Source organism: Nocardioides sp. 31GB23 (genome assembly GCF_040012395.1).
Taxonomy (GTDB): Bacteria; Actinomycetota; Actinomycetes; order Propionibacteriales; family Nocardioidaceae; genus Nocardioides; species Nocardioides salarius.
On record NZ_JBDYKJ010000004.1, the window covers coordinates 56,099 to 101,957 of the forward strand.

51 protein-coding genes and 1 pseudogene (1 of these 52 only partly in view) are annotated in these 45,859 nt (G+C 73.1%); 20 read left to right on the forward strand and 32 right to left on the reverse strand.

Annotation, left to right across the window (positions count from 1 at the left end):
* From ABKW28_RS02060 to ABKW28_RS02080, 5 genes are all read right to left on the reverse strand, one after another.
* On the reverse strand, positions 1 to 680 hold the 5' portion of the coding sequence (locus ABKW28_RS02060; RefSeq protein ID WP_348606006.1) for an alanine racemase. 406 nt of this gene lie to the left of the window's left edge; 680 of the gene's 1,086 nt are visible here — the first part of the coding sequence; it begins with the start codon at positions 678 to 680; its stop codon lies off the left edge, out of view.
* Positions 681 to 706: 26 nt separating this feature from the next.
* Positions 707 to 1,156, reverse strand: coding sequence for a hypothetical protein (locus ABKW28_RS02065; protein ID WP_348606007.1), 450 nt, complete (start codon positions 1,154 to 1,156; stop codon positions 707 to 709).
* Positions 1,153 to 1,383, reverse strand: a complete 231-nt coding sequence (locus ABKW28_RS02070; protein WP_348606008.1) for a hypothetical protein — start codon at positions 1,381 to 1,383, stop codon at positions 1,153 to 1,155. The genes ABKW28_RS02065 and ABKW28_RS02070 overlap by 4 nt, the downstream gene beginning before the upstream one ends.
* Positions 1,384 to 1,469: 86 nt before the next feature.
* Positions 1,470 to 2,483, reverse strand: coding sequence for a glycosyl hydrolase (locus ABKW28_RS02075; protein ID WP_348606010.1), 1,014 nt, complete (start codon positions 2,481 to 2,483; stop codon positions 1,470 to 1,472).
* Between the two features lie 119 nt (positions 2,484 to 2,602).
* On the reverse strand, positions 2,603 to 3,337 hold the full coding sequence (locus ABKW28_RS02080; RefSeq protein ID WP_348606011.1) for an SGNH/GDSL hydrolase family protein: 735 nt from the start codon (positions 3,335 to 3,337) through the stop codon (positions 2,603 to 2,605).
* A 36-nt stretch (positions 3,338 to 3,373) separates the two neighbouring features.
* Between ABKW28_RS02080 and ABKW28_RS02085 the strand changes: the two genes are divergently transcribed.
* Positions 3,374 to 4,033 carry a histidine phosphatase family protein gene (locus ABKW28_RS02085; protein WP_348606012.1) on the forward strand — a complete coding sequence of 220 codons (660 nt, stop codon included), beginning with the start codon at positions 3,374 to 3,376 and terminating at the stop codon, positions 4,031 to 4,033.
* A complete protein-coding gene (locus tag ABKW28_RS02090) occupies positions 4,030 to 4,644 on the forward strand; it encodes a YdeI/OmpD-associated family protein (protein ID WP_348606014.1) in 615 nt (204 codons plus the stop codon). Before ABKW28_RS02085 ends, ABKW28_RS02090 begins: the two co-directional genes overlap by 4 nt.
* 22 nt (positions 4,645 to 4,666) lie before the next feature.
* On the opposite strand, the gene ABKW28_RS02095 is transcribed toward ABKW28_RS02090, so the two are convergent.
* From ABKW28_RS02095 to ABKW28_RS02115, 5 genes are all read right to left on the reverse strand, one after another.
* The gene (locus tag ABKW28_RS02095) at positions 4,667 to 5,710 is read right to left on the reverse strand and encodes an SGNH/GDSL hydrolase family protein (RefSeq protein ID WP_348606016.1); all 1,044 of its coding nucleotides are present in this window, start codon (positions 5,708 to 5,710) and stop codon (positions 4,667 to 4,669) included.
* A gap of 84 nt (positions 5,711 to 5,794) precedes the next feature.
* Positions 5,795 to 6,028 carry a lipoyl domain-containing protein gene (locus ABKW28_RS02100; RefSeq protein ID WP_348606018.1) on the reverse strand — a complete coding sequence of 78 codons (234 nt, stop codon included), beginning with the start codon at positions 6,026 to 6,028 and terminating at the stop codon, positions 5,795 to 5,797.
* Complete coding sequence (locus ABKW28_RS02105) at positions 6,025 to 7,065, reverse strand: alpha-ketoacid dehydrogenase subunit beta (protein WP_341230826.1); 1,041 nt, start codon at positions 7,063 to 7,065, stop codon at positions 6,025 to 6,027. Before ABKW28_RS02105 ends, ABKW28_RS02100 begins: the two co-directional genes overlap by 4 nt.
* A 10-nt stretch (positions 7,066 to 7,075) precedes the next feature.
* Positions 7,076 to 8,113: a thiamine pyrophosphate-dependent dehydrogenase E1 component subunit alpha gene (locus tag ABKW28_RS02110; RefSeq protein WP_348606020.1), complete on the reverse strand. Its 1,038-nt coding sequence runs from the start codon at positions 8,111 to 8,113 to the stop codon at positions 7,076 to 7,078.
* A 71-nt stretch (positions 8,114 to 8,184) separates the two neighbouring features.
* Positions 8,185 to 8,949 carry an IclR family transcriptional regulator C-terminal domain-containing protein gene (locus ABKW28_RS02115; RefSeq protein ID WP_348606022.1) on the reverse strand — a complete coding sequence of 255 codons (765 nt, stop codon included), beginning with the start codon at positions 8,947 to 8,949 and terminating at the stop codon, positions 8,185 to 8,187.
* 212 nt (positions 8,950 to 9,161) lie between these two features.
* Here ABKW28_RS02115 and ABKW28_RS02120 point away from each other — a divergent pair, with 212 nt between their 5' ends.
* The gene (locus tag ABKW28_RS02120) at positions 9,162 to 9,530 is read left to right on the forward strand and encodes a spore germination protein GerW family protein (protein ID WP_193668781.1); all 369 of its coding nucleotides are present in this window, start codon (positions 9,162 to 9,164) and stop codon (positions 9,528 to 9,530) included.
* On the opposite strand, the gene ABKW28_RS02125 is transcribed toward ABKW28_RS02120, so the two are convergent.
* The 3 genes from ABKW28_RS02125 to ABKW28_RS02135 all read right to left on the reverse strand — a co-directional run bounded on the left by ABKW28_RS02125 (position 9,460) and on the right by ABKW28_RS02135 (position 11,856).
* Positions 9,460 to 10,152, reverse strand: coding sequence for a glycerophosphodiester phosphodiesterase (locus ABKW28_RS02125; RefSeq protein WP_348606026.1), 693 nt, complete (start codon positions 10,150 to 10,152; stop codon positions 9,460 to 9,462). The genes ABKW28_RS02120 and ABKW28_RS02125 overlap by 71 nt on opposite strands.
* Positions 10,149 to 10,889 carry a phosphatase PAP2 family protein gene (locus tag ABKW28_RS02130; protein ID WP_348606028.1) on the reverse strand — a complete coding sequence of 247 codons (741 nt, stop codon included), beginning with the start codon at positions 10,887 to 10,889 and terminating at the stop codon, positions 10,149 to 10,151. Before ABKW28_RS02130 ends, ABKW28_RS02125 begins: the two co-directional genes overlap by 4 nt.
* Before the next feature lie 82 nt (positions 10,890 to 10,971).
* Entirely contained in the window at positions 10,972 to 11,856 is an 885-nt protein-coding gene (locus ABKW28_RS02135) for a lysylphosphatidylglycerol synthase domain-containing protein (RefSeq protein ID WP_348606030.1), read from the reverse strand.
* Between the two features lie 146 nt (positions 11,857 to 12,002).
* Here ABKW28_RS02135 and ABKW28_RS02140 point away from each other — a divergent pair, with 146 nt between their 5' ends.
* Both ABKW28_RS02140 and ABKW28_RS02145 read left to right on the forward strand, forming a co-directional pair.
* Positions 12,003 to 12,854, forward strand: coding sequence for a DUF1963 domain-containing protein (locus tag ABKW28_RS02140; RefSeq protein WP_348606032.1), 852 nt, complete (start codon positions 12,003 to 12,005; stop codon positions 12,852 to 12,854).
* Positions 12,839 to 13,498, forward strand: a complete 660-nt coding sequence (locus tag ABKW28_RS02145) for a hypothetical protein (RefSeq protein WP_348606033.1) — start codon at positions 12,839 to 12,841, stop codon at positions 13,496 to 13,498. Before ABKW28_RS02140 ends, ABKW28_RS02145 begins: the two co-directional genes overlap by 16 nt.
* Here ABKW28_RS02145 and ABKW28_RS02150 read toward each other — a convergent pair.
* On the reverse strand, positions 13,495 to 14,283 hold the full coding sequence (locus ABKW28_RS02150) for a hypothetical protein (RefSeq protein ID WP_348606035.1): 789 nt from the start codon (positions 14,281 to 14,283) through the stop codon (positions 13,495 to 13,497). The two genes, ABKW28_RS02145 and ABKW28_RS02150, sit on opposite strands and share 4 nt — an antisense overlap.
* A 54-nt stretch (positions 14,284 to 14,337) precedes the next feature.
* Between ABKW28_RS02150 and ABKW28_RS02155 the strand changes: the two genes are divergently transcribed.
* A complete protein-coding gene (locus tag ABKW28_RS02155; protein ID WP_348606037.1) occupies positions 14,338 to 14,730 on the forward strand; it encodes a VOC family protein in 393 nt (130 codons plus the stop codon).
* On the opposite strand, the gene ABKW28_RS02160 is transcribed toward ABKW28_RS02155, so the two are convergent.
* Positions 14,731 to 15,171 (reverse strand): DUF309 domain-containing protein, encoded by a 441-nt coding sequence (locus ABKW28_RS02160; protein ID WP_348606039.1) that lies wholly within the window; start codon positions 15,169 to 15,171, stop codon positions 14,731 to 14,733. It lies immediately after the preceding gene.
* A gap of 156 nt (positions 15,172 to 15,327) precedes the next feature.
* Positions 15,328 to 16,098: a 2-phosphosulfolactate phosphatase gene (locus ABKW28_RS02165; RefSeq protein WP_348606041.1), complete on the reverse strand. Its 771-nt coding sequence runs from the start codon at positions 16,096 to 16,098 to the stop codon at positions 15,328 to 15,330.
* A gap of 123 nt (positions 16,099 to 16,221) precedes the next feature.
* On the opposite strand from ABKW28_RS02165, the gene ABKW28_RS02170 reads away from it, so the two are divergent.
* Both ABKW28_RS02170 and ABKW28_RS02175 read left to right on the forward strand, forming a co-directional pair.
* Positions 16,222 to 17,487 (forward strand): DUF222 domain-containing protein, encoded by a 1,266-nt coding sequence (locus ABKW28_RS02170; protein WP_348606043.1) that lies wholly within the window; start codon positions 16,222 to 16,224, stop codon positions 17,485 to 17,487.
* A gap of 22 nt (positions 17,488 to 17,509) precedes the next feature.
* Complete coding sequence (locus ABKW28_RS02175) at positions 17,510 to 17,653, forward strand: hypothetical protein (protein ID WP_348606045.1); 144 nt, start codon at positions 17,510 to 17,512, stop codon at positions 17,651 to 17,653.
* Positions 17,654 to 17,725: 72 nt separating this feature from the next.
* Here ABKW28_RS02175 and ABKW28_RS02180 read toward each other — a convergent pair whose 3' ends face one another.
* The 3 genes from ABKW28_RS02180 to ABKW28_RS02190 form a co-directional block, all read right to left on the reverse strand.
* Positions 17,726 to 18,334 (reverse strand): GrpB family protein, encoded by a 609-nt coding sequence (locus tag ABKW28_RS02180; protein WP_348606047.1) that lies wholly within the window; start codon positions 18,332 to 18,334, stop codon positions 17,726 to 17,728.
* Positions 18,335 to 18,651: 317 nt separating this feature from the next.
* A complete protein-coding gene (locus tag ABKW28_RS02185; protein WP_348606049.1) occupies positions 18,652 to 19,455 on the reverse strand; it encodes an alpha/beta fold hydrolase in 804 nt (267 codons plus the stop codon).
* A gap of 9 nt (positions 19,456 to 19,464) precedes the next feature.
* A complete protein-coding gene (locus tag ABKW28_RS02190; protein ID WP_348606051.1) occupies positions 19,465 to 20,391 on the reverse strand; it encodes a LysR family transcriptional regulator in 927 nt (308 codons plus the stop codon).
* Between the two features lie 95 nt (positions 20,392 to 20,486).
* Here ABKW28_RS02190 and ABKW28_RS02195 point away from each other — a divergent pair, with 95 nt between their 5' ends.
* Both ABKW28_RS02195 and ABKW28_RS02200 read left to right on the forward strand, forming a co-directional pair.
* Complete coding sequence (locus tag ABKW28_RS02195; RefSeq protein WP_348606053.1) at positions 20,487 to 21,521, forward strand: putative sulfate exporter family transporter; 1,035 nt, start codon at positions 20,487 to 20,489, stop codon at positions 21,519 to 21,521.
* A gap of 190 nt (positions 21,522 to 21,711) precedes the next feature.
* The gene (locus ABKW28_RS02200) at positions 21,712 to 21,903 is read left to right on the forward strand and encodes a hypothetical protein (protein WP_348606055.1); all 192 of its coding nucleotides are present in this window, start codon (positions 21,712 to 21,714) and stop codon (positions 21,901 to 21,903) included.
* Positions 21,904 to 21,922: 19 nt separating this feature from the next.
* Here ABKW28_RS02200 and ABKW28_RS02205 read toward each other — a convergent pair whose 3' ends face one another.
* The gene (locus ABKW28_RS02205) at positions 21,923 to 23,590 is read right to left on the reverse strand and encodes an alkaline phosphatase D family protein (protein WP_348606057.1); all 1,668 of its coding nucleotides are present in this window, start codon (positions 23,588 to 23,590) and stop codon (positions 21,923 to 21,925) included.
* Positions 23,587 to 24,618: a zinc-dependent alcohol dehydrogenase family protein gene (locus ABKW28_RS02210; RefSeq protein ID WP_348606059.1), complete on the reverse strand. Its 1,032-nt coding sequence runs from the start codon at positions 24,616 to 24,618 to the stop codon at positions 23,587 to 23,589. Before ABKW28_RS02210 ends, ABKW28_RS02205 begins: the two co-directional genes overlap by 4 nt.
* A gap of 97 nt (positions 24,619 to 24,715) precedes the next feature.
* Between ABKW28_RS02210 and ABKW28_RS02215 the strand changes: the two genes are divergently transcribed.
* From ABKW28_RS02215 to ABKW28_RS02230, 4 genes are all read left to right on the forward strand, one after another.
* Complete coding sequence (locus ABKW28_RS02215; RefSeq protein WP_193668800.1) at positions 24,716 to 26,260, forward strand: UDP-N-acetylglucosamine 1-carboxyvinyltransferase; 1,545 nt, start codon at positions 24,716 to 24,718, stop codon at positions 26,258 to 26,260.
* Positions 26,261 to 26,358: 98 nt separating this feature from the next.
* Positions 26,359 to 27,153 (forward strand): glycerophosphodiester phosphodiesterase, encoded by a 795-nt coding sequence (locus ABKW28_RS02220; protein ID WP_348606092.1) that lies wholly within the window; start codon positions 26,359 to 26,361, stop codon positions 27,151 to 27,153.
* On the forward strand, positions 27,131 to 28,498 hold the full coding sequence (locus ABKW28_RS02225) for an MFS transporter (protein ID WP_348606061.1): 1,368 nt from the start codon (positions 27,131 to 27,133) through the stop codon (positions 28,496 to 28,498). The genes ABKW28_RS02220 and ABKW28_RS02225 overlap by 23 nt, the downstream gene beginning before the upstream one ends.
* 126 nt (positions 28,499 to 28,624) lie before the next feature.
* A complete protein-coding gene (locus tag ABKW28_RS02230) occupies positions 28,625 to 29,011 on the forward strand; it encodes an RNA polymerase-binding protein RbpA (protein ID WP_193668802.1) in 387 nt (128 codons plus the stop codon).
* 10 nt (positions 29,012 to 29,021) lie between these two features.
* On the opposite strand, the gene ABKW28_RS02235 is transcribed toward ABKW28_RS02230, so the two are convergent.
* The 4 genes from ABKW28_RS02235 to ABKW28_RS02250 form a co-directional block, all read right to left on the reverse strand.
* Complete coding sequence (locus ABKW28_RS02235) at positions 29,022 to 29,552, reverse strand: FxsA family protein (RefSeq protein WP_348606063.1); 531 nt, start codon at positions 29,550 to 29,552, stop codon at positions 29,022 to 29,024.
* Positions 29,549 to 30,319, reverse strand: a complete 771-nt coding sequence (locus ABKW28_RS02240; RefSeq protein WP_348606065.1) for a polyprenol monophosphomannose synthase — start codon at positions 30,317 to 30,319, stop codon at positions 29,549 to 29,551. The genes ABKW28_RS02235 and ABKW28_RS02240 overlap by 4 nt, the downstream gene beginning before the upstream one ends.
* Positions 30,316 to 31,896 (reverse strand): apolipoprotein N-acyltransferase, encoded by a 1,581-nt coding sequence (gene lnt / locus ABKW28_RS02245; protein WP_348606067.1) that lies wholly within the window; start codon positions 31,894 to 31,896, stop codon positions 30,316 to 30,318. The genes ABKW28_RS02240 and lnt overlap by 4 nt, the downstream gene beginning before the upstream one ends.
* A gap of 374 nt (positions 31,897 to 32,270) precedes the next feature.
* Positions 32,271 to 32,897 carry a TetR/AcrR family transcriptional regulator gene (locus ABKW28_RS02250; protein WP_348606069.1) on the reverse strand — a complete coding sequence of 209 codons (627 nt, stop codon included), beginning with the start codon at positions 32,895 to 32,897 and terminating at the stop codon, positions 32,271 to 32,273.
* A 71-nt stretch (positions 32,898 to 32,968) separates the two neighbouring features.
* Here ABKW28_RS02250 and ABKW28_RS02255 point away from each other — a divergent pair, with 71 nt between their 5' ends.
* The 5 genes and pseudogenes from ABKW28_RS02255 to ABKW28_RS02275 all read left to right on the forward strand — a co-directional run bounded on the left by ABKW28_RS02255 (position 32,969) and on the right by ABKW28_RS02275 (position 38,973).
* Positions 32,969 to 33,730, forward strand: a complete 762-nt coding sequence (locus ABKW28_RS02255; RefSeq protein ID WP_348606071.1) for an enoyl-CoA hydratase/isomerase family protein — start codon at positions 32,969 to 32,971, stop codon at positions 33,728 to 33,730.
* Positions 33,723 to 35,201: an AMP-binding protein gene (locus tag ABKW28_RS02260; protein WP_348606073.1), complete on the forward strand. Its 1,479-nt coding sequence runs from the start codon at positions 33,723 to 33,725 to the stop codon at positions 35,199 to 35,201. Before ABKW28_RS02255 ends, ABKW28_RS02260 begins: the two co-directional genes overlap by 8 nt.
* Positions 35,202 to 35,389: 188 nt before the next feature.
* A pseudogene (locus ABKW28_RS02265) lies at positions 35,390 to 36,801 on the forward strand (amidohydrolase).
* Positions 36,798 to 37,427, forward strand: coding sequence for a hypothetical protein (locus ABKW28_RS02270; protein ID WP_348606075.1), 630 nt, complete (start codon positions 36,798 to 36,800; stop codon positions 37,425 to 37,427). Before ABKW28_RS02265 ends, ABKW28_RS02270 begins: the two are co-directional and overlap by 4 nt.
* A 79-nt stretch (positions 37,428 to 37,506) precedes the next feature.
* The gene (locus ABKW28_RS02275; RefSeq protein WP_348606077.1) at positions 37,507 to 38,973 is read left to right on the forward strand and encodes a lysine 2,3-aminomutase; all 1,467 of its coding nucleotides are present in this window, start codon (positions 37,507 to 37,509) and stop codon (positions 38,971 to 38,973) included.
* Between the two features lie 42 nt (positions 38,974 to 39,015).
* On the opposite strand, the gene ABKW28_RS02280 is transcribed toward ABKW28_RS02275, so the two are convergent.
* Positions 39,016 to 39,492 carry an Lrp/AsnC family transcriptional regulator gene (locus ABKW28_RS02280; RefSeq protein WP_204797113.1) on the reverse strand — a complete coding sequence of 159 codons (477 nt, stop codon included), beginning with the start codon at positions 39,490 to 39,492 and terminating at the stop codon, positions 39,016 to 39,018.
* A 127-nt stretch (positions 39,493 to 39,619) separates the two neighbouring features.
* On the opposite strand from ABKW28_RS02280, the gene ABKW28_RS02285 reads away from it, so the two are divergent.
* Positions 39,620 to 41,122: a recombinase family protein gene (locus ABKW28_RS02285; protein WP_348606078.1), complete on the forward strand. Its 1,503-nt coding sequence runs from the start codon at positions 39,620 to 39,622 to the stop codon at positions 41,120 to 41,122.
* A gap of 325 nt (positions 41,123 to 41,447) precedes the next feature.
* Here ABKW28_RS02285 and ABKW28_RS02290 read toward each other — a convergent pair whose 3' ends face one another.
* From ABKW28_RS02290 to ABKW28_RS02315, 6 genes are all read right to left on the reverse strand, one after another.
* Complete coding sequence (locus tag ABKW28_RS02290; RefSeq protein ID WP_348606080.1) at positions 41,448 to 42,458, reverse strand: IS481 family transposase; 1,011 nt, start codon at positions 42,456 to 42,458, stop codon at positions 41,448 to 41,450.
* A gap of 262 nt (positions 42,459 to 42,720) precedes the next feature.
* Positions 42,721 to 43,329, reverse strand: coding sequence for a hypothetical protein (locus ABKW28_RS02295; RefSeq protein ID WP_348606082.1), 609 nt, complete (start codon positions 43,327 to 43,329; stop codon positions 42,721 to 42,723).
* A gap of 175 nt (positions 43,330 to 43,504) precedes the next feature.
* A complete protein-coding gene (locus ABKW28_RS02300) occupies positions 43,505 to 44,206 on the reverse strand; it encodes a hypothetical protein (protein WP_348606084.1) in 702 nt (233 codons plus the stop codon).
* Complete coding sequence (locus ABKW28_RS02305) at positions 44,206 to 44,715, reverse strand: sigma-70 family RNA polymerase sigma factor (RefSeq protein WP_348606086.1); 510 nt, start codon at positions 44,713 to 44,715, stop codon at positions 44,206 to 44,208. The genes ABKW28_RS02300 and ABKW28_RS02305 overlap by 1 nt, the downstream gene beginning before the upstream one ends.
* A gap of 115 nt (positions 44,716 to 44,830) precedes the next feature.
* Positions 44,831 to 45,472 carry a tyrosine-type recombinase/integrase gene (locus ABKW28_RS02310; protein ID WP_348606088.1) on the reverse strand — a complete coding sequence of 214 codons (642 nt, stop codon included), beginning with the start codon at positions 45,470 to 45,472 and terminating at the stop codon, positions 44,831 to 44,833.
* Between the two features lie 34 nt (positions 45,473 to 45,506).
* Positions 45,507 to 45,859 (reverse strand): transposase (locus ABKW28_RS02315; protein WP_348606090.1); only part of this gene is annotated, 353 nt, incomplete at its 5' end.

Sequence of the window (45,859 nt, forward strand, 5' to 3'; positions counted from 1 at the left end):
TCGGTGGTGTCGTCGTCGTCGCGGTAGGCGCGGGCGCCGGAGAGGCTGGCGGCCAGGGTCGGGGTGGACCCGCCGGAGACGACCGGGACGGCGAGCCCGGTCGCCTCGACCGACGACTTGGCGGCACGCAGCGACAGGGCCTCCGCGGCAGCGACCTCGGCCACCGCGCCGGGTGCGTAGCCGTGGCCGGGGAAGGTGAAGACGCCGCGCACGGGCAGCCCGGCCCGGCGCGCGGCCTGGGCCACCACACCGGCCTTGTCGGGCTCGATGCCGGTGCGGTGGTGGCCGGAGTCGATCTCGACCATCACCTCGATGCCGCTGCCGCCCAGGCGGCGGCCGGTGTTGGCGGCGCCGTACAACGAGTCGACCCCGACCGCCACGCGGGCGACCTCCGCGAGGTCGCGCAGGCGGGCGCCCCGGTCGTCGTCGACCCACACGGGGTAGGCGATGAAGACGTCGGTGCAGCCGAGCCGCACGAACGCCTCGGCCTCGCCGACGGTCGCGACGGTGATCCCGCGGGCCCCGGAGACCAGCTGGAGCCGGGCGATCTCGATGCTCTTGTGCGTCTTGACGTGCGGCCGCAGGCTGACCCGCGAGCTGGCCGCGTGGTCGGCCGCGCGCCGTACGTTGTGGCGCAGCCGGTCGAGGTCCACGCGCAGGTGCGGGGTGGGCACGGGCATGCTCGCAGCCTAGGTCGCTGGGCGGCTCACTCCTCGCCGGGGGTGACCCCGGGGCGGGCGGTGTGGTGGGGGAGTCCGTGGGTGCGGCGCTCCTCCTTCATCTCGGCCTCGAAGAGGTGGCGCCGACCGCCCACGAGCTCGTCGCGGGCCTGCTTCTCGAGGCGCTTGAAGTCGGCGTAGTAGCCGTCGTCGTACTCCTCCATCACCTGGAAGGTCCACCGGCCGTCGAGCACGTTGCGCCCCACGAGCTCGCGGTCGATGAGGTCGGCGAGCTCGCCGTGCCCGGCCTCGCGCAGCTGCTCGACCCCCTCGCCGAGGGTCAGGTCGGCGGTCCCGGAGAGGCGGTGGAAGGTGTAGAGGTGGCCCCGGGCGATCTCGATGGCCTCGAGCGCCTCGGAGACCTTGCCGAGCGCCTCGACCGTCTTGTCGTTGGTGCCCTCGGGGCGCTGGTGCTCGGCGTCGGGGCGGTCGCTCACCGCAGCACCTGGCCGGCGTCGGCCGAGCCGTTGGCCTCGATCTCCTGGGTCAGGGCGGCGACCTGCTCGTCGGCGAGCTCGATGCCGGCCTCGCTGAGCCCGCCGCGCAGGTGGGACTCCACGGTGCCCTCCGGGGCGGTCTCCTGGTAGCTGTTGACGCGGTCGACGACGCCCTGCACCGCGGTGATCTGCTCGTCGGTCAGGGAGGACTGGTTGCTCTCGGTCATGGCAGCGAACGTACGTCGCCGCCTCGGCGCCACAACCCACCCGCAGAGGGGGTCGGGCCCACCCGTCAGTCGGCCAGGCGCCAGGCTCAGCGGAAGCTGGCGTAGCCGGCCCTGAACGCCTCGAACGAGCCGGGGCTGCTCCAGATCCGCCAGTCGGCCTCCTTGTGGAAGTGGAACCACGTCAGGCCCCGCACCGACGGGGTCCGGTCGAGCCAGGCCCACATGTCGCGCAGCCAGGCGGCCTTGTCGCCGCCGTGCTCGGCGCTGCCGATCTCGCCGATGTGGAAGGGGCGCGAGGTGAACGCCTCGATCTCGGCGAGGCCGGGGCCGAAGACCTCCTCGGCGCTCTGCCAGGTCGACCACGGCTGCGTGGTGCCCCAGTTGTAGCCGTCGAGGCCGACGCGGTCGACGACGTCGTCACCGGGGTAGAGCCCGGCCAGCGGCACCGAGCCCTCGTAGGGCACGTTGGGGGCCCAGGACCAGGAGACGTTCGTGACCCGCTGGTCGCGGAAGACCCCCACGACGTGCCGCCACGCGGCGCGGTAGTCGCCGGGCCGGTTGCCGTTGACGCCCTCGGCCCACGGGTACCACGAGCCGTTCATCTCGTGCGCCATCCGGATGACCAGGGGAGCGCCGTAGGAGCGGACCTGGCGGGCCCAGCGCCGGAGGTAGGCGTCGTGGTCGCCTGCGGCGATGCGCTCGAGCGCGTACGCCGGCTGGGTGGTGCCGGCGGCGGGGTCCCAGGGCTCCCAGGTCAGCTCGGGGACGGCCCCCGCCGCGGCGATCCGGGCGGCGTCGGCGGCCGGGAAGTCGGCGACCGTGGCCCAGGCCGCGTAGAAGGTGATCTGCTCGGGGCGTCGGCCCAGGGCGCCGGCGAGGTCCTCGTACTCCTGGAGGTCGGTGGGCGCACCGGGCACGGCCACGCCGAGCAGCCGCTCGGTGGGCTGCGGCGACGCCACTGCTGTCGACGGGCTCTTGCGCGGCCGGGCCGCGCCAGCGGGATCCGTCAGCAGCAGCATGCCCAGGGCGGCCACGGCCAGGCAGACGAGCGCCGTGGTGGTGCGGTGCAGCAGGCAGCGGCGCAGGGGCAGGACGGACATGGGGATCCTCGGGGGTCGGACCGTGGGTGCCGACCGGGGGTGCGGCGCGTCCCGGAGGTCACCGGGACGGCACCATCGTCCCGTCTTGAGGCGATCTTGTGCTCATCTTGAGCACTTCTTCAGGTTGCGGGCCCGTTGGAGGCTCGCAGCGCAGCACGCACCACCGGCTCGAAGGCGTCGGTGATGGCGGCGTAGCCCGCCTCGTTGGGGTGGAAGAAGTCGGCGGCCAGCCTGCCCCGCCACGAGGACGGTCCGTCGGTGCGCAGGTCGACCACCCGCAGGTGGCCGCGCAGCGCGGCCCCGTCGAGGTGGCGGTTGGCCTGCCGGGCTGCGGCGCGCGGCTGGGGGAGCGTGGTCACGACGCTGCCGGAGGGCAGCCGGGTCACGAGCTCGGCCATCGCTCCCGGCAGGCGGGCGCGGTGCCGGGCCCCGCTGAAGAGGTCGTTCGACCCGATCATCACGGTGACCAGGTCGGGCAGCGGCGAGCGCGACGGCGGCAGGGCCGACCAGGCGGGCAGCTGCTGGTCGAGCACGTCGGGCACGCGCGCGCCGGTGGCCGACAGGTTGACCACCCTCAGGTCGTGGCCCGCCGGACCCAGGCGCCCGAGCAGCTGGTCGACCCAGCCGCGGTCGGGGCCGGTGGCGCCGATCGCCTGCGACATGGAGTCGCCGAGCACCACCCAGCGACGCCCGGGCGCGACAGCCGCGGAGCGGGTGCGCTCCTGCCAGGCGTCGGCGTACGGCTCGGCCTGCGCCCGCACCCGCGCGATGCCGGGCAGCACCGCGCCCAGGGCGCGCACGGAGCGCCCGGGCGGGCGGCCGGTGCGGTTGGTGTAGACGGGTGGCCGGCTCATGTGACGATCATGGCCGAGCGGTCCACGGGAGGCGCCATGACGACACTGCACCTGCTCACCCACCCCGAGGCGACCCACGTGGTCGACGGCCTGGTCGGTGGCTGGTACGACGCGGACCTCACCGAGCGCGGGACCCAGCAGGCCCACGCGGTCGCCGCCGAGGTGGCCGCACGGCTGTCGCCGGCGCTGGCGGCCGGCGAGCGCGTGGCCGTCGTCTCCTCCGACCTCGTGCGCTGCCGCCGCACGGCCGAGCTGGTGGCGGCCGCGCTCGGAGAGGGGGTCCCGGTGCGCCTCGACCGGCGCCTGCGCGAGCAGTCGTACGGCGCCGCGGAGGGACGCCCCGTGGGCAGCTGCGCGTGGCGACCCCCGGCGTCCGGCGACGACGCGCTGCACCACCACGACGGGGTGCCCGGCTCGGAGACCCGGTGGCAGGTGGCCGACCGGGTGCAGGCGTCGGTGCGCGAGCACCTGGCCGCGGCGCCCGAGCACCTGGTCCTGGTGACCCACGGGGGCGCGGCGACCTACGTGGTGACGACGTTCGTCGGCATGGCGGTCGAGGCTGTCGGCCCGGTGCGGTTCGTGACGCCCCCGGGCAGCATCAGCACGCTGCGGCTCGACCCGGCGACCGGGGACCGCCGCGTCGAGTCGGTGGGCGACCTGGGCCACCTGGGCCACCTCGAGCGGAGCAGCCGTTGAGCGGCGTCCCGCCTTCGGCCTCGGAGCATCCCGCGACCGGGAGGTTCGACTACCCGATCTACCACGCCGAGACCCGTGCGCAGCTGCGTGCCTGGCTGGCGGCGCACCACGCCACCGTCCGCGGTGTCTGGCTGTGCTCGTGGCGCAGCGGCACCGGCCGGCCTGCCTGCCCCTACCCCGAGGTGGTCGAGGAGGCGATCTGCTTCGGCTGGATCGACTCGACGGCGGGTCGCCTCGACGACGAACGGGGGCTCCAGCTCCTCACGCCGCGCCGTGCTCGCAGCACCTGGACCCGGTTGAACCGGCGACGGGCGGCCGACATGGAGGCCGCGGGACTGATGACCGACGCCGGCCGCAGGGCCGTCGGGGCCGCACGGGCCAACGGCTGGTGGACGATCCTCGACCCGGTCGAGGACCTCCTCGAGCCCGCCGACCTCGCCGCCGCGCTCGACGCCGTGCCGGCGGCCCGGGCGACGTGGGACTCCTTCCCGGCGGGCGCCCGCAAGGCGATGCTGTGGTGGGTGCTCAGCGCGGCGCGGCCGGAGACCAGGGCCGGCCGGGTCGCCCAGGTCGTGGACGGCGCCCGGCGCGGGGAACGCGCCCGCGGCTGAGGGACCGGGCGACCCCCGGGACTCAGCGCTGCTGGCGGGCCTGCCAGCGCTCGATGTCGACCCCGGCGCGGCGAGCCGCGCGCTGGGCCCGGCGGCTGTCGAGGTCGGGGGCCCGGACGACCGCGGGCTCGATGCCGGCGTCGAGCTCGGCGTACGGCCGCTGCGTGCGGGCGATCTCGGCCGGCGCGACCCGGGTCGCGCCGGTGGGCCGGGCGAGGCCGGCGGGCAGCTGGGCCTCGACGACGGGCAGGTAGCCCTGCCCGTGGCCGGGCCCGTTGGGGTGGTAGCTCTCCACGACCGGGTAGGACAGGCCGTTGATCCACTCGGCGTCGGCGCACACGGCGTGCCCGGAGAAGCGGCTGGTCGGGTCGGCGAAGGCGAAGCCGCGGGCCGCGGCCTGCTCGCGCAACCGCCGGTTGAGCAGGTCGGCGGTTGCGTTGAGGCTGGAGCGCTCGGAGCCGGAGAAGAACGTCAGGGCGTTGCAGTCCTCGTCGCCGAAGACCCGCGGGTAGCCCACGACGACCACCCGCGCCTGGGGCGCGCGGGTACGGATCTGGGAGTAGAGGGTGGCGAGCCGGCCCGGCAGGGTCGCGTTGATGAACGAGCGGGCCCGGTCGACGGCCCTGGAGCAGCTGGCCATCCACCACGGCGTCGCGCACGTGGTCAGCACGTCGGCGAAGCCGGCGTCGTTGCCGCCGACCGAGATCGTGACGTAGGCGGTCGCGGCGCTGAGCGCACCGAGCTGGGCGCTGGTGACGTCGGCGACCACGGCCCCCGAGCAGGCCCGCAGGTCGAGCGTGTAGCCGCGGCGGGCGGCCACGAGGCTCGGGTAGGCCTTCGAGGAGCGCAGGCAGCTGGTGCCGTCGGCGACGTAGGAGCGGGTGCCGGTGCCGGAGGAGTAGGAGTCGCCGAGGGCGACGTACGCCGGGGCGGCGCGGGAGGCGCGGGCGGCCGGGTCTATCGAGGGGGCGGAGGCCGCCGGGCCGGTGGGGGCGAGCAGCGCGCCGACGACGGCGAGGGGCGCGACGGCGCGCAGCAGGGCGGCACCGTGGAGACGAGGGGCCACGAGGGACTCCGATCCGAGAGACGAGGTCACCCCGAGTGACCTGGGTCACCCAGGAGTACCACACCGGGTATCGCGGCGTGCGGTTCAGTCGATCCTGGCGATGGGCGCGCCCTGCCGGATCGTCGCCCCCTCCGCGCACAGCAGGTGCACCACCCCGCCGACCGGCGCCGGGACCTCGGCGGCGACCTTGTCGACCTGGACCTCGGCGAGCAGCTGGTCGGCGCCCACCGTGTCCCCGTCGCGCACGAACCAGGTCGAGAGGACCCCCTCGGCGCCGGGTTCCTCCTTGGAGAGCGGGGGGAAGAGCACATCGGTCACCCGGCCACCACCCGGCGCACGGCGGCCTCGATCCGGTCCTGCCGCGGCAGGACGGCGTACTCCAGGTCGTGGGCGTAGGGGATGGGCACGTCCGGCACCGCCACCCGCTCGACCGGTCGGCTCAGCAGGCCGGGGTCGTGGTCGGTGATCGTGGCGACCACCTCGCCCGACATGCCGAAGGAGCGGTAGTCCTCGTCGACCACCACCAGCCGCCGCGTCTTGGCCACCGACGACAGGATCGCCTCGCGGTCCAGCGGTACGAGGCTGCGCAGGTCGAGCACCTCGACGTCGATCTCGCCGGCGAGCTCCTCGGCCACGTCGAGCGCGTGGTGGACCGACAGCGAGATCGTCACGACCGAGACGTCGGCCCCCTCACGCACCACGGAGGCGCTGCCGATGGGGATCTCGTAGTCGTCGGCGGGCACCTCGTCGGTCGCCCGCGGGTTCTTGGCCATCCAGGGCAGCCCCATCACCCCCTTGTGGAACATGTAGACGACGGGGTTGTCGTCGCGGATCGCCGCGGTCATCAGGCCCTTGGCGTCCGCGGGACCGCTCGGGACGACGACCTTCATGCCGGGCAGGTGCGCGAAGGTGCCCCACAGGCACTGCGAGTGCTGGGCGCCGTCGGAGTAGCCACCTCCCGTGGCCGTCGTCAGCACCATCGGCACCCGGACGTTGCCCCCGGACTCGAAGTGGATCTTGGCCATGTGGTTGTAGATCTGGTCGAGGCACACCCCCATGAAGTCGGCGAACATCAGCTCGACGACCGGGCGCATGCCCTCGACGGCGGCGCCGATGCCGAGCCCGATGAAGGCGGACTCCGAGATCGGTGTGTCGATCACCCGGTCGGGGCCGAACCGGTCGAGCAGCCCGCCGGTGGAGCCGAAGATCCCGCCGTAGGAGCCGACGTCCTCGCCCAGGTAGAAGACCGACGGGTCGCGCTCCATCTCGAAGGCGATGGCCTCGACCATCGCCTTGGACGTCGTCAGCCGACGGGAGTGCGTGGCCGGGCTGGCGGGGGCGTGCGTGGTGGTCATGGTGGCCTCCTCAGGCGAAGACGTAGGACGTGGCGGACGCGGGGTCGGGCACCGGGCTGCTCCTGGCGAAGGCGATCGCGTCCTCGACCCGCTCGCTCGCGGCGCTCCTGATCTGCTCGACCGCGGTGTCGTCGAGCACGCCGGCCTCCCGCAGCCGGGCCTCGTAGCGCGGTAGCGGGTCGTGGCTGGGTGCCTCCTCGAGGTCGAAGCGGTAGCCCTGCGCGTCACCCTCGAAGTGGCCCCACAGGCGCAGCGTGTGCACCTCGATCAGCGAGGGACCCTCGCCGGCCCGGGCCCGGGCGACCGCTCGTCGTGCCGCGTCGTGGACCGCCTCGACCTCGTTGCCCTCGATCCGCTCGCCCGGGATGCCGTAGGCCACGGCCCGGTCGGCGTTGGAGTCGACCGCGGTCGAGGCGGTGCGGGCCACGGAGATGCCCCAGTCGTTGTCCTCGACGACGAAGACCACCGGGAGACTCCACCGGGCGGCGAGGTTGAGCGACTCGTGGAAGGCGCCCTGGTTGGCGGCGCCCTCACCGGTGACGGCGACCGCGATCCGGTCGGTGCCCTGGCGGTGGAAGGCGAAGGCCTGTCCCAGCGCGGGCGGGTAGCCCTCGGCGATGATCCCGGAGCAGGAGAAGTGGGTGGCGGGGTCGAAGAGGTGCATGTGCCCGCCGCGACCGCGGCCCAGGCCACCTTCGCGGCCGAAGATCTCGGCGGTCATCCGGCGCAGGTCGACGCCGTGCGCCACCGCGAAGTGGTGCGGGCGGTGGGTGGCGGTGACCGCGTCGTCGGTGGTCAGGTGTGCGCAGATCCCGGCCGCCACCGGCTCCTGGCCCGCGGAGAGGTGCATCTCGCCGGGGATGAGCCCCTTCCCGATGTCGAAGCCCGGTCCCTTGTCGGCGTGGTACTCGCGCAGGATCGCCTCCTCGTAGGTGCGCGAGAGCACCATGGTCTCGTAGAGGCCGCGCCGCACGGCCGGGTCGAGCGCGTCGCCGGCGGCCCCGCCGGAGGGTTGGGGGATCGACGGTCGTGCTGCACGGGTGGTCATGGCGTCCTCCGCGGGATGGGTCCTGCTCGGGAACCTAGACCCGGCGCCGGCGCGCGGACAGGGCGAGGATTTCAGATGGTGACAGGCGGGTCGGGCCGCTCGCCCGCCCCCGCGTAGGCGATGAGCCGAGCCGCGCGGCGGATCGCGTCGCCGCGCTCCAGCACCCGGCCGAGCTGGTCGGCCCGCACCGAGACGGCCACCGCCGCCGCGAAGGTGGGGGAGGGGACCGCCACCGCGACGCAGGCCGTGCCCACCGCGAACTCCTCGCGGTCCAGCGCCACGTCGGAGCCCGAGTCGAGCTCGCGCAGCAGCCTCGGCGGGCTGGTGACCGTGTGCGGGGTGAGGTCTGCCAGCTCGTGCGCAGCGACGTAGTCGCGCCTGGCCCGGTCGGGCAACGTCGACAGCACCGCCTTGCCCAGGGCGGTCGCGTGCGCGGCGTGGTGGAAGCCCACCCACATGTCGACACGGGGGCACGACCGGCTGTCCGCGACGTCGGCGAGACGGATCTCGCCGTCGTCGAGGACGGAGAGGTAGGCCGGCGCGTGCAGCTCGTCGCGCAGGTGCTCGAGGACCTGGTGGGCGTGCGCCGGGTGCATCCCGACGGCGCGACCGCCCGCCAGCGACAAGGCACGGTCGCCGAGCACGTAGCCGCCCTCCTCGCGGGCGAGGTAGCCGTCGTGGACCAGGGTGCGCAGCAGGTGGTACGCCGTCGGCAGCGCCAGCCCGGACTGCCGGGCCAGGCACTTCGCGGTGACCGGGCGTGCCGACCCGCCGACCGCGTCGAGCAGGGCCAGCGCCCTGCTGACCGACTGGATCAGGGTGCGCTGCGTCGCCACTGGGCCCTCCCCGGGTGCTGGCTGCCTCGTCCCACCCGGCGAGTCAACCCCGCCGTCGACCGGGGTGGCAGGGCCGAACGTCACGAGATCCGCGCCGGCCCGGCGTGGCCGCGCGTCCGGGACGTTGTGCTCCTCCAGCGGGGGACCTGTGACCGTGGCGGCCACGTCGCCCACGGCCACGATGGGAGGAGTCGAGGTGGAGCGGAGGGACCATGGACATCACCGAGGTCTTCAGCACGGTCAAGGACACGGCCACGGTCAAGCGCGTGTTCGCCGAGCCGTACGAGAAGGACGGCCTCACGGTCATCCCCGTCGCGCTGGTCGGCGGCGGAGCAGGCGGCGGCAGCGGCCACGACGAGAAGGGTGGCGAGGGCGAGGGCGGCGGGTTCGCCGTCAGCAGCAGGCCCGCCGGCGTCTACGTCATCAAGGACGGCCGCGTCGACTGGCGCCCCGCCGTCGACCCCAACAGGATCGTGACGGTGGCCGGCGTCGTGCTGGTCGCCTTCCTGCTCACCCGACCGCGGGTGGTGCGGGCCCACGCCGCGCCAGGAGCTCGGCGAGCACGTCGGGCTCGTCGCTGATCACCCCGCTCACCCCTGCTGCGAGCACGGCGTCGAGGGTGCCGACGTCGTTGACCGGCCAGGTCATCACCACCTCGACCGCACGGTGGAGCTCGGCGACGAGGCGGGGCTCGACCAGCGAGCGGTGCACCGAGACGCCGTACGCCGGCGCGGTGCCCGGGGGCGGGGCGCCCAGGCGGCGGCGGAGCCGGGCCAGCTCGACGCGGTTGCGCGCCGAGAGGACCGGACGCACGGACCGGCCCCGGGCGGCGAGCCGGTCGACCACGCCCCACTGGCGACCGCAGGCCAGCACCTCGCCGCCGGGGAGGCCGAGCAGCTGCTGGGCGACGGCCGCGGCCATGTCGCCACGGGCGTCGCCCTTGAGGTCGAACATGATCGCGGTGCCGTGCGACCGCGCGGCGAGCACCTCGTCGAGGCCCAGGCGTGGAGCGGAGGCCGGTGCCAGCTCCCAGCGGTCCCAGAGGAACGGCAGCGGACCGGCGCTCTTGAGGTGCCGCACCTCGAGCCGGTCGCGCCCGGTGCGCACGTCGCACTCGACGACGTCGACGCCCATCTCGACAGCCTCCCGCAGCGCGGCCAGGGAGTTGCCCGCGCGGTGCGCGATCGCCAGCGGCACCCTCACGACGGCGCCGGCCTTCGTCGGTGCCGCAGCCGCTCGAGCCGCAGCGCCGCGGCATGGCCCACCAGGGCGAGCGCGAGACCGGCGACGACGTCGAGGAGGTAGTGGTTGCCGGTGACCACCACCGAGATCGTCATCAGCACCGGCAGCAGCCAGCCGACCGCGCGGAGCCACGCGGTGCCGGCGGCGGTGACCACGGCGATGCCCACGAGGAGGTCCCAGCCGGCGTGCAGGCTGGGCAGCGCGGCGTACTGGTTGGTCAGCTGGGGTGGTTGGAGGACGCGGTAGGCGTCGTTCTCGCGGGTGATGGTGTCGACCACCCCGTCGTGGGCCAGGCGCGGCGGAGCCAGGGGGTAGGCGGCGAAGACGACCATGCCGACCAGGCCCGAGACGATCATGGCGTCGCGCAGCCGCTGGAACACCGCGCGGTGGCGCCACACCGTCCAGAGCATGACGAGCGTGATCCCCGGCCAGTGACCGTAGATGTAGACGCTGTTGGCCGTCGTGGCCAGCAGCCCGGAGCCCAGGAACGGCTCCTGCAGGGTCTCCTCGACGGCGATCCCGAGACGCTGCTCGAGGGCGACGAGGTCGCGGGCGTGCGCGGCGGCCACCTCGTGGGAGCCCTCGGTGAGGTGCCGGATGCGGAAGTAGAGGTAGACGCTGGCCGTCACGAGCAGGGCCTGGCCGAGGGTCCAGAGCACCTGGTCGCGACGCAGGTCGGGTGTCGTCGGACGCAGCACGCGAGCTCCCTCCACTCCCGGTCCAGTCTCCGACGCCGCGGCCCGGCGCTGAAGGGACCAAGGGCCCGGGTCGGCGGACCGGTCAGGCCACGCCCGGCGCCGGCTCCGGGAGCACGCGCCGGCGCAGCTCGCGGCGGGTCACCAGCAGGCTGGTGCCACCCAGCACGAGCGCGGGCAGCCAGGCCACCGCCGCCTTGACCGCCACGGCGGCGGCCGCGGCGAGCCAGGGCACGCCGAGGGCGACCAGGCCCACCACGAGCGCGCCGTCGCGGGGGCTCGCGCCGTGCGGTCCGGGCAGGGCGCCGGCGACCTGGCTGGCGCCGAAGGCCGCCAGGACCTCCAGCGGGGCCAGGGTGTGGCCGGTGGCCGCCACGGAGCCGAGCAGGAGCGCCGCGGTGGTGGCCTGGTATCCGGCGGAGAGCAGCAGGCCGTGGGCGAGCGGACGCGGGCCGGGGAGCGGCCGGCTCGGCAGCAGGCCGGGACGCACGACCCGCAGGACCAGCAGCGCACCCAGCACCAGGGCAGCCACGCCGATCGCGATCGCGATGGTGCGCAGCGGCAGCGCCGTGCCCGCGAAGACGACGAAGACGGACAGGCCGATGGCGCCCACGAACCGGTCGAGCGCGACGCTGGTCACCGCGTCGGCCCGGCCCAGCCCGCCGGTGGTGAGGCGGCGCAGCCGCCACAGGTCGGCGCCGACGTGGCCCGGGGTGACCAGGCCCAGCAGCTCGGACTCCGCGTAGGCGCGCAGGTGCCAGCGTCGGCTGAACCCCGCGTCGGTGAGGGCGTGCCAGCGCAGCGGGCACAGCACGTACTTGCCGACCACCCACGGCAGCAGGCCCAGCAGCAGGGGCAGCAGGCTGACCTGTGGCAGGCGGGGGAGGGTGAGCGCCGGCACGGCCAGGGCCACGGCGATGCCGACGACCATGAGGGCCCGCGAGTGCAGGACGGCGCGAAGACGGTTCACAGGTTCTCTCCCGTGGTCGAGTGTGCCGGTCGCTGACAACCTCGCCGTCGGGCGTCTCGGCCGGCGGGATGAGTGACAGGTGCACCGGGCGCTGCGATGCTGGGCGGCCCGTGCGGCGCCGGACCGTGCGCGGGAGGGGAGTGGTGGTGGGCTACACGGAGGCGCTCGAGGCGCTGGTGGCGGCGGCACCGCCCGGGTCGGGGGTGCGCTCGCTGGTGCGGCCGGGGGCGGCCGGGCTGGTCAGCGAGCACACGGAGCGCAGCGGACTGCTGCGGCGGCGTACGACGGTGGCGCCCGAGGTGACGAGCTCCTACGTCGGCGGGCACCCCTTCCAGCCCGACGACGCGCAGTGGCCGCAGGACACCGATGGCTGGCCGATGCACTTCGTGCTGCAGGTCGCCTTCGCCGAGGTGCCGGCGCTGCCCGGCTTCCCGCGCGAGGGGCTGCTGCAGATGTTCGTGCGCGACGACCCGGTGCACGGGCTGACCTTCGACGACACCGCCGGCACGCGCGGGCTGCTGTGCCGCTGGTACGACGCCGACGCGCTCGCGCAGCCCGTCGAGGCGACCTCGACGACGCCGGTCTTCAGCAGCGACGACACCCCGTTGGCGGACCCGCAGCACCCGGTGGCGCTGGAGTTCGCCGCGATCGGCATGCTGCCGCTGGGCTGGGAGAACCTCGCCGACGACGTGGCCGGCGCCCCCGAGGCCTTCGAGGCCCTCGAGGAGCTGCTCGAGACGCGCGAGGACCTCGTCGAGGCGCTCGAGCAGGCGGTGGAGGAGCACGGGCGCTGGAGCGGCGTGCACCTGGGAGGCTGGCCGTCGTTCGTGCAGTCCGCGCCGGACGTGCCGGCGTACGGCTCGAGCCGGCTGTTGGTCGGGATGAGCGGCGGGCTGTTCCAGTGGGGCGACGTCGGCAGCGCACACCTCTTCGGCGACCCGGAGGCCGTGGCCGAGGGTGACCTCTCGCACCTGTGGTGGGAATGGGCGTCCCACTGAGGGTCCCGGTCGTCCGCAGCGCTGCGGAGCAGGCGGAGGACGAGGCGTTCCTGCGGCTGTACGGCGAGTGGGCGCCCTTGACGCCGCTGCAGATGGCCGCCGAGCTGGAGGGCTTCGACCGGCCGTGGTGGGTGGTCGGCGGCTGGGCGGTCGAGGCCGCGACCGGCTTCCGGCGCGAGCACGAGGACCTCGACGTCTCCATCCTCGCCTGCGACGTGCCGGCCCTCGTCGCACACCTGCGCGGCCGGTGGCACGTGTGGAACAACGCCGGCGGCGTGCTGCGGCCGCTGGGGGAGCGGTGGAGCGACGTCGAGGACCCCGCCAGCCAGCTGTGGCTGCGCGCGAGCGCGGCCGACCCGTGGGTGGTCGACGTGCCGCTGACCCCCGACGTCGACGGCCGCTGGTCCCACAAGTTCCTGCCCGGCGAGGACACCGAGGTCGACGAGGTGACCTGGCTCGGCGCCGACGGCATCCGCTACTTGGCGCCCGAGGTCGTGCTGTCCTACAAGGCACGGCTGCGGCGCCCGAAGGACGAACCCGATCTCGAGGCGTGCCTGCCGGTGCTGTCCGCGACTCAGCGCGAGTGGTTGCGCAGCGCGGTCGAGCGGACCGACCCCGGGCACCCGTGGCTGGGACGGCTCTAGGCGTCACCCGTGCCGTCGGCGACCACCCATGCGAGGAGGTCGCACGTGTCGCGGCGGCGCTGGTCGCGGTCGGCATAGAGGCTGGGCGAGCCCGGGTCCTCGCGTAGACGCAGCGCCTCGCCTGCGACCAGACGCCACCGGGGATCGAGGTGGTCGACGACGTAGCGGCCGGCCCCGCTCTTCGACGTCAGCGCACCGCGGGCCAGCAGGTGGTGCAGCCGGGCGCAGCCCAGGACCGTCCACACGACCAGGTCGTCGTCGAGGCCCTCGGCGGCGTCGTCCTGCGTAGTGATCCACTCCAGGATCGACCGCCAATAGGTGTCGAGGTTGCCGCGCGTGAACTGGAGCAGCTGCGGGTGATCGGTGCGCACCGAGGGACGATCACCGCGTAGGACGACAGGTCTCTCAGCGAGCTCGTGCCAGGTGACCGGGTTGATGTCGGCGTCCCCGCCTGGATCGAAGCGCCCTTCGTAGAAGACCGGGCGTGGCCTGACGGTGAGCGGGTCTGCTGCGAGGTCGTCGGCGGTGCAGTGGACTCCGTCGAAGGCCGGCCAGGCGCAGCGGGCACTGGTGGCCAGGTGGGCCTGCTCGAGGGACACGAGGTCCGCACCCTGCGGGAGCGCGTCCCACACGCACACGAAGTCGACGTCGCTGCTCGCGAAGAACTCACCCCAGCCCAGCGATCCGTGCACCAGCAGGCCGGTGACCCTGCCAGGGAGGCACTGGTCGACCTCCTGCATGAAGGTGTCGGTGACCCTTGCGACGGGCGGGGGGAGTGGGCTCACCTGGTCGACGCTAGGGGCTCGCCGAGCCGCGATGCGGCACCTAGGGTGCTGCGCATGGCTTCTCGAGTCGCCAACATCTCCGTCGATGCCCACGACCCGATCGCGCAGGCACGCTGGTGGGAGCAGGTGGTCGACGACTTCCACATGGTCCCGGAGGGCGTCTGGAGCGACGACGACGCGGAGCTGCTCGGCCCGGGCGGGCGGTCGTTGGAGTTCCTGCGGGTGCCCGACGCCAAGACGGTCAAGAACAGGATGCACCTGTGCCTGCGCCCGGTCGGCACGACCGTCGACGCCGAGGTCGAGCGGATCGTGGCGCTGGGCGCCAGCGTCGTGGACGACCGGCGCGGCCTCGAGGACGGCGGCTGGGTGGTGCTGGGGGACCCGGAGGGCAACGAGTTCTGCGTGCTGGGCACCAGCGCCGAGGACGCCGGCATCGAGCCCGCCTGACTACTCGGGGACGGCGGTCTCCACGCAGCGGCGCGCCCGGTCGAGCACCTCGTCGAGGTCGAGGCCGTACGTCGGCCCGCTGGTGCCGGCGTACGCCGTCAGGTGGCTGGTGGCGCGGTCGAGCAGGCGCCGCGCGCCGGTGGGGTTGCCACGCCGCGCATGGGTGACGCCGACACACAGCTGTGCCAGGCCCTGCCACAGCGGGCGCTCGGGCTCCGGGCAGTCCTTCCAGCGGGCCTCCAGCACCTCGTGGGCCGAGAACGGTCGGCCGTCGTCGAGCAGCGCCCGAGCGGCGGTGAGCGTCTCCAGCGGCGGCAACGGTTCCTCGGAGACCGGCTCGACGCCGACGGCGCCGTACGGCAACGGTCGGCCGAGGGCGTCACGCGGCCGGGCCTGCTTGGCCCGGCCGTCGTCGTCGCGGTCGCGGTCGGTGGTGGTCATCCGTCGACCCTACGTCGGGTGCCGGGAGAGGGGCGGAAGCACGACAACCGTGTAGTTCTCCGGGAAGCCAGATCCACAGTAGTTGACATAATGTCAGTTATCGGCGAACCGGAATGAGCTTGCCAAGAGGGGTTGCCACCGCCGAGAAGAACGGGCTCACGGGCGAGCCTCCGTGAAGGCGCCGTCGTCGAGCACAGCCACGACGTCGGACGCGTCGAGCTCGCCGGCGACGTCGACGTCGGCACTGAATCCCTTGGCGGTGAGCTCGCATCCGCCGACGCAGGCGTGCAGCGTGGGCACGAGCTGGTCTGCGGTCGCGTCCCACAGCGCTACAGCGGCTCTGGCCTCGAGGCTCAGGTCGCCTCCGTGCCCGAGCCGCACCAGCGCGCTGAGCACGGCGCCGGCACCCAGGTGGTCCTCCAGGGCCGGGCGCAGCGAGTCGTCGTGGTGCCAGCGCTCCAGTGCGGCGACCACCGCGACAGACCGACCGTCACGCAGGTGGCGAACCAGGTGGTGACCGACGGCGCTGGCGTTGCGCAGGCACCCGGCCAGCACGGTGGCACCCGTGGCCTGCAGGGCTGTCGAGATCGTCGACCCGTTGGGCGACGGCAGCACCAACCTCGGCGCCGCCTCGCACTCCACCAGCCCGGCCGGTGACAGCGACGGAGCCGGGACGGCTCCCTCGTGCGTCGCCTCGAGCCGGCCGACGGCGAGCACGGCGTCGAGCTCTGCGGCGTACGACGCGGCACGCGCGTCGTTCCACGCGAACGGGAACACCCGCATGCCGCGCTCGACGGCGATCGTCACCGAGGTCGAGAAGCTCAGCACGTCGACCACGACGCACACGTCGGCAGCCGCGGCCAGCGCACCGGACAGGCCCCAGTCGAAGCGGACCGCGTGGTCGCGCTGCCCGAAGATCTCGTCCACGGGTGCACCCTAGGAGACCACTCCCCTGGCGTCCTGGACCGACTGACGAATTGCTCGAAAAAAGTTTCGAGAAATGGTCTCTGACCAGGTCGGACTGTCGGTGCTGCCTGCTTGGATGAAGTCATGAGCGCGACGACCCGGCACCCCCTCGCCGAGGCCGTCGCGCGCCTGCACTCGATCTTGGACGAGGTGGCCCAGACAGCCGCGTGGTCGTTGGACCAGACGACCACCGCAGACCTCCTCGGCGACCTCGCCCGGGCCCAGTCGCGCTTCGCCGAGCTGCAGGCCCGGGTCCTCTCGCACGCCGAGACGGTGGCCGTCCACGAGCGCTCGGCGGCCCCGTCGGTGGCGGTCTGGCTGGCCAACGCCACCACCGCGACCAAGCGCGACGCTGTGCGACAGACCCGGTTCGCCGCGGCCTTGAGCCGGTACGACGAGCTGCGGCGCGCCCTCGCCGCGGGCGACCTGAACCTCGAGCAGGCGCAGGTCGTCGCCCGAGCGCTCGACGAGCTGCCCGAGGACCTCGAGGCGAGTGTGCGCCGGGAGGCGGAGGTCGAGCTGGTGCGTCTCGCGCTGGTGCACGACGCCAAGGCACTGCGCATCCTGGGCCGCCGCATCCTCGACGTCGTCGCACCCGAGGTCGGCGAGGCGTGGGAGGCCGAGAAGCTGGCCGAGGAGGAGCGCGAGGCCTACCGCACCGCCTCCTTCCGGATGCGCGACCAGGGCGACGGCCGTACCCGTGGCAGCTTCACGATTCCGACGCTCGCCGCCGAGATGCTGCAGAAGGTGTTGATCGCCTACGGCTCCCCGCACCGCGACGACCGGGCCGCCGGGGGTGCACGGGCCGCTGACGCCTCCGACGTCGAGCCGTCCCGTACGCCGTCACGCTCGCGCTGGGGCCGCGCGTTCGTCGAGCTGGTCGAGCGGTTGGACCCACGTGCGCTCCCCCGCAGCGGCGGGGTCAATGCCGCCGTCGTGGTCACCATGACCACCGCCACGCTGGGCGGAGCGCTCGCCTCGGCCACGCTCGACACGGGGTCCCGGGTCTCCGCCGGCACGGCCCGTCGACTGGCCTGCACGGCGGGCGTGCTGCCCGCGGTCCTGGGCGGACCCAGCGAGATCCTCGACCTCGGACGCTCCCGGCGCTTCTTCAGCCCGCCCCAGCGCGTGGCGATGATCCTGCGAGACGGCTGCTGCACCGCCGTGGGGTGCGACGCCCCGCCCGGCATGTGCGACTCCCACCACGAGGACCTCTGGTCCCACGACGGCAGGAGCGACCTGGGCCGAGGCCGGTTGCTGTGCGGCCACCACCACCGGCGCGCCCACGACCCGGCCTACGAGACCCGCGTCGTGGAGCGCAACCAGGTCGAGTTCCATCGGCGGACGTAGGCCGACCTCTACCGTTCCAAGCGTGACCGTCGATCGTTCCTTCATCCGCGTGAAGACGATGCTGCTCGCCCCGAACCCCGAGCGGAGCGCGCACGCCGTCCGCGAGGTGCTGCCGCTCTACCCGGCGGTCCCGGGCGGGTGGAGCAACAGGCTGTCGGCGCTGTGAGCCGCACAGCCCACTGCGGCTAGTGCTGCTTGCCCGGCGCCCTGGGCTGCGACCCGTCCTGCACCGCCGCCATCAGTCCACCAGCCCGGCGGCCGCGAAGGCACGGCCGTAGATCTCGCGCACGACCTTCTCCTTGCGCGCGTTGTACTGCATGGAGTGCTCCCCCGCGGCCCGGGCCGCCTCGGCCGCCTCCCGCTTGGTGGCGGCGTACAGGTCGCGCTCGTCGGCGTTGCCGCGCAGCCAGTCGCGGAAGATCCGGTGCTTGACCGGCTCGGGCGCCTCGGGGCCGAAGACGTGCAGGTGGCAGCGCGGGTCGGTGTGGCGCAGCACCCGGTGCTCGAACCACCACGGCTCGCGCACCCGCAGCTCGAAGCCCTGCGCCTCCAGCGCCGGCACGTACGTCGCCTCGTCGGCGGCGTCGGCGACCACCAGGTCGATGTCGATGATCGGCTTCGCGGCCAGGCCGGGCACCGACGTCGACCCGACGTGCTGCAGGTCCAGCACCCGCCATCCGAGGGCCTCGCGCACCCGCCCCGCGAGGTCGTCGTACCACCCGGTCCAGCGCCCGTCCGGCTCCTCGACGCGTACCTCGCCAGTGGGTCCGGCACCGGGCACGTACATGCTGGAACCGGGCGGCACGAGCGGGTCGTGGAAGGTCACGATGTCGGCGCGGGAGGGCATCCTCGGAGAGTAGGCGAGTCGGCGCCAGCGAACGTGAGCGACATCATGTGCTCGCCGGGTTGGGTTGCCCTGCTACGGGCCCCACACTGGTACATGAAGGCACCTGGTGGAGCCTTCTGACCCAGTCACCGATCACACCTGAGGAGGTGCGCATGACCACCATCATGACCCTGTTCCGTCGCTTCGACTCCGAGTTCCTCGAGGCGTTCGTCCCGTGGCACCAGCGCACCTGGGAGCGCAACGGCCGCTGAACCCAGCTGTGAACCGCACGGCCCCCGACGCACCGCGTCGGGGGCCGTCGTGCGTCCGGACCCAGGTCAGTCGTCGCGGCCGGCACCGAGGAAGGTGCGCAGCGCCGAGACGAACGCCTCGGGCTTCTCCGAGTGCACCCAGTGGCCAGCGCCCTTGATCGTGACCTGCACCGTGCGTGGGAAGAGCCGCTCCATCTCCTCCTCGGCGTCGGCGGTGACGTAGCCCGAGCGCTCGCCGGCCATCCACAGCACCGGGCGCTCGAAGGTCTCCTCGACGCGGGGGAAGTCGCCGATGGCGGCCAGCTCCTCGCGCAGCAGCCCCAGGTTGGCCTGCCAGGTGAAGCCTTCGCTGCCCGAGCGGAGGTTCTGTAGCAGGAAGCCCCGCACCCGCTCGTCGGGGATCGCCTCGGCCAGCTGCTCGTCGGCGTCGCTGCGCCGCGACAACCCCTCCAGCTCGAGGCCGGCCAGGCTGCCGAGCAGGTGCTCGAACTCGCCGGCGCCGGTGCTGGGCGCCGGCGAGATGTCGACGACCACCAGCCGCTCGACCAGGTGCGGGTGGCGCAGCGCCAGCAGCATCGCGACCTTGCCGCCCATCGAGTGCCCCACGAGGTGCACCGGTCCGTCGCCCGCGAACCCGTCGACCAGGTGCTCCGCGACCCGGTCGGCGGTGTCGGCGTACGAGAAGGTCTCGCTCCACTGCGAGCGGCCGTGGTTGGGCAGGTCGACCAGCAGGCTGTGGAAGGCGGGCGCCATCGCCTTGGCGATCTGGGTGAAGTTGCGGCCCTGGCCGAAGAGGCCGTGCAGGAACACCACCCGCTGCCCGGTCTCGCCGACCTCGGTGCTGTGGATGGCGGGGCTCGTCTGGCTCACGCGCCCAGGCTAGGGGGCGGTCCGGGGCACCTCGGCGCCCGGGCCACCGGTGGAGGCCGCCTCGACCGCGATGGCCAGCAGGTCACCGGCCGCCTCGTGCAGGCGCTCCTCGCCACGCCACACGCACGTCAGGGGCCGGGCCAGGTCGAGCTCGGTGGGCACGGCGACGAGACGTCCCAGCTCGAGCTCGGCGCGCACCGACATCTCCGAGACCACGCCGGGCCCCACCCCGGCGGCGGTGGCGCCGGCGAGCGCCGCCGTCGACGTCGCCTCGAGCGCGACGTCCGGCTGCTGGCCCAGCGCGGCGTCGAAGGTGCTGCGGGTGCCGCTGCCGCTCTCGCGCAGCACCCAGCGGGCCGCTCGCAGCTCAGTGGTCGACAGGGCCGCACGTCGACGGGCCCAGGCGTGCTGCGGCGCCACCACGACGACGAGCCGGTCCTGGCCGACCTGCCGGTGCGCCAGTCCGTCCGGCAGCACGGCGGACTCGATGAAACCGATGTCGGCCTGCCCCGATCGCACGGTGTCGGCGACCGTCTCGCTGTTGACCACCCGCAGGACCGGCTGCACCTCGGGGCGTCGGACGTGCAGCTCGCCGAGCCAGCGCGGCACCAGGGACTCGGCCACGGTCAGGCTGGCGGCCACGACGACACCGGCGCGCCGACGGGCTGTGAGTGCCTCGAGCGAGGCGCGCACGGTGTCGACCTCGTGCAGCACGCCGCGCGCCCACGACACCACGGCCTCGCCGTCGGTGGTCATCCGCGATCCCCGGGCGGAGCGGTGCACGACGGCCAGGCGCCACCGGCTCTCGAACTCACGCACCCGCGCACTGGCCGCGGGCTGCGAGATGCCTCGGTGGGCGGCCGCGGCGCTGAGGCTGCCGGTCTCGGAGACCGCGACCAGCAGCCGCAGCGTGTCGAGGTCGAGGTCCGGGGTCACCCACCGACCCTAGCCCGCGACCCATCACCTCTGCTGATGGGTCGCCTGGTCTCGGAGGTCTTCTGCCGGCCCTCGGCGCGCCGCAGGCTGGTGCCGTGACCCTCCTCCGCGCCACCGCTCCGTCGCCCCGGCCGCCCCAGCACCAGGCCCGGCCAGGTCGTGTGACGGCCTACGGGCCACCGTTGGTCACCGCGGCGGTCTGCGTGCTGCTCAGCCGGTGGGTCCCGCTGCTGGGGCCGCTGCTGCTGGCGCTCCTGGTCGGCGCGGTGGTCGCCAACAGCCGGCTGGCCGGGCACCGGGCGCTCCGGGACCATGCCCGGGTCACGCGGGCGCTGCTGAGGGTCGGGGTGGTGGCGCTGGGCCTGCGGCTCCCGCTGAGCGACATCGCCGGGATCGGGTTCGGCGGCGTGCTGGTCGTGGTGGTGACCGTGACGACGACCTACACCGTGACCCGTCTGGTGGGGAGCAGGACGGGGCTGCCCCCCGGGTTCGTGACCCTGCTGGCGGCGGGGTCCTCGATCTGCGGGGCCGCGGCGATCGCCGCGGTCAGCGACGCGGTGCGGGCCCGGGAACGCGACGTGGCCCACGCGGTCGCGCTGGTGACCCTGCAGGGCACCGCGCTGATCGTGCTGCTGCCCTGGGCCGCGCAGCAGCTGGGCCTGAGTGGCGAGCAGAGCGCGACCTGGGTCGGGGCGAGCATCCACGAGGTGGCCCAGGTGGCGGCGGCTGCCTCGGTCGTGGGCGGTGGTGCGATCGCGGTCGCGATGACCGTCAAGCTCGGCCGGGTGACGCTGCTGGCGCCGACCTACCTGGTCGCTGGCCGCGGCTCCGGGCCCTCGACCGGGCCCTCGACCGGGCCGGCCTCGGGGAGGCCGCCGCTGCTGCCGTGGTTCCTCGTCGGCTTCGTCGTGATGCTCGCGCTGCGTTCCAGCGGCTGGCTCCCGGGTGCCGTGGTCGGGGCGGCCGAGCCCGGCTCCACCCTCCTGCTCGCGGCGGGGATGGTCGGTCTGGGGCTCGGGCTGAGGCTCCGCGACCTGCGGCCGCTGCCCCTGCCGGCCCTCGCCCTGGCGAGCCTCTCGACGGTGGTGGCCGCTGGGACCTCGCTGGTGCTCGTCCTCGTGCTGGTGTGACCGGCCGGCGGCCTGGTGGCCGCGACCGCCCGTCCGGGCCGTCCGGCGTACCCCGTCTGGGGGATCTGCGTACCCCGCATCGGCGACACGCGGGCGTTCGTCCCACCGGCGCCGGCGTCGAGGCCTACCGTCGAGATGTGGACCGGGGCCAGGGGTGGCCCCGCGCAGGTCCGGCACCAGGAGAAGCACCATGTGGGACACCGTCGACGACCAGCCCGACCACTCCAGCCAGCCCGGGGACCCCGGCCGGCACCACGGCGCGCACCTCTCGCACGACCGGCCCTGCCCGCGCTGCGGGCACGCCATGCACGTCTTCCTGGCGTGCGACAGCGGCTGCGACTGCCAGCCCGCGGCCCTGCCCCAGCACCTGGCCCACGCCTGAGCGCCCCAGGCGCTCGGCCCTAGACGTCGACGCGCGCCACCTGCTGCCACTGCGGCCGCTCGTGGTCGCCGTCGACGACCACTCCGGTCGACCAGGTCAGCCGCAGGCCCTCGGGGCCGGCCTCGAGGGTGGCCAGGAGGTTCTCGAACCACGGCCCGTGTGTCATCCGCCAGTGCAGCGGCGAGGGCGGGACCCGGCGCCCGAGCATCCGCCCGGTCGGACGGGCCCGGCCCCTGGCCGCCACCCGCACCCCGGCCCGGACCGCGCGCGGCAGCGGGTTGCGCATCGGTGAGCAGACCGCCTGGAGGATCCGGCTGGCCGCCCCGGTGCCCGGCCCCTGCAGGTCCGGCCCGTCGGGGGCCGGCTCCGCCTCGACGAGGTAGCTGTGGTGCACGTCGCCGGAGAGGAAGGTGATCGTGGCCGGTGCGCGCCCGCGTCGCCCGGCCGCGACGTCGCGCACCATGGAGCCGACCTGGGCGAAGCCCTCCTGGAAGGCGGCCCAGTGCTCGATGTCGAGCGTCCGGCGCAGCCACTCCCCCACGCGCCTGCCGTGCCGGCCCAGGAGGCCGCCGTTGACCACCTCGACGGCCGCCTCGACGTGGTGCAGCCCCGGGGAGAGCAGGAAGGGCAGCGAGGTGGCGATCAGCAGGTGGTCGACGTCGCCGCGCAGCTGCCGGTCGAGCCAGTCCATCTCCTCGTCGTCGACCATCGAGCGGCGCTCGTCCTCGAAGACCCGCGCGGCGCGGGAGTCGACGACGACCAGCCGGACCTGGTCGTCGACCTGGCGCGCGAAGCTCCACCGGAAGGTCGTGGGGTGCCTGTCGGCGCGCTCGACCAGCTCGTCGAGCGCCGCGCTGAGGTCGAGCTCGTCCGGGCCCTCGTGGGCCACGACCTGCTGCCACAGCGGGTCCTCGGCGCGGGAGGCCGCGCCGAGGTTGCCCAGGTGCTGGTGCACCCAGTAGGCGCCGAGGCCACCGACGATCCGGTCGCGCCACCAGTCGGTGGCCCACATGTCGCGGCGCCAGCTGGCGCTGATGTTCCAGTCGTCGCGGATGTCGTGGTCGTCGAAGATCATCGCGCTGGGCACCGTCGAGAGCAGCCACCGCGTCGCCGGGTCGCTCCAGGCCAGCCGGTAGATCTCGGCGTACTCCTCGTAGTCGCGCAGCTCCCAGCCCGGCGGGCTGTCGGGGTCGCGACGGGCGCTGATGAAGGCGCGCATCGCCTCGCTGGTCTCGTCGGCGTAGACCTGGTCGCCGAGCAGCAGGAGCAGGTCGGGCGCCGCCTCGTGGCCGTCGGCCAGGTGCAGCCCGTAGGTGCGCAGCGCGTCGATCCCGAAGCGGGCGTGGGTCGCCTCGTCGTGCGGGGCGCTGACCCGGCACGAGCCGTAGGCCAGGCGCAGCGCACGCCCGGGCTGCAGGGTGTGGATCCGTGAGGGCGGGTGGGCCGACCCGGGCTCGGGCCAGACCTGCTGGCCGTCGACCTCGACGACGTACGCCGTCGCGCTGCCGGGCTCGAGCCCGGTGACCTCGACGAGCGCGTAGTGGTGCCCGTGCACCGCGAAGGTGCGCGCGCTGCCCGAGGCACGGCCGGCCCGGACCACCACCGCAGCCGCCGACGCCGTCTCGACCCACACGGTGGCCGAGTCGGCGTCGACGTGCCGCAGCAGCGGGCCGAGCACGAGGCTCACGGCTCGAGGAGCACCTTGATCGCGCGGCGCTCGTCCATCATCTTGTAGCCCTCGGCGACCTGGTCCATCGGCAGCGTGGCGTCGAAGACCTTGCCCGGCTCGATGGTGCCGTCGAGGACCAGGCCCAGCAGGTGCGGGAGGTACTGGCGCACGGGGGCCATGCCGCCGGCGAGGCCGACGTTCTTCTGGAACATCCGGCGCACGGGCAGCTCGACCCCGTGCGGAACCCCCACGAAGCCGACGGTCGCGCCGGGACGGGCGACCGCGAACGCGGTGCCCATCGCCTGGTCGGTGCCCACGCACTCGAGCACGGCGTCGGCGCCGATGCCGGCGGTGATCTCCTTGATGGCCGCGGCGCCCTCCTTGCCGCGCTCGGCCACCACGTGGGTGGCGCCGAAGGCGCGACCGATCTCCTGGCGCGGCTCGTGGCGCGACATCAGCACGACCTTCTCGGAACCCATCTGGGCCGCGGCGAGCACGCCGCACAGGCCGACCGCGCCGTCGCCGACGACCACGGTGGTGCCGCCGGCGCGCACCTGGGCGGCCACGGCCGCGTGCCACCCGGTCGGCATCACGTCGGAGAGGGCCATCAGGTGCGGCACGAGCGCCTTGTCGGGGCCCTGCTCCCCGACGTCGGGCACGACGACCAGGCTGCCGTCGGCCTGGGCGACGCGGGCGAGCTCGCCCTGGCCACTGCTGGTCATGCCGAGGTTGACGCAGGCCGACTGCATGCCGGCGCGGCAGTGGGCGCAGGTGTTGTCGCAGTGGTCGAAGGGCACGACGACGAAGTCGCCGACCTTGACCTCGCGCACGTCGGCCCCGACGGCCTCGACGACGCCGATGCACTCGTGGCCGATCGTGTCGCCGGCGGTGATGTCGTTCTCGCCGCGGTAGGGCCACAGGTCGGAGCCGCAGATGCAGGCGCTGGTCACCCGCACGACCGCGTCGGTGGGCAGCTGGATCGTGGGGTCGGGGACGTCGTTCGAGAAGCGGATGTCACGGGCGGCGTGGATGGTGGTGGCTCGCATGCTCCGAGCATGGCATCCGTCGCCCCCACCCCGCCTCACCGGCGCGTCACCCTCCGGTGGTGTGCCTCTATCTCACATGTGAGTTACCGTCGACGCCATGAGTGACGACGTACGCAGCAGCGACGGCTACAAGGGCCGCATCGGCAACCTCATCCGTGACGCCCGCAAGCACCGCGGCCTGACCCAGCACCAGCTCGCCGAGCTCCTCGCGACAAGCCAGAGCGCGATCAACCGGATCGAGAAGGGCCACCAGAACCTCTCGCTCGAGATGCTCGCCCGCATCGGCGCGGCCCTCGACTCCGAGATCGTCGCCCTCGGTGCCGGTCCCACGCACCTGCGGATCCAGGGCCCGACCACGCTGTCGGGCTCGATCGAGGTCAAGACCTCCAAGAACGCCGGCGTCGCGCTGTTGTGCGCCTCGCTGCTCAACCGCGGTCGCACCACCCTGCGCAAGGTCGCGCGCATCGAGGAGGTCAATCGCCTGCTCGAGGTGCTGGGCAGCCTCGGTGTGCAGACCCGTTGGCTCAACGAGGACAACGACCTCGAGATCATCCCGCCCAAGACCCTGCGCCTCGACGCCATCGACGAGGCCGCCGCCCGGCGCACCCGCTCGGTGATCATGTTCCTGGGCCCGCTGCTGCACCGCGCCGAGACCTTCGACCTGCCCTACGCCGGCGGCTGCAACCTCGGCGAGCGCACCGTCGAGCCGCACATGTCGGCGCTGCGCCCCTTCGGCCTCGAGGTCAAGGCGACCGAGGGCAGCTACCACGCCAGCGTCGACCGCGCCGTCGAGCCGGTCCGCCCGATCGTGCTGACAGAGCGCGGCGACACCGTCACCGAGAACGCCCTGATGGCCGCGGCGCTGCACCCCGGCACCACCGTGATCCGCAACGCCTCGTCCAACTACATGGTCCAGGACCTCTGCTTCTACCTGCAGCGCCTCGGCGTGCAGGTCGAGGGCGTCGGCTCGACGACCCTGACCGTCACCGGGCGCACCGAGATCGACGTCGACATCGACTACGCCCCCTCCGAGGACCCGATCGAGGCGATGTCGCTGCTCGCGGCCGGCATCGTGACCGGCTCGACCATCACCATCCAGCGGGTGCCGATCGAGTTCCTCGAGATCGAGCTGGCGACGTTGGAGGAGATGGGCTTCGGCTACGACCGCTCCGAGGAGTACGTCGCGCGCAACGGCCAGACCCGCCTGGTCGACATCACCACGCGACCCTCGGTGCTCAAGGCCCCGCTCGACAAGATCCACCCGATGCCCTTCCCCGGCCTCAACATCGACAACCTGCCGTTCTTCGCGGTGATCGCGGCGGTGGCCACCGGCCAGACGCTGCTGCACGACTGGGTCTACGAGAACCGGGCCATCTACCTCACCGAGCTGACCAAGCTCGGTGCGCAGGTCAAGCTCCTCGACCCGCACCGGGTGATGATCGAGGGCCCCACGCACTTCTCCGGCACCGAGATCGTCTGCCCGCCGGCGCTGCGCCCGGCCGTGGTGATCCTGCTGGCGATGCTGGCCTCGAAGGGCACCAGCGTGCTGCGCTCGACCTACGTCATCCACCGCGGCTACGAGGACCTCGCCGAGCGTCTCAACGAGCTCGGGGCCAACATCGAGACCTTCCGCGACATCTGAGGCCCCGGGGAGGCGATACTGCTCCGGTGACCTCCCCGGCGACCTCCCCCACGACGGGTCATCCCTACCTCGACCGGGTGCTCGACCGCCCGGGCACCGTGCTGGCGCTCGCGCACCGCGGGGGTGCCTTCCACCCCGAGATCGAGGGGCTGGAGAACACCGTCGCGGCCTTCGAGCACGCCGTCGCGCTGGGCTACGGCTACCTCGAGACCGACGTCCACCTCACCCGCGACGGCGTGCTGCTGGCCTTCCACGACAGCGTGCTCGACCGGGTCACCGACCGCAGCGGCGCGATCCTCGACCTGACCCTGGCCCAGGTGCGCGAGGCCAGCGTCGGGGGGCGCGAGCAGGTGCCGACCCTGGCCGAGCTCTTCGAGCGCTTCCCCCACGCGCGGTTCAACATCGACATCAAGTCCGAGGGCGCCGTGGCGGCGCTGGCCGACTTCGTCTCGGCCCACGACGCCTGGGAGCGGGTGCTGGTCGGGTCCTTCTCGCCCGGGCGGCTGGCGACGTTCCGCAGGCTGACCGGGGGCCGGGTCCCGACCTCCGCGCACCCGTGGGAGGTGCTGGCCTTCCGGCTGCTGCCCAGCGCGCGGCTGGCCCGCGCGCTGACCGGGGGCAGGGTCGCGGCCCTGCAGGTGCCGCACCGGCGCCGGCTGCCGCTGGCCGGCGGACGCTCGGTGCGGGTGGTCACGCCCGGCCTCGTGCGCCGGGCGCACGCCGCCGGCGCGCACGTCCACGTCTGGACGATCGACGAGCCCGAGGAGATGCGCCACCTCCTCGAGCTGGGTGTGGACGGTCTGTTCACCGACCGCACCGACGTACTCCGCGACGTGCTCCGCGCGCGCGGTCAATGGGAGGAAGCACGCGATGAGCCGCGCAACGAGCACTGACCCGGCCGGCCCGGCCACCGCACGCAGCCGCTTCGGCTGGCCCGTCTACGCGTGGGGGCTGTGGGACTGGGGGTCGGCGGCCTTCAACGCCGTCATCACCACGTTCGTGTTCAGCGTCTACATCACCTCCGCCGACTTCGGCCCCAATGCGGACACCAACCTGGGTTGGGCGCTGGCCGGGGCCGGGCTGCTGGTGGCGCTCTTCGCGCCGATCACCGGCCAGCGCGCCGACCGGTCGGGGCGCCGCGGCTTCTGGCTGGCGGTCAACACGATGCTGGTCGTGGCGGTCTCGGCAGCGTTGTTCCTGGTGCAGCCGTCCGAGGAGTACCTCTGGCTCGGCCTGGTGCTGCTGGCCAGCGGCAACATCTTCTTCGAGTTCGCCTCGGTCAACTACAACGCGATGCTCAACGAGATCTCCACGCCCACCACGATCGGACGCGTCTCGGGGCTCGGCTGGGGCCTGGGCTACATCGGCGGCATCGTGCTGCTGCTGGCCGTCTACTTCGGGCTGATCAGCCCCGACGTCGGGATCTTCGGGATCACCGGCGAGAACGGCATGGACGTGCGCGTCACCATGCTCGTCTGCGCGGTCTGGACCCTGGTCTTCTCGCTGCCGGTGCTGGTGACGCTGCGCGACGACAAGGCGCAGCGCACCCCGCGGGGCCCGCGGGTGGGCATCGTCGACTCCTACCGCCACCTGATCGCCATGGTGGCCGACCTGTGGCACACCGACCGCAACACGGTGCGCTTCCTGCTGGCCTCGGCGGTCTTCCGCGACGGCCTGGCCGGCGTGTTCACCTTCGGGGGCGTGCTCGCCGCGGGGACATTCGGCTTCAGCGCCGGCGGCGTGATCATCTTCGGCGTGGCGGCCAACGTCGTGGCCGGGCTGGCGACCATCGGCTTCGGGGTGCTCGACGACCGGATCGGCCCCAAGCGCGTCATCGTCTTCTCGCTGGTGTGCATGATCGGTGCCGGCCTGGCGGTCTTCGCCCTCAACGCCGGCGGCAGCACCGTCTTCTGGACCTTCGGGCTGATGCTGGCGGTCTTCGTGGGCCCGGCCCAGAGCGCCTCGCGCACCTTCCTGGCCCGGCTGATCCCCGAGGGCCACGAGGGCCAGGTCTTCGGCCTGTACGCCACCACCGGCCGCGCCGTGAGCTTCCTGGCCCCGGCCGCCTGGTCCCTCTCGATCGCGCTCGGCGCGGCGGTGACCGGGGTCGCCGACAAGGACGACGCGCAGTACTGGGGCATCCTGGGGGTGCTGGTGGTGCTGGTGGCGGGCCTGCTCCTGCTGCTGCCGGTGCGCTCGGGCGTGCGCGACGACTCGGCCCTGGTCACGCACGCGTAGCGCAGGTCTCACCCCCGGCGGCGATTGCCGGAATTGTCGGGCCCTCGCTACCGTTGAACACTTCGAGAGCGCGACTGCGAGCGCAGTCGGAACCCCACCAGGCACACGAGAGGACGGGAGCGTCCCATGGCAGAGCGCACGCTACGAGGGGCACGGCTCGGAGGCCAGAGCTTCGAGGACGAGCGGGGCATCGAGTTCGCCGCGCGCCAGCAGGTGGGCTACCGCTGCCCGCAGGCGCACGAGTTCGAGATCACCATGTCGGTGGAGGCCGAGGTCCCCGCGGTCTGGGAGTGCCCGCGCTGCGGCGCCGAGGCCGAGAGCACCTCGGGCATCGAGCGCCAGGTGAAGGCCGAGAAGCCGGTCCGCACCCACTGGGACATGCTGCTCGAGCGCCGCTCGGAGAAGGAGCTCGAGGAGATCCTCAAGGAGCGCCTCGACCTGCTGCGCGGCGGCCAGATCGGCCCCGCCCACCTGCACAAGGCGAACGCCAAGCGCCGCCAGGCCAAGGCCTGAGCAGCACCCGCTAGGCGCTCGGCCCGGAGGGGTCCTCAGGATCCTCCACCACGTCGCCCCGGACCACCGGCCCCGTGCCCGGTCCGGGGCGTCCTGCGTCTCCGGGGCCGCCGCTCGTGGCTCCCGGTGCGCCGGGCCAGCCCCCGAACGTCACCGGCACCAGCCGGGTCGCCAGCGCCCGGGTCAGCAGGCCGCGGAAGAGGGGGCGCGAGAACGGCAGCACCAGCAGCAGCCCGAAGGCGTCCGTGACGAAGCCCGGCGTCAGCAGCAGGGTGCCGCCGACCAGCACCAGGGCGCCGTCGGCGAGCTCCTTGGCCGGCACTCCCCCGCGCGCCAACGTGTCGCGCAGCGCCCGCCACGCCCGCGCGCCCTCACGGCGTACGACGACGGCGCCGACGACGCTGTCGAGCACCAGCAGCAGGATGGTCCAGGCCGCGCCGATGACCTGGCCCACCTGGATGACCATGTAGAGCTCGAGCAGCGGCAGTGCCACGAACAGCACCAGCAGCACCCAGCCCAGCCGGCCCCGGCGGCGGCTCATCGCGCTCCTCGCACCAGTCGGACGGCCTGCTCGCGGCGCTCGGTCAGGCCCCACGCGGTGATCCGCTTCAACGACTCCACCGCGACCGCCCCGCTCATCTTGGAGTCGCCGCGCACCCGCTCCACGAACTCGATCGGGACCTCGCGCACGACGAGGCCGGCGCGCAGGGCGCGCACCACCAGGTCGGTCTGGAAGACGTAGCCGGTCGAGCGCACCGAGGCGAGGTCGATCCGCTCGAGCGTGGAGCGGCGGAAGAGCCGGTAGCCGGCCGTGGCGTCGCGCACCCGGACGCCGAGCAGCAGGCGGACGTAGAGGTTGCCCCCGCGCGAGAGCGCCTCGCGGCGGCGCGGCCAGTTGACGACCGACCCACCGGGCACCCAGCGCGAGCCGATCACCAGGTCGGCGGGCGAGCGGGGGTCGTCGAGCGCGTCGAGGAGGCACTGCAGCTGCTCGGGCTGGTGGGAGCCGTCGGCGTCCATCTCGCCGACGACCTCGTAGCCCGCCTCGAGCGCGACGTCGAAGCCGGCGCGGTAGGCCGCGCCCAGGCCGCCCTTGGCGGTGCGGTGCAGCACGCTGACACGCGGGTCGGCGGCGGCCAGGTCGTCGGCGACCCGGCCGGTGCCGTCGGGCGAGTTGTCGTCGACCACGAGCACGTCGACGCCGGGCTGGGCGGCGTGCAGCCGCTCCACCACCCAGGCCAGGTTCTCGGCCTCGTCGTAGGTCGGCACCACCATCACGACCCGGGCGCCGGTCTCGGCGCGGCTCACGGCTGGTCGACCATCGCGTCGTCTCCTCGTCGTGACGGACCCTGGGCGCCGTCGTGTCGCGGTGCGGTCGCGCGGCTGCGCTCCCGGCGCGCGCGACGATACGGGAGCAGGGCGGCACCGAGGGCCAGGAGGGTCGCGACGACCGCGGCCTGCCAGGGCAGGCGCCCCATCCGCACCGCCGGGGTCAGCGCCTCGTGCAGCGCGAGCTCCTCGACCAGCACCTCGGTCTCCTGCAGCCCGGCCCTCGCGACCACCTCGCCGTCGGCGCCGATCACGCCGCTGACGCCGTTGGTGGAGGCCACCACGGTGGCCCGGCCGGTCTCCAGCGCGCGCAGCCGCGTCATCGCGAACTGCTGCTGCACCTGGTCGGAGAAGATGAAGGTGGCGTTGGAGGTCTGCACGCTCACCAGCTGCGCCCCGCGCGCGACCTGGTCGTAGATCGCGTCCTCGTAGGCGACGTCGAAGCAGATCGCGTCGGCGACCCGGGTGCCGGCGATGCTCAGCGGCTCCTTGCCGGTGCCGACCAGCATGTCGCGCTGGATCCGCGCCAGGTCGCCGAAGCTGAGCTCCAGGGCGGTGCCCCGGAACGGGATGAACTCGCCGTAGGCGACCGGGTGCCGCTTGGTGTAGCGCTCCCCCGCCCCGGTGACGGGGTCCCAGACGATGCCCTGGTTGAGCACCGCGCCCGGCGGGCCGTCGACCAGGGCCCCGACGAGCACCGGCACGCCGATCGCCTCGGTGGCGCGCAGGATGCCGGCGTTGGTCTGCGGGTCGCGCCAGGGGTCGGTCGCCGTCGAGTTCTCGGGCCACACCACGAAGTCGGGGCGCGGCTCGAGCCCCGCGGCGACGTCGGCGGCCAGGTCGACGGTGGCCTGCACGTGGTTCTCGGTCACCTGGCGGAAGTCGTAGAGGATGTCGTTGCCGGGGCCCGGCACGTCGCCCTGCACCACGGCCACGGTCGCGGTGCCGGTGCTCGGGCTGGTCCAGGGCAGCGCCACCGAGGCCGCGACGCCGGCGACGACCGCGCCCAGGGCGACGAGCCCGACCAGCCGATCCCGGGCCGGTGCGGCCACCATCGCCGCGAGCGCGGCCCCGGCGAGCGCGAGCAGGAAGGTGACCCCGGCCATGCCGACGTACGGCAGCGTGGCGGCGACCGGGGTGTCGACGACCGCGAAGCCCAGACGGCCCCAGGGCATCCCGCTGAAGGGCCAGCCGCTGCGCCAGACCTCGACGGTGACCCACGCCGTGGCCACCCACAGCGGCCACAGCGGCAGCCGCGAGACCAGCGCCACGGCGCTGCCGAGCAGGCCGTAGAAGAGGGCCTGCGCCGCAGACAGCCCGAGCCAGGCGGCGAGGGCGACCGTCGTCATCCAGTAGATGTGGACGTAGTAGAAGCCGACCCCGAAGGCCAGCCCCACCACGAACGCTCGGCGCAGGCCCAGGCCGCGGGTCAGCAGCGTGTGGGCGGCCACGGCCAGCGGCACCAGCACGGGGACCAGCACGGGCACGGCGAACGGCTCGTAGGCCATCGCCAGGGCGACGCCGGCGAGCAGGGCGAGGACCGAGCGCTGGAGCACGGTCCCAGGCTACGGGGCGCCGGTGTGGGAGCCCGCCGCCGGGCGCAGAGGTGCGGGAGGATCCTGGGCGCCTTCGGTCCAGCCCGGTGCACGACCGGCTGCCGGGGCGGGCTGTTGTCTAGGGGGCTCAGGATTCCTCCCGCGACCGCTCCCGCGGGGCGGACCGACCTCCGCGAACAGTGTCGGACAGGTGTTTGGCACCCCACCCTCCGACACGGCCACTCGGACGTCGGTCCGCTCACCACGATCTGCACGAGCGGACGGCCCACCTTGGCGCGGGCCGCGAGGGGGTGTCAAGGAGACGCTGACCTGCGCAGACGCCTAAAACCGCAGGTCACGGGGGGTGCCCCTGAGCACCGGAAAGCCCAGGAAATCTAGACCGGTGACGGCGTGTCGTCCCCGACACGCCGGACCCCGACCACGGCCGTCCGCGTGTCGGCCCCGAGCAGGCGCAGCGCGAGCAGGGCGTACTGCTCGGCGAGGGCCGGCAGGGCCGTGGGACCAGCGGGGTCGAACCAGCGGGCGACACCGCTGCACATCTCCAGCAGCGCGCGCCGAGCCACCCCGGCCGACTCGACCCTGAAGGCGCCCTCGGCCACCCCCTGGTCGATGACCTCGCGCCAGGCCGACTCGTACCGGTCACGTAGCGCGACCACGTCGGCGCGGCGCTGGGGCGACAGGGCGTGCACCTCGTCGTCGACCACGCGCGTCTCCAGGGGGCGCTCGGCGTGGCTGGTGACGTGCAGCCGCACCAGCGCGGTCAGCCGCGGGACGGCGTCGTCGTGGGTGGCGAGCACGTCGGCGGTCGCGTCGAGCAGGCGCTCCAGGCTCGTGCGCATCAGCTCGACGAGCAGGTCCTCCTTGGTGCCCATGTAGTGGTAGAGCGACGCGCTCGAGAGCCCGGCCCGCTCGGCGAGCTGGCGGATGCCGGTGCCGTGGAAGCCCCGTTCGGCGAAGAGCTCGAGCGCCGCGACGCGCACGCGTTCACCGGAGGAGGTCATGGGCCTATGCTATCGATCGATCGATCGAGAGGCCACGGCGGTGCCGGGCCACGGACGCAGGGAGGACGCCGGTGCAGCCGGTCGAGTACAGCCACGACAGGTCCGCGGGGCCCGGGGTGGCGCTGGTCCACCTCAACCGGCCCGAGCGGCTCAACGCCGTCGACGAGGCGCTGACCCGTGGCCTGGTGGCCGCGCTGGAGCGCGCCCTCGCGGAGGACGCACGTGCGGTGGTGCTCGCGGGACGCGGACGCGCCTTCTGCGCCGGCCACGACCTCAAGGCCGAGCCGCCGGTCGAGACGCCGCTGCAGACCCGCGAGCGGCTCGAGGAGATCCAGGACGTCACCCGGCTGGTGCGCCGCTTCCCCGGCCCCGTCGTGGCCGCGGTGCACGGCTACGCCCTCGGGGCCGGCTGCGAGTTCGCCCTGGCCTGCGACGTCGTGGTGGCCGCCGAGGACGCCGTCTTCGGCTTCCCCGAGGTCTCGGTCGGCCTGTCGGTCACCGGCGGGGTGTCGCGGCTGCTGCCGGTGCTGGTGGGCTGGGCCCGCGCCAAGGAGCTGCTCCTGCTCGGCGAGCGGGTCTCGGGCAGCGAGGCCGCCGCGATGGGGCTGGTCGCGCGCGCGGCGCCCAGCGGCACCCACGAGGAGGTCGCCCTGGACCTGGCTACGCGGATGGCCCAGCGCCCCGCGCTGGCGCTCTCGCTGGCCAAGCGGGTGCTCGACGGCGGGCTGGACTCCACCCTCGAGGAGGCGATGGGCCGCGAGGTCGAGCACGCCGTGCTGACCTCGCTCTCCGGTGAGGGCGAGGCGCCGCGCGAGGGGTTCGGTCGTGACTGAGACCCTCGTCGCCCACCTCGAGGAGGCCGCCCGGCGCCGGCCCGACCGCCCCGCCTGGACCTTCGACCTGGGCGCCGGGGGCTGCACGACCTGGAGCTTCGGCGACGTCGCCGCGACCAGCGCGTCGTACGCCGCCGCCCTCGCCGCCCGTGGTGTCGGCGCCGGCGACCGCGTGGGCGTGATGCTCGGCAACACCGCCGACTCGCCGCTGGTCTGGCTGGCGCTGCAGCGGCTGGGCGCCGCGGCGGTGCCGCTCAACGTGCGCTACCGCCACGACGACCTGGGCCACGTGCTCGTCGACTCCGGGGCACGCCTGGTGGTCGCCGCACCCGAGCACCACGAGCTGGTGCGCAGCGCCGCCGACCTCACCGGCGGCGTCGAGGTCCTCTCCCCTGCGGACCTGGAAGGCTCGGCCGAGCCGGCGCCCGCCGCCGACGACCCCGACGCGGTCGTCAACGTGCAGTACACCTCCGGCACGACCGGGCGGCCCAAGGGCTGCCTGCTGACCCACCGCTACTGGACGACGCTGGGCGGATCGATGGTCGAGGAGTTCCCCCGCCTGGGTGCCGACGACGTGATGCTCACCGCGCAGCCCTTCCACTACGTCGACCCCCAGTGGAACGTCGCGGCCGCCCTGATGGCCGGCGCCCACCTGGTCGTCCTCGACGGCTTCCACCCCTCGACCTTCTGGGCCAAGGTGCGCGAGCACCGCGTCACCTACTTCTACTGCCTGGCCTCGATGCCGACCCTGCTGCTGCGGATGCCGCCCGACCCGCTCGACCGCGAGCACGTGGTGCGCGTCGTGCAGTGCTCGGCCATCCCTCCGGCGCTGCACGCCGACCTCGAGGCCCGGTGGGGCGTGGGCTGGTATGAGGCCTTCGGGATGACCGAGACCGGCGCCGACATCCGCGTGGGTGCCGACGAGCACGCCGCCCTGGTCGGCACCGGCTGCCTGGGCCGCCCCGCCGCGCACCGCGAGGTCCGTCTCGACGAGCAGGGCCAGCTGTGGCTGCGCGGCCCGGGGATGATGCTGGGCTACCTGGGGCTGGAGCCGCCCTTCGACGCCGACGGCTGGTTCCCCACCGGCGACCTGGCCCGCCTCGACGACGCGGGCCGGGTCTACCTGACCGGTCGGCTCAAGGACATGATCCGGCGCAGCGGCGAGAACATCGCCGCCGTCGAGGTCGAGGAGGTCCTGCTGGCCCACCCGGCCGTGCGCCTCGCGGCCGTCGTCGGGGTGCCCGACGACGTGCGCGGCGAGGAGGTGATGGCCTTCGTGGTGGCCCCCGGGGCCGACGAGCACGAGCTGGCGCGGTGGTGCGCGGAGCGCCTCGCGCCGTTCAAGGTGCCCAGCCGCTGGGCGCTGCGCGACGACCTCCCGCTCACCGCCTCGCACCGCGTCGAGAAGGCCCGGCTGCGCGCCGAGGCCGCCCGCGTCGCGACGCCCGGCACCGTGGGAGGTGCCCGGTGAAGGCCGACCTGCTGCTCACCAACGCGCGGGTCCGCACCCTGGAGGGCCCGGGCCGCGACCACGTGGCCCGCAGCGTGGCGATCTGGCGCGACCGGGTCGTGGCCGTCGACGACGACGTGGCCGCCCACCGGGTGCTCGACCTCGACGGGGCCGTGGTGGCCCCCGGCTTCCACGACGCCCACAACCACATGGCCTGGTTCGGGCAGTCGCTCGACGAGCTCGACCTGCGCCTGCCCAGCCTCGAGGCGCTGTACGACGCCGTGGCCGCCCGGGCCCGCGACCTGCCGCCCGGCGCGTGGGTGGTCGGCGCCGGCTACGACGAGAACAAGATCGGTGCGCACCCCGACCGCGACGGGCTCGACCGGGCCGCCGGGTCTGGCTGCGGCACACCTCGGGGCACATGTGCGTGGTCAGCAGCGCCCTGCTCGACGACCTCGGGCTGGGCGACGCGGCGGTGGAGGTGCCCGGCGGGCGCGTCGTCGTCGACGGCAGCGGGCGGCCCACCGGGCTGCTGCAGGAGCAGGCCCAGCACCTGGTCAACGACCTGGTGCTCCCCTACCCCGTGGCCGGGCTGGTCGACGCGATCGAGCGGGCCGGGCAGGTCTACCTGGGCCAGGGCCTGACCTCGGTGGTCGAGGCCGGCGTGGGCGGCGGGTGGATCGGACGCAGCCCGGTCGAGGTGGCGGCGTACCAGGAGGCCCGGGCGCAGGGCCGGCTGCCGCTGCGCGTGGAGCTGATGGTGGCCGCCGACGCGCTGCGCCCCCTGCAGGGCCACGTCGACGACGACCTGGGGCTCGGGCTCGACCTCGGCATCCGCACGGGGCTCGGCGACGACCGGCTGCGACTGGGACCGGTGAAGATCTTCTCCGACGGCTCGCTGATCGGGCACACCTGCGCCCTGACCGACGAGTTCGCCGACACCCCCGGCGAGAAGGGCTACCTGCAGGACGACGCCGACGCGCTGCGCGAGCGGATCCTCGGGGCGCACCGCTCGGGGTGGCGGGTCGCGGCGCACGCGATCGGCGACGCCGCCATCGACCTCGTCCTCGACGCCTACGACGAGGCCCAGCGGCGCTGGCCGCGCGCCGACGTGCGCCACCGCATCGAGCACTTCGGCGTCTCGCGGCCCGACCAGGTAGCCCGGGCCGCGGCCCTGGGCGTGGTGCCGGTGCCGCAGGGGCGCTTCGTCGGCGAGATCGGCGACGGCATGCTGCGAGCGCTCGGACCGGAGCGGGCCTCGTGGATCTACCGCTACCGCTCGCTGCTCGACGCCGGCATCGCCGCGCCGGCCAGCTCCGACCGCCCGGTGGTCGACGGCACCCCGCTGAAGGGCATCCACGACATGGTCAACCGGCGCACCGACTCCGGCCAGGAGTGCGGCCCCGAGGAGGCGATCAGCGGCCTCGAGGCGCTCACGGCGTACACGCTCGGCTCGGCGCACGCCTCGCACCAGGAGCACGAGAAGGGGACCATCGCGCCCGGGAAGCTCGCCGACCTCGTCGTGCTCGACGACGACCCGGCGACCGTCTCCCCCCGGGTGATCCGCGACATCCGGGTCCTGCGTACCTTCCTGGGAGGAGAGGTGGTGTGGGAAGCATGATCGTGCAGCCCCAGGACGACCACCCGCTGGTGGAGGCCGCGACCCTGACGGCCGACCAGCTGGCGCTGGTGCAGGAGATCTACGACGAGGCGTTCCCCGAGGACCTGCGGGTCCCCTTCGACGACCTGCTCGTCGACCGGGTGCTGGTGCGCCTCGACCCGCAGGGACGCCCCGAGGGGCTGGCGGTGGTGCGCGCCCTCGGCGGCACCGGCTGGACGTTCCTGCGCTACTACGCCGTGGGCGCACGCGGCGGCGGCACCGGCTCGGCGATGCTCGAGCAGCTCGCCGCCCGGCTGTCCCGCGAGGGCGGCTCGCTGCTGGTCTGGGACGTCGAGGATCCCGACGAGCCGGGCCTGGGCCCCGACCACGTCCTCGAGCACCAGCGCCGCATCCGCTTCTACGAGCGCAACGCCGGCGAGCTGCTGCCGGTCGCGGAGTACCGCCCGCCGCACGACGGCGGCCTCGAGGGCCACGCGCCGCCGATGCGGCTGATGTGCCGCACCCTGGGCGCCTGGGTGCGGCCGCCGGTCGCCGACATCGTCCGCGGCGCCTACCAGCACCGCTACGGGCTGGCCGGCGACGACCCCGTCGTACGACGCACGCTGGAGGCCAGCGCGCTGCCCTGACTCTTGGCCGCCCCTCGGACGAAAGATCTTGCGGCGTTTCGTTCGACATCCCGCAGATCCTTCTGGCATCGTTGCTCCCATGAGCATCGAGACCTCCATCGCGTTCCTGGTCGAGGACGCCACCGGGCAGCCCTACCCCTACCGGCGTCCCGAGCTGGTCGAGCCCGACTGGACCCGCTTCCCGGGGTGGCGCGACGTCACCGCCGCCGACTGGGCCTCGGTGCAGTGGCAGCGTGCGCACTGCGTCAAGAACGTGCGCCAGCTGCGCGAGCTGATGGGCGACCTGCTCGACGAGCGGTTCTACGCCGACCTCGAGCGCGACCAGGCCGAGCGGGCCACCATGTCGATGCTGGTGCCGCCGCAGATGCTCAACACGATGGTGCCCTTCGCCGAGCCCGCCGGGCCGGGCTCCTTCACCGAGGCCTTCTACGCCGACCCGGTGCGCCACTACATGCTGCCGGTCTTCTCCGACCGCCGCACCGACTGGGCCTCCCACCCGCACGCCACCCGCGACTCGCTGCACGAGCACGACATGTGGGCCACCGAGGGCCTGACCCACCGCTACCCCACCAAGGTGCTCGCCGAGCTGCTGCCGACCTGCCCGCAGTACTGCGGCCACTGCACGCGCATGGACCTGGTCGGCAACTCGACCCCGGTCATCGAGAAGCTCAAGTTCGCCGGCAAGCCCAACGACCGCATCGGCGACATGCTCGACTACCTGCGCCGCACCCCGTCGGTGCGCGACGTCGTGGTCTCCGGCGGCGACGTGGCCAACATGCCCTGGCCCCGCCTCGAGGCGTTCCTGACCTCGGTGCTGGAGATCGAGAACGTGCGCGACATCCGCCTGGCCACCAAGGCCCTCGTCGGCCTGCCGCAGCACTGGCTGCAGCCCGAGGTCGTCGAGGGGATGAGCCGGGTGGCCGGCGTGGCGCGCTCGCGCGGGGTCTCCCTGGCCATCCACACCCACGCCAACCACGCGCAGTCGATCACCCCGCTGGTCGCCGAGGCCTCGCGGGCGATGCTCGACGCGGGCGTGCGCGACGTGCGTAACCAGGGCGTGCTGCTCAACGGCGTGAACGCCGACCCGCACGCGCTGCTCGACCTGTGCTTCGCGCTGCTCGACGGCGCCCAGGTGATGCCCTACTACTTCTACATGTGCGACATGATCCCGTTCTCGGAGCACTGGCGGGTCTCGGTCGCCGACGCCCAGCGCCTGCAGCACCACATCATGGGCTACCTGCCGGGCTTCGCGACGCCGCGCATCGTCTGCGACGTCCCGTTCGTCGGCAAGCGCTGGGTGCACCAGCTGGCCGACTACGACACCGAGCGCGGCATCTCCTACTGGACCAAGAACTACCGCACCTCCATCGAGGCCGACGACGCGCAGGCGCTCGAGCGCACCTACGAGTACTACGACCCGATCCACACCCTGCCCGAGGCCGGGCAGCGCTGGTGGGCCGAGCACGGTCGGCTCGACGAGTCGGCGCTCAAGGCCGCCGAGGTCGCGGAGGCCTCGCGGCGTACCGCTGCGCTGCAGGCCTGGTAGCGGGCCTGTAGCCCGCCCGGCGCGCTGCGACGGCCCGGGGGCTCAGGCCTCCGGGTCCTCGCCGGTGCCGGTGACCGGGCGGTTCTCGTAGTAGGTCGTCAGCACGATGGTGGTGCGGGTCGAGACGTTGGCCGCGGCGCGCACCCGGGCGAGCAGGTCCTCCAGCGCGGCCGGGGAGGTGCAGCGCACCAGCAGCACGTAGGACTCCTCCCCCGCCACCGACCAGCACGACTCGATCTCCTCGATGTGCTCGAGGCGGGCCGCGCAGTCGTCGGGCTGCGAGGGGTCGATCGGGCGGATGGAGATGAAGGCGGCGAGCGGCACCCCGATCTCGGCGTGGTTGATCGTCGCGCCGTAGCCCTGGATCAGGTCGCGCTGCTCGAGCCGCTTGACGCGCTGGTGCACCGCCGACGTCGACAGGCCCGTCGCCTTTCCCAGGTCGGTGAAGGACATCCGGCCGTCGTGGGCCAGCAGGGCCAAGATCTTGCGGTCGGTCGCCTCGACTCCGGGATGGCTCACTCCTGCACCCTAGTGCCCGGCGGGGTCGCGGTGCCCTCACGACCCCTGCAAGACTGCGCCGGTGACCCAGCAGCCCGGCCGCCTGATGCTCCTCGACACCGCCTCGTCGTAGTTGCATCATGGGCGCATGACACCCGCCGGCAGCCAGGACGGTCTGCGCGTTGCCGCCTACGTCCGCATCTCGCGCGACGCTGACGACTCGACCAGCATCGCCCGACAGGTCGACATCACCGGCCGGTACGCCGCCGCTCGCGGCTGGGAGGTGGTCGAGACCGTGCAGGACGTAGACGTGTCCGCGAGCAAGCGCCGCCTGGACCGCCCCGGGTTGAGCCGCGTGCGGGAGCTCGTGCGGGCCGGGGAGGCGGATGCCGTACTGGTGTGGCGCCTCGATCGGCTCGCGCGGTCCGTCGTGGACATGGGCACGCTGCTAGACGAGGGTCTGCAGGTCGTGTCGTGCACCGAGCCACTGGACACCACCTCGCCGATGGGGCGGGCCATGGTCGAGATTCTGCAGGTGTTCGCAGCGCTGGAGTCGTCCACCATCGGGCAGCGCGTGAAGTCTGCGCGCGACTACCTCGCCACCAACCACCGCCACCCCGGCGGGGCAGTCCCCTACGGTTACCGATCGGTGCCGCATCCGTCTGGCCAGGGGCGGGTGCTGGAGGTGGACGCTGTAGAGGCCGCGCACGTGCGTGCCGCCGCGGACCACGTGCTGGGCGGCGGCAGCCTCTACAGCGCCACTCAGCTGCTCCGAGACCGGGGCGCCAAGCCTCGACGCGCGGCCGAGTGGTCGCTGTCGTCGCTGCGCGTGGTGCTCACCGGAGACGCCATCCTGGGCCGCATCACGCACCGCGGTGCGGTCGTCCGCGACTCTGCGGGAATGCCCGTACAGCCGTGGGCGCCGGCGCTCCCCCTGGAGGACGCCAACCGGCTGCGGGCGCTGCTGGCCACCAGGCCGGCCGGCGAGCGGCGAAAACGAGCGACGCGCCTCCTGTCGGGGCTGGTGCTGTGCGACGGCTGCGGCGGCAACATGCGCGTGTCCACGAGTCGGGTGTCCAAGGACAAGGCTCCCGTGCTCCGCTACGCCTGCCATGCCCGGTCCGACGGGCGCACCTGCCCGCACCCCTCGTCCATCAACTGCCAGTTGCTCGAGGAGTGGGTCAGTGACGGATTGCTCGGCATGTTGGGCCACGCACCCATGGTCGAGAAGATCGTGACCGTGCGCGACGAGCCCGAGCTGGCCGGCGTGAACGCTGCCCTCACCGACCTGGGCCAGCAGATCGCACAGCCGGGCGCCGACGTGGCCGCCCTCGCGGGCCAGATCGCAGAGCTACAGGAGCGGCGCCACCAGCTCGACACGCAGCCTGTGCAGCCCACGGTGGAGCACGTCGAGACCGGACAGACCTACGAGGAGTGGTGGGACACCCACGAGGACGTGGCGCAGCGGCGTGACTTCCTCCGCGCAACCGGGTTCGTGCCGGTGCGGATCAAGCCGGGCCAGCGGGGTCGCAAGGGGCTGGACCCTGAGCGCGTGGTCCTCGGCGATCCCTTCGCGGCGGCAGGCGGGAGCGGGCTGTGGGAGCGGACGCCAGACCTGGAGGCGCGGGCGCGCCTGTTCGCCGGCGAGTAGGCGCGGCGGTCACGGGGCCCGGCGAGCGAACTCCTGTGCCGCTCGCCGGGTGACCCGCTTTCAGCGGCTGACCGTCCGTTGACAGGCTGTCACGTGCCACCGACAGCCTTCGGACACGGAGCGCCGAGCGGCTGCGAGCTCTGCCGGCGTCGGCGCCCCTGGGGCCCCGGGACTCTCGGGCCTGTGCGTGCGCACACGGTGCGCACAGTCTGCGCTTATGTGGACAGGCGTGCTCCGTCAAGTGGGGCAAAGATGGCTGCGCAACGCCCCGGCCTTCGACCTGTGCAGGCTGCAGCCCGGCCGTGCTCGATGCGGCTGGCTTCGCCTAGGTGTGATGCCCAGCCAGGTTGTTCAACCTGCTGATGGGTGAGCGCTTCCCGATGGCCGAGTGGGGCCGATGGTGGTTGTACTCGTGGACCCATCCTGGCAGGGCCGCTAGTCGGGCGGACTCGGAGTTGTAGAACTTCTTGAACGCCCACCCTTCAGCCAGGGTGCGGTGGAAGCGTTCGATCTTGCCGTTGGTCTGCGGCCGGTACGGCCGGGTCCGTTTCGGGGTGATCCCCAGTTCGGTGCAGGTGTCGCGCCACAGGAACGACCGGTAGGCGCCGCCGTTGTCGGACAGCACTCGCTTCACGGTGACTCCGCGTTCAGCGAACCAGGCAACCGCGTTGCGCAGCACCGCTGCGGCGGTCTCCTTGGTCTCGTCGTCGTGGGCCTCGACGTAGGCGACGCGGGAGTGGTCGTCGATCACGGTGTGCAGGTAGCAGGTCCCGACGAGTGGCTGGTGGTACTTGCTCTTGGCTGCACCGGTGCGGGCCGCGGTCGCTGCGCGGTGTTTGTTGCCCTGCTGGCGTCCGACGTAGCGCCAGCCGCCGCCGTCGGGGACGCGCCCGAGTTTCTTGACGTCGACGTGGATCAGGTCGCCCGGGCGGTCGTGTTCGTAGCGGCGGATCGGTTCGCCGGTGGCCCGGTCGATGTGGGTGAGTCGGTTGATCCGGCAGCGGACCAGGACCGCGTGCACGGTCGATGACGCCATCCCGAGTCGGTCGGCGATCTCGACGGGCCCGAGCCGTTGTTTCCAGCGCAGGTGCACGATCTTGCGGACCACCGGCGCCGGGGTCCGGTTCGGTTGGTGGTGAGGTGCTGAGGACCGGTCGTACATCCCGGCCGGGCCTTCGTCGCGGTAGCGCTCGGCCCACTTCTTCGCGGTGCGCCACGAGACGTCGTAGCGCTCGGCGGCACGTGCCGGTGGCCAGCCCTGGTCGACGATGAGGCGTGCGAGTCGAAGCCGGGCACGTGGGGTCAGGGCCGCGTTGGCATGGGTAGCGTGGGACACGAAGGCCTCCTTGGTGGCGGAGCGGTTCCTTAGACAGCTCCACTCCACACCGGGAGGCCTTCACCCATCCACGATCTCAGATCGTGTCGTCGCAAGATCTCGACCAACGTGCCTGGTCATCACATCTCGGGTAGCCGGGGTCATTGTCTCGCCAGTGGTCCGGCGTCGAGTGACTCCCGAGGGAGGCTGTGGCGCCCGCTCCGAGCATGGCCGCGGCGGTGAAGACGATGAGGAAGAGTCGTCGCATCGGAAACTCCTTGGCCTAGTGCTCGTGGGTGTCGTGGTCGTGGGCTTCGCCGCTGATTGGCGCGCCGACCGCTGTGCCGCCGACTGACGGTCGTTCTCCCGGGCAGAGCCGTTCGGTGATGCGGTTAGCAGTGCTGCTAGCGACGTAGGTGAGGGTCATGCACATCTGGCCGTTCGCTCCCTCGACCGGGACGGCATCGATGATCGTGGCGCCCACTGCACACGGGATGGTGACCGTGAGGTCTGGGTAGCCCTTGCTCCCGGGGACCGATGGGCAACTTTGCTCGCCGGGCGCTTCCTCCGGTGCCGGATCCTGGGCGAGCACGATCGGAGCACCGTCCTCTGGGAACGGGTCACATGGCCCGAATTCCAGCTCTGCTCCCTTGAGCTTGGTGACCAATTCCTCGCTTGGGCACGGTGGGGCGACCTCGCCGGGTAGGCCGGTGGCGGCCTTGGCGACTTCTTGAAGAGTCATCGAGGCGTCGTAGACCTGCTCTGCAGATCGTGGAGCTGCCGGTTCGTCGTCGTCGCTGGGCGTCATGGCCAACGCGACGCCGGCGCCGCCGCCCGCGATGATTGCGACCGCGACGACTGTGGCGGTTCGTCGAATGGGTAGACGCGGCATAGCGCACCTCCGAGATCCCCCGTGCCTGTGAGTCAGGTCACAGTGTTGCCTGATGGTGAACCTCAGCCGCGCTTGCTGTTAATAGCACCGAAGATGTTGTTGGCTTCCCGCACCCATGGGGGTATCGAGATCGGGCGTCAAGGAGGTCGGGGCGGTCAAGCTTTGCCAATTCGCGTCAGGGGACGGTCACAGGGGCCACGAGCCGCTCGCTGCGGGCGTCGCCGAAGTCGATCGTGGCCAAGTAGTCGCCAGCCCGCAGTCCACGGATGCTGAACGTCGGTCCCTCGAACGTTGTGTTGAAGCCCGGAGCCAACTCCTGAGCGCCCGCGCACTTGGTTTCCACCAGGCCGTCGAGTGTGGACTCCGGTTGATCAAGCGGAACCAGGCCGAAGTTGTAGTTCGCGTTGTGCAAACAGCTCGGATCGGTAACCGGCTCGCCGCTGCGGTTCGCTACCGTGATCGTCGATGCGACGGTGCCGTCTGATTGCGGTTCGGCCAGGACGAGGCGGTAGGCCAACGGGTCGAGCAGGGCTGCGTCGGAGGGACTGGTGTTTGTCGGCTCGGTCGAGGCCGGCGCCGAAGGCCTTGTGGCGAGCGAATTGGCCGGGCTCCGGTCGGGAACGCGGTTATCGTTGACGCCACTCGTAACGGCATACGACGTCGCCAAGATCGCGACCACCGACGCGGCAGCGAGACCTGCGGCGAGACCTGCGGGCACCCTGCGTGCTGTGCCGGTCTGCCCGCTCTGAACTTGGGCGAGGACCTGCTCGGCAAGCGTCGCGCCGTCAGGAGCGAGACGATCGTAGTGGCGCATTGCCTGGAAGACGTCGGTGTCGACGGACTCGGCGCGGTCAGTTGGTTCTCTGGGCTCAATCATCAGTGCTCCTGGACGGTGTGCTCGACGAGAAGGGGACGAAGGGTGGCGGCGCCCCGGGCAGCGAGGCTGCGTACGGTGGCCCGGCGACAGCCGAGCAGCGCGGCGATCTCGTCGTCTGGACAGGCCTCGTAATGCCGCAATACGAGGACAGCGCGCTGCCGGGCAGGCAGCTGTCCGAGGGCATGCCAGATCCGATCGCGCTCTGCAAGAGCGTCGATCGGCTGGGCCTCAGATCCTGCGGTGGCCTCAGCATCGTCCGACCACGGCTGCGTGATAAGCCGCCGGCGGCGGCCGGAGTCAATGTGTCGATTGACGAGCATTCGTCGCGTGTAGGCGTACGCCGATCTTGCGCCATCCACTTGTGGCCAGCGCCGATAGACCTCCAGCAGAACATCCTGTACGAGATCGGCGGCCGCTTCACGGTCATGGGTCAACTGGTGTGCCAGGCGGGCCAGCCTCACCGCGTGCTGACGCACGAAGGCCGCGAACACATCGTCTTCCACAATCATAGAGACGTACGATCGTGGTCCGGCTGTTGCGCCGACTCGCCAGTTGCCCATCGAGACATCTTGCCCAAGTGAGCGGTCGTGCACGCCGACTCGGCTGAGCGCAGCAGAGCCGGGCTCATTCCGAGCCTCTATTGGTCCAGTTCAGGCAGAGTTCGTCGAGCAGTTGCTCAATCCTCTTCCGGGTTGCGGTGTGACGTTCGATCTCGCGTTCCCAGCCGCGGGCAGTGGCGTCGTCGATCAGCTGCTGTTCGACCTCCAGGCGGGCGCGTAGCCGGGGTGCGTAGTCGCTGGTCGTGAGGAACTTCGAGCAGGTCAACGCGAGGTCGCACTCGCATGGTCCCTCGGCTGGGGTGCGCAGGCAATGGCCGAGTTCGAGCTGGGTCTTGAGAAAGTTGGTTTCTAGCCAGGACACCGCTTCGGGGTCGAGGCTGTGCTCACGCAGGGCGTCGGCGGCCGGGCCGGCGAGGGTGACGTCCGGCCCGAGGTGGCGGTCGAGGGCGTCTTCGTACTGCTGCTTGACGGTCGGGTCCGACAGGGTCGAGTAGATGATCGACATGTTCGGCGTCGCGTGGCCGAGCACGGCCATGATGGTCTGGATCCGGGCTCCGCCTTCGGCGAGCTGGGTGCCGATGGTGTGCCGGAACCGGTGCGCGGTGATCGTTGCCTTGCCGGCCGAGTCCACCAGACCGGCGGAGGTGCAGGCTTCGGCGAGGGCCATGTCGAAGAGCAGCGACTTGGACAGCAGCTTGCCGCGCACCACGAAAATGTGGCTCTCCTGTCTCTTCCGTGGGTCATGTGCGCCCGGGGAGGGTGGGCCGGTGGCCGCCGAGGTTGAGCATGGCCAGCGCGATGAGGGCTTCGGGTGATCTGAATCCGAAGGCGACGCGGGTGATGAGTCGGATCTTGGTGTTGATCGATTCGATGCGTCCGTTGGACAGGTCGTGCTCGATGGCGGCCAGGATCGATGTGCGGTGCTTGGTGATTCGTCGTTGCAGCTCGACGAAGGAGGGAAGCCGGCATCGTCGGGCCCAGGCGATCCAGGCATCGAGGGCCTCGCAGGCTTGGTTGTAGGGCAGCTGGAAGACCACGCGCAGACCTTCTTTGAGCAGGTAGGCGCGGTGGAGGCGTGGATCGGTCTTGGCGA

Bases quoted from the DNA above. Each gene is read 5' to 3' on its own strand.
- ABKW28_RS02070 (WP_348606008.1), bottom strand. From the start codon at position 1,383: ATGACCGAGAGCAACCAGTCCTCCCTGACCGACGAGCAGATCACCGCG.
- ABKW28_RS02075 (WP_348606010.1), bottom strand. From the start codon at position 2,483: ATGTCCGTCCTGCCCCTGCGCCGCTGCCTGCTGCACCGCACCACCACG.
- ABKW28_RS02080 (WP_348606011.1), bottom strand. From the start codon at position 3,337: ATGAGCCGGCCACCCGTCTACACCAACCGCACCGGCCGCCCGCCCGGG.
- ABKW28_RS02085 (WP_348606012.1), top strand. From the start codon at position 3,374: ATGACGACACTGCACCTGCTCACCCACCCCGAGGCGACCCACGTGGTC.
- ABKW28_RS02105 (WP_341230826.1), bottom strand. From the start codon at position 7,065: ATGACCACCACGCACGCCCCCGCCAGCCCGGCCACGCACTCCCGTCGG.
- ABKW28_RS02110 (WP_348606020.1), bottom strand. From the start codon at position 8,113: ATGACCACCCGTGCAGCACGACCGTCGATCCCCCAACCCTCCGGCGGG.
- ABKW28_RS02120 (WP_193668781.1), top strand. From the start codon at position 9,162: ATGGACATCACCGAGGTCTTCAGCACGGTCAAGGACACGGCCACGGTC.
- ABKW28_RS02145 (WP_348606033.1), top strand. From the start codon at position 12,839: ATGGGCGTCCCACTGAGGGTCCCGGTCGTCCGCAGCGCTGCGGAGCAG.
- ABKW28_RS02155 (WP_348606037.1), top strand. From the start codon at position 14,338: ATGGCTTCTCGAGTCGCCAACATCTCCGTCGATGCCCACGACCCGATC.
- ABKW28_RS02160 (WP_348606039.1), bottom strand. From the start codon at position 15,171: ATGACCACCACCGACCGCGACCGCGACGACGACGGCCGGGCCAAGCAG.
- ABKW28_RS02170 (WP_348606043.1), top strand. From the start codon at position 16,222: ATGAGCGCGACGACCCGGCACCCCCTCGCCGAGGCCGTCGCGCGCCTG.
- ABKW28_RS02180 (WP_348606047.1), bottom strand. From the start codon at position 18,334: ATGCCCTCCCGCGCCGACATCGTGACCTTCCACGACCCGCTCGTGCCG.
- ABKW28_RS02200 (WP_348606055.1), top strand. From the start codon at position 21,712: ATGTGGGACACCGTCGACGACCAGCCCGACCACTCCAGCCAGCCCGGG.
- ABKW28_RS02210 (WP_348606059.1), bottom strand. From the start codon at position 24,618: ATGCGAGCCACCACCATCCACGCCGCCCGTGACATCCGCTTCTCGAAC.
- ABKW28_RS02215 (WP_193668800.1), top strand. From the start codon at position 24,716: ATGAGTGACGACGTACGCAGCAGCGACGGCTACAAGGGCCGCATCGGC.
- ABKW28_RS02225 (WP_348606061.1), top strand. From the start codon at position 27,131: ATGAGCCGCGCAACGAGCACTGACCCGGCCGGCCCGGCCACCGCACGC.
- ABKW28_RS02230 (WP_193668802.1), top strand. From the start codon at position 28,625: ATGGCAGAGCGCACGCTACGAGGGGCACGGCTCGGAGGCCAGAGCTTC.
- ABKW28_RS02235 (WP_348606063.1), bottom strand. From the start codon at position 29,552: ATGAGCCGCCGCCGGGGCCGGCTGGGCTGGGTGCTGCTGGTGCTGTTC.
- ABKW28_RS02250 (WP_348606069.1), bottom strand. From the start codon at position 32,897: ATGACCTCCTCCGGTGAACGCGTGCGCGTCGCGGCGCTCGAGCTCTTC.
- ABKW28_RS02270 (WP_348606075.1), top strand. From the start codon at position 36,798: ATGATCGTGCAGCCCCAGGACGACCACCCGCTGGTGGAGGCCGCGACC.
- ABKW28_RS02275 (WP_348606077.1), top strand. From the start codon at position 37,507: ATGAGCATCGAGACCTCCATCGCGTTCCTGGTCGAGGACGCCACCGGG.
- ABKW28_RS02285 (WP_348606078.1), top strand. From the start codon at position 39,620: ATGACACCCGCCGGCAGCCAGGACGGTCTGCGCGTTGCCGCCTACGTC.
- ABKW28_RS02295 (WP_348606082.1), bottom strand. From the start codon at position 43,329: ATGCCGCGTCTACCCATTCGACGAACCGCCACAGTCGTCGCGGTCGCA.
- ABKW28_RS02300 (WP_348606084.1), bottom strand. From the start codon at position 44,206: ATGATTGAGCCCAGAGAACCAACTGACCGCGCCGAGTCCGTCGACACC.
- ABKW28_RS02305 (WP_348606086.1), bottom strand. From the start codon at position 44,715: ATGATTGTGGAAGACGATGTGTTCGCGGCCTTCGTGCGTCAGCACGCG.